63 protein-coding genes and 2 tRNA genes (2 of these 65 cut by a window edge) are annotated in these 54,429 nt (G+C 64.4%); 26 read left to right on the forward strand and 39 right to left on the reverse strand.

Annotation, left to right across the window (positions count from 1 at the left end; genetic code table 11):
• The 4 genes from CXX84_RS05850 to CXX84_RS05865 form a co-directional block, all read left to right on the forward strand.
• Window positions 1-392: the end of a lipid kinase gene (locus CXX84_RS05850; protein ID WP_102975890.1), read on the forward strand. Its footprint begins 541 nt before the window's first position; only the last 392 of its 933 coding nucleotides appear in the window; the start codon falls outside the window, past its left edge; its stop codon occupies window positions 390-392.
• Window positions 393-428: 36 nt separating this feature from the next.
• Entirely contained in the window at window positions 429-1,709 is a 1,281-nt protein-coding gene (locus CXX84_RS05855) for a glycosyltransferase (protein WP_102975745.1), read from the forward strand.
• Between the two features lie 578 nt (window positions 1,710-2,287).
• Window positions 2,288-3,454, forward strand: a complete 1,167-nt coding sequence (locus tag CXX84_RS05860) for a cytochrome P450 (RefSeq protein WP_102975746.1) — start codon at window positions 2,288-2,290, stop codon at window positions 3,452-3,454.
• 234 nt (window positions 3,455-3,688) lie between these two features.
• Window positions 3,689-4,165 (forward strand): hypothetical protein, encoded by a 477-nt coding sequence (locus CXX84_RS05865; RefSeq protein WP_223252987.1) that lies wholly within the window; start codon window positions 3,689-3,691, stop codon window positions 4,163-4,165.
• Window positions 4,166-4,244: 79 nt separating this feature from the next.
• On the opposite strand, the gene CXX84_RS05870 is transcribed toward CXX84_RS05865, so the two are convergent.
• Complete coding sequence (locus CXX84_RS05870) at window positions 4,245-4,523, reverse strand: putative quinol monooxygenase (protein WP_102975892.1); 279 nt, start codon at window positions 4,521-4,523, stop codon at window positions 4,245-4,247.
• 92 nt (window positions 4,524-4,615) lie between these two features.
• Here CXX84_RS05870 and CXX84_RS05875 point away from each other — a divergent pair, with 92 nt between their 5' ends.
• Both CXX84_RS05875 and CXX84_RS05880 read left to right on the forward strand, forming a co-directional pair.
• Window positions 4,616-5,083: a hypothetical protein gene (locus tag CXX84_RS05875; protein WP_102975747.1), complete on the forward strand. Its 468-nt coding sequence runs from the start codon at window positions 4,616-4,618 to the stop codon at window positions 5,081-5,083.
• The gene (locus tag CXX84_RS05880) at window positions 5,080-5,385 is read left to right on the forward strand and encodes a transcriptional regulator (RefSeq protein WP_102975748.1); all 306 of its coding nucleotides are present in this window, start codon (window positions 5,080-5,082) and stop codon (window positions 5,383-5,385) included. Before CXX84_RS05875 ends, CXX84_RS05880 begins: the two co-directional genes overlap by 4 nt.
• 81 nt (window positions 5,386-5,466) lie before the next feature.
• On the opposite strand, the gene CXX84_RS05885 is transcribed toward CXX84_RS05880, so the two are convergent.
• The gene (locus CXX84_RS05885) at window positions 5,467-6,057 is read right to left on the reverse strand and encodes a carboxymuconolactone decarboxylase family protein (RefSeq protein ID WP_102975749.1); all 591 of its coding nucleotides are present in this window, start codon (window positions 6,055-6,057) and stop codon (window positions 5,467-5,469) included.
• A 292-nt stretch (window positions 6,058-6,349) separates the two neighbouring features.
• Between CXX84_RS05885 and CXX84_RS05890 the strand changes: the two genes are divergently transcribed.
• The 4 genes from CXX84_RS05890 (at window position 6,350) to CXX84_RS05905 (ending at window position 9,539) form a co-directional block, all read left to right on the forward strand.
• Window positions 6,350-7,090, forward strand: a complete 741-nt coding sequence (locus tag CXX84_RS05890) for an SDR family NAD(P)-dependent oxidoreductase (protein WP_102975750.1) — start codon at window positions 6,350-6,352, stop codon at window positions 7,088-7,090.
• Window positions 7,091-7,253: 163 nt separating this feature from the next.
• Entirely contained in the window at window positions 7,254-7,508 is a 255-nt protein-coding gene (locus CXX84_RS05895; RefSeq protein WP_146031836.1) for a hypothetical protein, read from the forward strand.
• A 406-nt stretch (window positions 7,509-7,914) separates the two neighbouring features.
• Entirely contained in the window at window positions 7,915-8,274 is a 360-nt protein-coding gene (locus CXX84_RS19270; protein WP_223252988.1) for a hypothetical protein, read from the forward strand.
• A 224-nt stretch (window positions 8,275-8,498) separates the two neighbouring features.
• Window positions 8,499-9,539 (forward strand): AAA family ATPase, encoded by a 1,041-nt coding sequence (locus CXX84_RS05905; RefSeq protein ID WP_102975752.1) that lies wholly within the window; start codon window positions 8,499-8,501, stop codon window positions 9,537-9,539.
• Between the two features lie 12 nt (window positions 9,540-9,551).
• Here CXX84_RS05905 and CXX84_RS05910 read toward each other — a convergent pair whose 3' ends face one another.
• From CXX84_RS05910 to CXX84_RS19430, 5 genes are all read right to left on the reverse strand, one after another.
• Window positions 9,552-10,280, reverse strand: a complete 729-nt coding sequence (locus tag CXX84_RS05910) for a PspA/IM30 family protein (RefSeq protein ID WP_102975753.1) — start codon at window positions 10,278-10,280, stop codon at window positions 9,552-9,554.
• An 81-nt stretch (window positions 10,281-10,361) separates the two neighbouring features.
• On the reverse strand, window positions 10,362-10,751 hold the full coding sequence (locus CXX84_RS05915; RefSeq protein WP_223252989.1) for a hypothetical protein: 390 nt from the start codon (window positions 10,749-10,751) through the stop codon (window positions 10,362-10,364).
• Between the two features lie 5 nt (window positions 10,752-10,756).
• Entirely contained in the window at window positions 10,757-11,350 is a 594-nt protein-coding gene (locus CXX84_RS05920) for a hypothetical protein (RefSeq protein ID WP_102975754.1), read from the reverse strand.
• On the reverse strand, window positions 11,347-11,700 hold the full coding sequence (locus CXX84_RS05925; protein WP_102975755.1) for a hypothetical protein: 354 nt from the start codon (window positions 11,698-11,700) through the stop codon (window positions 11,347-11,349). The genes CXX84_RS05920 and CXX84_RS05925 overlap by 4 nt, the downstream gene beginning before the upstream one ends.
• Window positions 11,697-11,825, reverse strand: a complete 129-nt coding sequence (locus tag CXX84_RS19430) for a hypothetical protein (RefSeq protein WP_262982124.1) — start codon at window positions 11,823-11,825, stop codon at window positions 11,697-11,699. The genes CXX84_RS05925 and CXX84_RS19430 overlap by 4 nt, the downstream gene beginning before the upstream one ends.
• Window positions 11,826-11,919: 94 nt before the next feature.
• Between CXX84_RS19430 and CXX84_RS05930 the strand changes: the two genes are divergently transcribed.
• The 9 genes from CXX84_RS05930 (at window position 11,920) to CXX84_RS05960 (ending at window position 18,022) form a co-directional block, all read left to right on the forward strand.
• On the forward strand, window positions 11,920-12,372 hold the full coding sequence (locus CXX84_RS05930; RefSeq protein WP_146031837.1) for a hypothetical protein: 453 nt from the start codon (window positions 11,920-11,922) through the stop codon (window positions 12,370-12,372).
• Window positions 12,373-12,508: 136 nt separating this feature from the next.
• Window positions 12,509-13,060, forward strand: a complete 552-nt coding sequence (locus CXX84_RS05935; protein ID WP_102975757.1) for a DUF3090 domain-containing protein — start codon at window positions 12,509-12,511, stop codon at window positions 13,058-13,060.
• Entirely contained in the window at window positions 13,060-13,827 is a 768-nt protein-coding gene (locus CXX84_RS05940) for an SCO1664 family protein (RefSeq protein WP_102975758.1), read from the forward strand. Before CXX84_RS05935 ends, CXX84_RS05940 begins: the two co-directional genes overlap by 1 nt.
• A gap of 329 nt (window positions 13,828-14,156) precedes the next feature.
• The gene (locus tag CXX84_RS05945) at window positions 14,157-14,573 is read left to right on the forward strand and encodes a CBS domain-containing protein (RefSeq protein WP_102975759.1); all 417 of its coding nucleotides are present in this window, start codon (window positions 14,157-14,159) and stop codon (window positions 14,571-14,573) included.
• Window positions 14,574-14,996: 423 nt separating this feature from the next.
• The gene (locus tag CXX84_RS05950) at window positions 14,997-15,896 is read left to right on the forward strand and encodes a carbon-nitrogen hydrolase family protein (RefSeq protein ID WP_146031838.1); all 900 of its coding nucleotides are present in this window, start codon (window positions 14,997-14,999) and stop codon (window positions 15,894-15,896) included.
• Between the two features lie 593 nt (window positions 15,897-16,489).
• Window positions 16,490-16,657 carry a hypothetical protein gene (locus CXX84_RS19085; RefSeq protein WP_189337512.1) on the forward strand — a complete coding sequence of 56 codons (168 nt, stop codon included), beginning with the start codon at window positions 16,490-16,492 and terminating at the stop codon, window positions 16,655-16,657.
• 81 nt (window positions 16,658-16,738) lie between these two features.
• On the forward strand, window positions 16,739-16,906 hold the full coding sequence (locus tag CXX84_RS19090; protein WP_189337513.1) for a hypothetical protein: 168 nt from the start codon (window positions 16,739-16,741) through the stop codon (window positions 16,904-16,906).
• A complete protein-coding gene (locus CXX84_RS05955; protein ID WP_102975761.1) occupies window positions 16,906-17,334 on the forward strand; it encodes a DUF6228 family protein in 429 nt (142 codons plus the stop codon). The genes CXX84_RS19090 and CXX84_RS05955 overlap by 1 nt, the downstream gene beginning before the upstream one ends.
• 88 nt (window positions 17,335-17,422) lie before the next feature.
• Window positions 17,423-18,022 (forward strand): helicase associated domain-containing protein, encoded by a 600-nt coding sequence (locus CXX84_RS05960; protein WP_146031839.1) that lies wholly within the window; start codon window positions 17,423-17,425, stop codon window positions 18,020-18,022.
• Between the two features lie 346 nt (window positions 18,023-18,368).
• Here the strand turns inward: CXX84_RS05960 and CXX84_RS05965 are convergent, their stop codons facing one another.
• Window positions 18,369-18,647 carry a putative quinol monooxygenase gene (locus CXX84_RS05965; protein WP_102975763.1) on the reverse strand — a complete coding sequence of 93 codons (279 nt, stop codon included), beginning with the start codon at window positions 18,645-18,647 and terminating at the stop codon, window positions 18,369-18,371.
• Window positions 18,648-18,880: 233 nt separating this feature from the next.
• Window positions 18,881-19,144, reverse strand: a complete 264-nt coding sequence (locus CXX84_RS05970) for a cyclase (RefSeq protein ID WP_102975764.1) — start codon at window positions 19,142-19,144, stop codon at window positions 18,881-18,883.
• A 491-nt stretch (window positions 19,145-19,635) separates the two neighbouring features.
• Here CXX84_RS05970 and CXX84_RS05975 point away from each other — a divergent pair, with 491 nt between their 5' ends.
• Window positions 19,636-20,091, forward strand: a complete 456-nt coding sequence (locus tag CXX84_RS05975; protein WP_102975765.1) for a DUF4304 domain-containing protein — start codon at window positions 19,636-19,638, stop codon at window positions 20,089-20,091.
• A gap of 499 nt (window positions 20,092-20,590) precedes the next feature.
• On the opposite strand, the gene CXX84_RS05985 is transcribed toward CXX84_RS05975, so the two are convergent.
• From CXX84_RS05985 to nrdH, 6 genes are all read right to left on the reverse strand, one after another.
• A complete protein-coding gene (locus tag CXX84_RS05985; RefSeq protein WP_102975766.1) occupies window positions 20,591-20,929 on the reverse strand; it encodes a hypothetical protein in 339 nt (112 codons plus the stop codon).
• On the reverse strand, window positions 20,920-21,117 hold the full coding sequence (locus CXX84_RS18970) for a hypothetical protein (RefSeq protein ID WP_146031840.1): 198 nt from the start codon (window positions 21,115-21,117) through the stop codon (window positions 20,920-20,922). The genes CXX84_RS05985 and CXX84_RS18970 overlap by 10 nt, the downstream gene beginning before the upstream one ends.
• Window positions 21,118-21,386: 269 nt before the next feature.
• Window positions 21,387-22,361: a class 1b ribonucleoside-diphosphate reductase subunit beta gene (gene nrdF, locus CXX84_RS05990; protein WP_013601219.1), complete on the reverse strand. Its 975-nt coding sequence runs from the start codon at window positions 22,359-22,361 to the stop codon at window positions 21,387-21,389.
• 97 nt (window positions 22,362-22,458) lie between these two features.
• On the reverse strand, window positions 22,459-24,579 hold the full coding sequence (nrdE, locus tag CXX84_RS05995) for a class 1b ribonucleoside-diphosphate reductase subunit alpha (protein WP_102975767.1): 2,121 nt from the start codon (window positions 24,577-24,579) through the stop codon (window positions 22,459-22,461).
• Window positions 24,580-24,599: 20 nt separating this feature from the next.
• Window positions 24,600-25,052, reverse strand: a complete 453-nt coding sequence (nrdI, locus tag CXX84_RS06000) for a class Ib ribonucleoside-diphosphate reductase assembly flavoprotein NrdI (RefSeq protein ID WP_102975768.1) — start codon at window positions 25,050-25,052, stop codon at window positions 24,600-24,602.
• Window positions 25,053-25,141: 89 nt separating this feature from the next.
• A complete protein-coding gene (gene nrdH / locus CXX84_RS06005) occupies window positions 25,142-25,387 on the reverse strand; it encodes a glutaredoxin-like protein NrdH (RefSeq protein WP_009356333.1) in 246 nt (81 codons plus the stop codon).
• Between the two features lie 441 nt (window positions 25,388-25,828).
• Between nrdH and CXX84_RS06010 the strand changes: the two genes are divergently transcribed.
• Window positions 25,829-26,368 carry a TspO/MBR family protein gene (locus CXX84_RS06010; protein ID WP_102975769.1) on the forward strand — a complete coding sequence of 180 codons (540 nt, stop codon included), beginning with the start codon at window positions 25,829-25,831 and terminating at the stop codon, window positions 26,366-26,368.
• Between the two features lie 55 nt (window positions 26,369-26,423).
• Here CXX84_RS06010 and CXX84_RS06015 read toward each other — a convergent pair whose 3' ends face one another.
• Genes CXX84_RS06015 through CXX84_RS06025 form a run of 3 tightly spaced genes read right to left on the reverse strand, consistent with a single transcriptional unit; the run spans window position 26,424 to window position 29,913 of the window.
• Complete coding sequence (locus tag CXX84_RS06015) at window positions 26,424-27,788, reverse strand: class I SAM-dependent methyltransferase (protein WP_189337514.1); 1,365 nt, start codon at window positions 27,786-27,788, stop codon at window positions 26,424-26,426.
• Window positions 27,785-28,516, reverse strand: coding sequence for a DUF1365 domain-containing protein (locus CXX84_RS06020; RefSeq protein ID WP_102975770.1), 732 nt, complete (start codon window positions 28,514-28,516; stop codon window positions 27,785-27,787). The genes CXX84_RS06015 and CXX84_RS06020 overlap by 4 nt, the downstream gene beginning before the upstream one ends.
• Entirely contained in the window at window positions 28,513-29,913 is a 1,401-nt protein-coding gene (locus CXX84_RS06025; RefSeq protein ID WP_102975771.1) for an NAD(P)/FAD-dependent oxidoreductase, read from the reverse strand. Before CXX84_RS06025 ends, CXX84_RS06020 begins: the two co-directional genes overlap by 4 nt.
• A gap of 131 nt (window positions 29,914-30,044) precedes the next feature.
• On the opposite strand from CXX84_RS06025, the gene CXX84_RS06030 reads away from it, so the two are divergent.
• Complete coding sequence (locus tag CXX84_RS06030; protein ID WP_102975896.1) at window positions 30,045-30,962, forward strand: LysR family transcriptional regulator; 918 nt, start codon at window positions 30,045-30,047, stop codon at window positions 30,960-30,962.
• Between the two features lie 45 nt (window positions 30,963-31,007).
• Window positions 31,008-31,511 (forward strand): DUF2004 domain-containing protein, encoded by a 504-nt coding sequence (locus CXX84_RS06035; RefSeq protein ID WP_102975772.1) that lies wholly within the window; start codon window positions 31,008-31,010, stop codon window positions 31,509-31,511.
• Between the two features lie 72 nt (window positions 31,512-31,583).
• On the opposite strand, the gene metE is transcribed toward CXX84_RS06035, so the two are convergent.
• The 8 genes from metE to CXX84_RS06075 all read right to left on the reverse strand — a co-directional run bounded on the left by metE (window position 31,584) and on the right by CXX84_RS06075 (window position 40,545).
• Window positions 31,584-33,926: a 5-methyltetrahydropteroyltriglutamate--homocysteine S-methyltransferase gene (metE, locus tag CXX84_RS06040; RefSeq protein ID WP_102975773.1), complete on the reverse strand. Its 2,343-nt coding sequence runs from the start codon at window positions 33,924-33,926 to the stop codon at window positions 31,584-31,586.
• Between the two features lie 84 nt (window positions 33,927-34,010).
• Window positions 34,011-34,976, reverse strand: a complete 966-nt coding sequence (locus CXX84_RS06045; protein ID WP_102975774.1) for a methylenetetrahydrofolate reductase — start codon at window positions 34,974-34,976, stop codon at window positions 34,011-34,013.
• 326 nt (window positions 34,977-35,302) lie between these two features.
• On the reverse strand, window positions 35,303-36,052 hold the full coding sequence (locus CXX84_RS06050) for a hypothetical protein (protein WP_102975775.1): 750 nt from the start codon (window positions 36,050-36,052) through the stop codon (window positions 35,303-35,305).
• A complete protein-coding gene (locus tag CXX84_RS06055) occupies window positions 36,049-37,149 on the reverse strand; it encodes a vWA domain-containing protein (protein WP_102975776.1) in 1,101 nt (366 codons plus the stop codon). Before CXX84_RS06055 ends, CXX84_RS06050 begins: the two co-directional genes overlap by 4 nt.
• Window positions 37,146-38,177 (reverse strand): vWA domain-containing protein, encoded by a 1,032-nt coding sequence (locus CXX84_RS06060; protein ID WP_102975777.1) that lies wholly within the window; start codon window positions 38,175-38,177, stop codon window positions 37,146-37,148. The genes CXX84_RS06055 and CXX84_RS06060 overlap by 4 nt, the downstream gene beginning before the upstream one ends.
• Entirely contained in the window at window positions 38,168-38,638 is a 471-nt protein-coding gene (locus CXX84_RS06065; RefSeq protein ID WP_102975778.1) for a hypothetical protein, read from the reverse strand. The genes CXX84_RS06060 and CXX84_RS06065 overlap by 10 nt, the downstream gene beginning before the upstream one ends.
• Entirely contained in the window at window positions 38,628-39,530 is a 903-nt protein-coding gene (locus tag CXX84_RS06070) for a DUF58 domain-containing protein (RefSeq protein WP_102975897.1), read from the reverse strand. Before CXX84_RS06070 ends, CXX84_RS06065 begins: the two co-directional genes overlap by 11 nt.
• A gap of 7 nt (window positions 39,531-39,537) precedes the next feature.
• The gene (locus CXX84_RS06075; RefSeq protein WP_102975779.1) at window positions 39,538-40,545 is read right to left on the reverse strand and encodes an AAA family ATPase; all 1,008 of its coding nucleotides are present in this window, start codon (window positions 40,543-40,545) and stop codon (window positions 39,538-39,540) included.
• 139 nt (window positions 40,546-40,684) lie between these two features.
• On the opposite strand from CXX84_RS06075, the gene CXX84_RS06080 reads away from it, so the two are divergent.
• Window positions 40,685-40,888 carry a hypothetical protein gene (locus CXX84_RS06080; protein WP_102975780.1) on the forward strand — a complete coding sequence of 68 codons (204 nt, stop codon included), beginning with the start codon at window positions 40,685-40,687 and terminating at the stop codon, window positions 40,886-40,888.
• Window positions 40,889-40,933: 45 nt separating this feature from the next.
• Window positions 40,934-41,959 carry a metallophosphoesterase gene (locus tag CXX84_RS06085; RefSeq protein WP_102975781.1) on the forward strand — a complete coding sequence of 342 codons (1,026 nt, stop codon included), beginning with the start codon at window positions 40,934-40,936 and terminating at the stop codon, window positions 41,957-41,959.
• Between the two features lie 19 nt (window positions 41,960-41,978).
• Here the strand turns inward: CXX84_RS06085 and CXX84_RS06090 are convergent, their stop codons facing one another.
• The 6 genes from CXX84_RS06090 to CXX84_RS06115 form a co-directional block, all read right to left on the reverse strand.
• Entirely contained in the window at window positions 41,979-42,854 is an 876-nt protein-coding gene (locus CXX84_RS06090) for a carbohydrate ABC transporter permease (RefSeq protein WP_102975782.1), read from the reverse strand.
• A complete protein-coding gene (locus CXX84_RS06095) occupies window positions 42,851-43,732 on the reverse strand; it encodes a carbohydrate ABC transporter permease (protein WP_102975783.1) in 882 nt (293 codons plus the stop codon). The genes CXX84_RS06090 and CXX84_RS06095 overlap by 4 nt, the downstream gene beginning before the upstream one ends.
• A gap of 3 nt (window positions 43,733-43,735) precedes the next feature.
• Entirely contained in the window at window positions 43,736-45,088 is a 1,353-nt protein-coding gene (locus CXX84_RS06100; RefSeq protein WP_102975784.1) for an extracellular solute-binding protein, read from the reverse strand.
• 117 nt (window positions 45,089-45,205) lie between these two features.
• On the reverse strand, window positions 45,206-46,408 hold the full coding sequence (locus CXX84_RS06105; protein ID WP_102975785.1) for an ROK family transcriptional regulator: 1,203 nt from the start codon (window positions 46,406-46,408) through the stop codon (window positions 45,206-45,208).
• 187 nt (window positions 46,409-46,595) lie between these two features.
• The gene (locus CXX84_RS06110; RefSeq protein ID WP_102975786.1) at window positions 46,596-47,801 is read right to left on the reverse strand and encodes a class I SAM-dependent methyltransferase; all 1,206 of its coding nucleotides are present in this window, start codon (window positions 47,799-47,801) and stop codon (window positions 46,596-46,598) included.
• A complete protein-coding gene (locus CXX84_RS06115; protein WP_102975787.1) occupies window positions 47,782-48,888 on the reverse strand; it encodes an FAD-dependent oxidoreductase in 1,107 nt (368 codons plus the stop codon). The genes CXX84_RS06110 and CXX84_RS06115 overlap by 20 nt, the downstream gene beginning before the upstream one ends.
• Window positions 48,889-48,954: 66 nt before the next feature.
• Here CXX84_RS06115 and CXX84_RS06120 point away from each other — a divergent pair, with 66 nt between their 5' ends.
• The gene (locus CXX84_RS06120; RefSeq protein ID WP_102975788.1) at window positions 48,955-50,277 is read left to right on the forward strand and encodes a class I SAM-dependent methyltransferase; all 1,323 of its coding nucleotides are present in this window, start codon (window positions 48,955-48,957) and stop codon (window positions 50,275-50,277) included.
• 89 nt (window positions 50,278-50,366) lie between these two features.
• Here CXX84_RS06120 and CXX84_RS06125 read toward each other — a convergent pair.
• From CXX84_RS06125 to CXX84_RS06155, 7 genes are all read right to left on the reverse strand, one after another.
• Window positions 50,367-50,439 (reverse strand) — tRNA-Ala (locus CXX84_RS06125).
• A gap of 171 nt (window positions 50,440-50,610) precedes the next feature.
• A tRNA-Ala gene (locus CXX84_RS06130) sits at window positions 50,611-50,683 on the reverse strand.
• A gap of 113 nt (window positions 50,684-50,796) precedes the next feature.
• Window positions 50,797-51,198: a ribosome silencing factor gene (gene rsfS / locus CXX84_RS06135; protein ID WP_102975789.1), complete on the reverse strand. Its 402-nt coding sequence runs from the start codon at window positions 51,196-51,198 to the stop codon at window positions 50,797-50,799.
• A gap of 46 nt (window positions 51,199-51,244) precedes the next feature.
• Entirely contained in the window at window positions 51,245-52,528 is a 1,284-nt protein-coding gene (locus CXX84_RS06140) for a hypothetical protein (RefSeq protein WP_102975790.1), read from the reverse strand.
• Window positions 52,529-52,535: 7 nt separating this feature from the next.
• Window positions 52,536-53,162 carry a nicotinate-nucleotide adenylyltransferase gene (gene nadD / locus CXX84_RS06145; RefSeq protein ID WP_262982126.1) on the reverse strand — a complete coding sequence of 209 codons (627 nt, stop codon included), beginning with the start codon at window positions 53,160-53,162 and terminating at the stop codon, window positions 52,536-52,538.
• Between the two features lie 40 nt (window positions 53,163-53,202).
• On the reverse strand, window positions 53,203-53,433 hold the full coding sequence (locus CXX84_RS06150; protein ID WP_102975792.1) for a hypothetical protein: 231 nt from the start codon (window positions 53,431-53,433) through the stop codon (window positions 53,203-53,205).
• Window positions 53,434-53,510: 77 nt separating this feature from the next.
• Window positions 53,511-54,429, reverse strand: partial view of a glutamate-5-semialdehyde dehydrogenase gene (locus tag CXX84_RS06155; protein WP_102975793.1) — the 3' portion only. 458 nt of this gene lie beyond the right edge of the window; 919 of the gene's 1,377 nt are visible here — the last part of the coding sequence; its start codon lies off the right edge, out of view; its stop codon occupies window positions 53,511-53,513.

A 54,429-nucleotide genomic window follows, 5' to 3' on the forward strand; every position in this document is an offset into this window, starting at 1 on the left:
GCCTCGAGTTCCCGGACGGGGACCACGGCATGATGCAGCTCGAGGACCTGCTTCAGGTGGCTGTGGGCAACGGACGGCACTATGGGGGCGGCAATACGGTCTCGCCGACCGCAGGGATCGACGATCACACGCTTGATGTCTACGCGATCCTGGCCGCGCCGCTCCGAGAGCACATCAAGATTGCACGGCTGCTTAAGGACGGAAGCTTCGTCGAGCACGACAGGGTCTACCACCTGACGAGCCGGCGTGTCCGGCTCATCACCGAGCCGCAACTGTCAGTGAACCTCGACGGCGAGATAGCGACGATCACGCCTACCGATTTCACCATCCAACGCAACGCCGTGCACGTCGTCGTTCCACAGAGCAGCAACAGCGCCCTTTTCGACGGCTAGTACCCCAGTGGAACCAGCAGATCGGAGGAATTTGCCATGCACGTCCTGATGATGTCGTTCGGGACCCGCGGGGACATTCAGCCCTATGCCGCCCTCGCCGGTGCGCTTGCCCGCGCGGGGCACGACGTCACCCTCGCTGTTGCTGCAGGGTTCGCGGACCTGGTGCCACAGGCCGGACCCGGGACTATCAGCCACCGGCCGGCGGGCTCCACAATGTTGCGCCTTCTGCAGGAAGTCATGCCCGGGCTGAGCGGTCCCCGTGACGCGTTGCGGACACTGGGGATCATGACCTCCGCGATGCGGGAGCTGAACGCGGAGTGCTGGGCCGCCGCGCAGGCGGCGCGCCCCGACGTCGTCGTCTACCACCCCAAGTGTCTTGCCGGGCCGCACATCGCCGAGGCGCTGGGGGTGCCCGGCGTCCTTTCCCTCCCGTTGCCGTTCTTCACCCCGACGCGTGCGTACCCCATGCCGTTCTTCGGCGGCGCCTCCTTCGGTGGGTTGGGCAACCGCGTCTCCTATGTGCTCCGCCGGATGAGTGGGGCCATTCACGGCGGCATGGTCAACGACTTTCGGCGCGAGGTCGGTCTGGGCCGCACCCGCCGCCTGGCCGACCCGCTCAGGAATCCGGACGGCAGCCCGGTCCACGTGCTGTACCCGTACAGCCGGCACGTTGTGCCAGTCCCGGATGACTATCCGCCATCGGCCCACGTCACCGGCTACTGGTTTCTCGATCACAGCGGCGACGGCGAAGGCTGGAACCCGCCCGCGCAACTGGCGGACTTCCTCGCGGCCGGCGGGCCTCCCGTCTACGTTGGATTCGGTTCGATGGGGTTTGGGAAGGGAGCGGACGATCGACGGGACGCCGTGCTGGCCGCGCTGCGGGTGCATGGTTTACGCGGAATCGTGGCGACCGGGTGGGGCGGCATCGCTCCCGGCGCGGCCGGGACCGACGATGTCCTGGTGGTGGAAGGAGCGCCGCACGAATGGCTCTTCCCCCGTGTCTCTGCTGTCGTGCACCATGGCGGTGCGGGCTCGACGGCGGCCGGCATCCGGGCGGGCCGGCCAACGATGGTCGTGCCGTTCCTTGGTGACCAGCCGTTCTGGGGCACGCGGGTCCATGCGCTCGGCGTCGGACCTGCACCGCTGCCGGCCAGGCACCTCGGTAAGGGCCTGACGGACCGGCTCGGCGAACTCATCCGCACTCCGTCCTACGCCTCCCGTGCCGAGGAGGTGGGCGCCGCAGTCCGCGCCGAAAACGGCCTTGCCGCCGGTGTACAGGTCCTGGAGCAGATCACGGGTGGTCTTGCTGTTCACTAGGGCTCCGATGTCAGTCCGGCTGGCAGATCATGAACGGGTAACGGCCACGCCGCTGCAATCACGTGTTAGTAACCGTTGGAAATCCGGGAGGCCATCCACGGCGGCTCGTCCCTACAATGAGCCATGGATTCGATCCCTGCGGTGATCCTTATTCTCGGTGCCGCTTTCGTCTGGATTGGTTTGACCGTCTTCGTCATTTTGAGGTTGCGCCGCCGCAGGAACGGGTCCTCGCTGGTGGCTTCGGCACCCCCTGCAGCAACCGGCAGCAGCCGCCCGCACCGGCAATGGCGCCGCATCCGGCGAGTAACGGGACAAAGACTTGAGGAGAGTCGACGGCGGAGGATGCCTCCCCGGAAGGTTCGCGGATGAAATCGTCCGCGAGTACAGTGGGTATCCGCTACAAGGTCCGGTAACCGCGGGGCCACAGCACCAACCTCTCCGACTTCAACGGACGCTTGTTGACCGGATGCTAATGACCCAGGAGCAGGCATTGGCTACTATCGAGGTCCCACGCTCAGTCGGCCGAGGTCACAGAGTCCGTCAGGCCAAAGAGCCCAAGGCGAGCAGAGAGGCTAGCCATGGACTTCAGCCAATCCGCTGAACATCAGCTCGACCCCTTTCCCCACTATGAAAGGATGCGGGAAACGGCTCCCGTCTTTTACGACGAACAATCGGGAAGTTGGCACGTTTTCCGGTACCACGACGTCCAGCGGGCACTGTCCGACTACGCAACTTTTTCCTCACACATGGGTGGTGACGACGTAGAGGGTACCGGCCAACTCTTCGCCTCGAGCCTGATCGCCACCGATCCCCCAAGGCACCGGCAGCTGCGTTCGCTGGTCACTCAGGCGTTCACGCCCAAAGCGGTGGACGCGCTGGCTCCCCGTATCGCCGGGCTCACGGACGAGCTCCTGGAGGGAATCGTCGGCCGCGGCAGCGCAGACCTCATTCAGGAATTGGCGTATCCGTTGCCGGTCATTGTGATCTCCGAGCTTATGGGTATCCCTGCGGAGGACCGTGAGCGCTTCAAACACTGGTCCGATGTGATTGTCAGCCAGACGCGGACCGGTTCGGCCAGTGAGAGCCACTACGCCGCAAACATGGAGATGACAGAGTACTTCCTGGCCCTGATCGACCAACGCAGGAGCCGGCCCGGCCAGGACCTGATCAGCACGCTGCTGGGAGCGGAAATTGACGGCCAGAAATTGTCGGTGCCCGAACTGCTCGGTTTTTGCGCTCTACTGCTCGTCGCCGGCAATGAGACCACCACCAATCTGATCGGCAACGCCGTTTTGTGCCTGACTGAACACCCCGGCACCATGGACCGCCTGCTGAAGGAACCCGCACTGCTTCCCCAGACCATCGAGGAAGTGCTCCGCTTCCGATCGCCGGTCCAGTCCATGTACCGGTCGACAGTCACTGAAACCACCTTGGGAGACGAGCTGATTCCCGCCGGGGCACCGGTCGTGGCTTGGATCGGTTCCGCCAACCGGGACGAGGTGCAGTTTCAGCGGGCTGCGGAATTCGACGTGGACCGCAGCCAGAACCGGCACCTGGCGTTTGGCCACGGTATTCACTTTTGCCTCGGTGCGCCGCTGGCCCGGCTCGAAGCAAGGATCGCACTGGAGGCACTGCTGTCCCGATTGCCCGGGCTTTCGCTGGATCAGGGAACGCACCTAGAGCGGATGGAAAGCACCATCATCTACGGGCTGAAGGCACTCCCGGTGACGTGGCAGCCGGCCTGACCGAGATAGGAGCAACGGCCGTCGTCATTGCGGCGATGGTGTCGGCGCTGCTGATCAGGCTGGGACGTCGGAGAGTGGAAACCACCAGGCCGAGGGCCTGCTTGTTTTGGCATGCAGCCATGCCACCATGGAAGAGTGCGGGTGAAGGGTAGGTGGGCCCTGTTAGCGCTTGCCGTGTGCGTTCTGGTCCCGCTGGTCGGTTTGACGGGGTGCACCTATAACTATCCCGAGCCAGTGGGCAGTCCTACAGCTGCCTCCGCGCCCGCAACCGCCGCACCCCAGCCGCGCGACAACACGGAGATTCTGGAGAGGGAAGCCGAAAACTACGCTGAGCTGTACCGGCAGCTGAGGGCAGCACCGAGCCCCGTTCTCCTTTCTGAGGCCGGGCCACTTGACGGGCCGGTCAGGGGCTTTGGAAAGTTCGAGAAGGTGCCGACGGCCGGGCAGTACACCGTCACCGCTGCCTGCGTTGGTGCAAGGGGCGCAAAGGTCTCCATTGGACAGGAGCATCCCGGCGCCCCCTTCCGGCCGGTGGAGCTCGAACTCGGTTGCGGCGGGTCCACGTCGCAGGTGATTGCACTTGAGCAGGGGTACCTTTTCGCGCATCTGGTACTGCCCGAACCTGGTGATACTCCGTGGACGGGGGCAGTTGGAGGGGTGCGGGTGACCGGAGGCGGTCCCGGGACGGATCCTCCCCGGCTCAGAAACTGAAAAGTTCGTCCAGGCAGAGGCCTGGGGCCTGTTGGGGACTCCCACGTACGATCACGTCCAGGCACGGGGCGCCGACGGCTTAAAACCCGTTGATCGTGTAGCGGCGCTCGATTCCGGCGGTGGCCCGGCCCCAGGTGCTGCCCGCTACCCGTTCCTGGTGAAATTTGAAAGCAGCGGCATCGCTGAAATGCTCGTCGACCTGCCACACCAACGGTTCCCTTGTGGGCGTCACTGTGAATGAAACGCACCCAGCCTCAGCCCGCGTCAGCATGACGTGTTCGTCAAGGTGCTGCACGACGATGGCAATGTCGTTGGTGTTGCGGCACACGAGCTGTCCGCTCAAATAGACATCAGTCACTGACCCATCTTCGCGCATGAATCCCCTGGTCCAGGATTCATGGAGCCTATGTAACTTGCCGGGTCGGAAAGTCTTCAGATAGTCTTTCCATCATGGAAAACGATTTCGAACGGAACCCCTCGCCCGAGGAAGCCGCGGCCAGTCTCCGTGGCCTCGCTGCTGACCGGCAGGCGCTGGCCGATGGAGTGCACGTCCCGAAAACGCTGCTGGCCGCGCTCGGAGGGGTGGCGGCATGGTGGGTGGCTGGGGCCGCTGTGGCTAATCCAGGTGAAAACTACGCGCCACCATCTTCGGGGTGGCTGGCCTTGGTCGCAGCCCTGGTGACATTTCACCTGATCCGCCGTGAAACCGGAATCAGCTTCCGCAAGATGGGCCTGCGCGCTGGGCTCGTGACCGTGGCAATTATCGCGCTTTGCCTGATCCTCTTCTCAATCTCGCTCGGCCTGGTTTCGTTCGGCGCACGCTGGGCAGTTGTGCTGACCAGCCTCTCTGCCTTCGGCATAGTCTCTTGGCTCGCGGGCGTCGCCTTCCGTTCGGCGCTGGATCAGTTGCGCCAATGACTAAGGCCCGGTTCGACGACCTCATCCATGCGCCCGTGCGGCTGCGTATCTGCGGAGTGTTGCGGCAGGTGGATCAGATGGACTTCGCTGTACTGCGTGACACGCTCGACGTCTCAGACGCAACCCTCTCCAAGCACCTCAAGACGCTGGCTGAGGCCGGATATGTCAGCCTGAGTAAGGCTGCATCAGCCTCCCGAAGCGATGCCCGCCGCCTCACCTGGATCGCTCTCACTCCGGCCGGACGGGACGCCTTCGGCGCGCACCTGCAGGCGTTGCAGGAGATCGCCGGCATTCCCGAGTGAACCCGTCACCTGGTCATTGGCCCTCAAGAACGGCGGCGGGCTTTACCGACGGCGGTGTGAGCGTCAGTAACAGTGGGCTCGCTATGTGTCCGGTCCGGCTAAGGCGATCGAACCGAGCAGAGAGATTTTCAGCTCCTCGCTCATCCCCGTGGGAACGTCGAGGTCAACGGCCATGGCCAAGACCGATCGGCTGATGAAATTCCGTGCAGCGGCGGCCATCGTGATGTCCACGATTTCACGGTCGTTGAAGCCCAAGTCGCGGAGCCGCTGCGTATCCTCGTCTGTCATGCGGGCGGCGTCCGTGCAGAGTTTCACCGCGTAGTCCATCATCGCCACTTCCGCTTCGGAGAGGCCGGCATCGTGGAAGCCCCTTGCTATGGCCCGCAGCTGTTCTTCACTGAAAATGTGCAGAGACTTTTTGCCGTGGGCCAACAGGCAATGCGTGGAACCGATAGCTTGCGAGGCGGCCAGCGTCACAAGCTCATAGCGGCGGGGGCCTAAAGATGTACTGATGGCTTTGAGGAGTGAGTCGAAGGCGAGGTATGCCTCCGGGTTCAAGCTCAGTGCCTTCGTGTAGCTTGGAACATAACCGAGCGAACGCCGGTCGTCGTCATAAATTTCAGCGGTCAGGCCAGTGGCCTCGGCTTCAGGTGTCATTCGCAGGATGGCCATGAGAGCTCCTCGGTCCGGCCGGCAGCGGAATGCAGCCGGCGCTGCCTCTTCCCAGCAAGGAGGTCGTGATGTGGACCCATTGTCGCTTCCGTCCGGGGAATAGTAAATGGCTGAGTCCCCCATTGACGCGCCGCCTTTCCCTGGTGAGCTGAGCTTCGCGCGCAGGCCCAAACTTGCGTGCGGTTTCGGCGTCTGGGGTGCACCTTCTGCTCAGGAACCTGATCTGGTATTGGGCGCCGGCAAGGGCCACAGTATGTCTATCTGGACCTGACGAACTGGCAGGAGGCATTCAATGGCTGGCGAACGGTACGTCTTAGTCACCGGTGGCGCGCGCGGCATCGGCAGGTCCATTGTCCAAAGGCTTGCAGCAGACGGCTGGAGTGTCGTTGCCACCTACCTCACGGGCCTCCACGAAGCGAAGGAACTGGCCCGCACTCTCGATGTCAAGATGCACCAGGTGGACCTGGCGGACCGAGCAAAAACAGTTGAGTTTGCTCATCGAATCTGTGATGAATTCTCACTGGACGCTTTGGTCAATAATGCTGGGATTCTCCAGAAGCAACCGTTCGAAGAGATGACGCTTGATGCTTGGGACAGGACGCTGGAGGTCAACGTCACAGCCCCTCTGATCCTTGCCCAGGCGATAGGCCCACGCCTTTCCCCTGGTGGCAGTATCGTCAATATTGCCAGTACGGACGCCTACGTCGGCTCCTACCGGAGCATCGCCTACTCAGCCAGTAAGGCGGCTCTTCTCTCAGTCACCCGGAGCCTCGCGAACGTGCTCGGACCCCGGAACGTCAGGGTCAATGCGGTAACGCCGGGCTGGGTCGATTCCGGGATGCTGCCGGAGTCGTACACTGCGGCAAACCTCACTCCACTCGGCCGGAACGGGAGTCCCGAAGACATCGCGAAAGTCGTCGCCTTCCTCCTGAGCCCGGAGGCTGGGTTCATCACCGGAGCAGCGATCGTGGCCGATGGTGGGTACACGGGCGCTGATTACTTTATGAAGAAGGAGGATGAAACCTTCCACTGACGGTCCGCGCCCTAGGCTGCCGCTGACCTTCCACCCACTATTTCTGCTGGCGGCCGCGTCACCTGACGACCTCGGTGACGGCCTCCAGCCCATATCCGCATCCGCCGTCGGACTGTTGCCACGGTGTAGGCTCAAGGCCATCAAAGCCTGAGGGGGCAGAGCGATGAAGCGACGTGAACAAGAGCGGTTGACGGAGGACCGCCGCGCATCCGTCAAGCTCGGTTCCTGGATGAGCCTGGTGGCAGTGGTCCTCGTGATGATCCCATCAGTGTTTCGGCTCATCACCGAGCCACTCCGCTGGGGTGACGCGGCAATGGTGACGGCCGGGACAGCGCTTGCCGCTTTCCACATCGTCAGACTGGCCCGCCTGAAGCGGATGCCACAGGCCCGGCGGCGGGAAGGGACGGGTGCCAGCTAGGACAGCTCCTATCCGGCACCAGCTATAGCTAGACTTAGCCGGGTAAGGACGGATTGGGGGATCCAGGGCGGCGGTGCCGCTGCTCCGCTGGTCGGTCGCCGACAGCGAAGCAATGATAACCATGACCTTCTTTCAGGACCTGCCTGTACCCGAAGAACCACGGCGCGGCAGGACCGTCAGGTACGTTCCCCCAGCATGGGCGGGTGCACCGGCCCATGAACTGCCTGCAGTTGTTCATATTGGGCAGTTCCTGCATCGCAACCGCAACTTTGTGTTGGCCGTCGAGCTCGCGAAGGTGTATTCGACCGGCTGCTCGATAGATCTGACATGGACACTCCGTCGGGGTGAGGAAGACGATAAAACCTGGGCTGAGCTGAATGGGGCGTTCTTCGGTCACCCCCACAGCATGCAGGCCATTGAACGACGTCCTTTCTCAGCTCTCCTCTTCGGTGTCCAACTGGCCGACGGGACCAAGGCCAGGGCGGATTCAATGCTGCACTCCCGCTATCCACCAGGAACTGCGAAGCAGCCCGACCCGCCGATCCTCATCCTGCAGGGCAACGGTGGCAACGGCGGCGACGACGAAATGGCCGGTAAGGGCAGCCTGTGGCTTTGGCCGCTGCCGCCAGCCGGGGACCTCCACCTGGTAGCCCAATGGGCAGAACTCGGAATGCCCGAAACGTCCGTCACGATTGACGGCGGCCGGCTCCGGGAGGCCGCAGCGGGCGTTCAGAAGTACTGGCCGGCGGAGCGCGGGCCATCATGATGGCGCTCGACAGCTTGGTCTTGGCCGCTGTCTTCTCGGCGGTGCTTGTGCTCTTCCTGGCTCAGCCCAGCCGCTTGGAAAGCCGCAGCAGGTGCCTGTTGAGGACAGCCACACCGCAGCACAGCCAACTTCGTGCTGAGCAGAGGCCAGTCCGTCTCAAAAGGTGATGATACTGGTGAGGCCAAGCCCGACCCGAGTCGGTAATCCAGGACTACAGTGGATGCATGGCTCCCAGCCGCCATCCGCTTGACGACCTGCGCGAAACCATCGGCCATCTGGCTGATCAGCTCAAGCTGCCCAGTTCGGAGCGTGTCGACGACCTGGTCGGCGATCTCATCGGTGCGAGGCCCGGCCCGGCAAGGCCGCTGGCCGAGGTGCAGGCCGAGCTCGACGCGCTGGTCGGACTGGAGACTGTGAAGGAACAGGTGCGGGCCCTCGTGGCACTGCTCCAGGTCCAGGCACGGCGTAAGACGCACGGCCTTCCGGAGGTGGCCACATCACAGCATCTCGTGTTCCTCGGAAACCCGGGTACAGGCAAGACCACCGTGGCGCGGCTCCTGGCCGAGATGTACCGCGCGGTCGGACTGCTGCAGAAAGGCCACCTGGTCGAGGTCGACCGTTCGGGCCTGGTGGGGCAGTACGTGGGCGCGACCGCCATCAAGACGGACAGGGTGATCAGGCGTGCGCTGGACGGCGTCCTGTTCATCGACGAGGCCTACGCGTTGGCCCCCGAGGACGGCCGGATGGACTTCGGGCCCGAGGCGATCGAGGTCCTGCTCAAGCGGATGGAGGACCACCGACACCGCCTGGTCGTGATCGTGGCCGGATACCCGCGGCTGATGGAGTCCTTCTTGCTCTCGAACCCTGGACTGCGCTCCCGGTTTGCCCGCGAGATCACGTTCCCCGACTACTCCGTGGACGCACTCCAGACGATCTTCCACCAGATGCTGGCCCAGCACGAGTACACGCTGGAGCCGGGTGCGGACCAGATGCTGCACCGCATCTTCACCGGGCTCCACGCGGGCGAGGACTCCGGCAACGCAAGGTTCGCCCGCACGCTCTTCGAGCAGGCGCTCAACCGCCAGGCGCTGCGGCTGTCGCTCGACGAGGAACAAAGTCTCGACGCGCTCGATCGTGAGGCCGTCATGACGCTTACCGCGGACGACATCGTCGAGGCCGCGCTGGCCTTGGGCGAGGAGCCGGACCCGGAACCGGACCCGACGCCGGAACCGGAACAGTCACGTTGGTGGCGCTGGCTTGCCTGAGGACCGGATGTCCTAGTAGTCGATGGCCTTCCGGTCGATGGACTTGAGGGCGGCGAGCCGTGCTTCCACCTCGGTCTGCTCACCGAGGTCTTCCAGGGAGGCGAACTGGGCTTCCAGCGATGAGGCGGCGAGTTCCTGCTGGCCGCGGACGGTGGCCTCCTGGCGGCGGATGTTCTCCTCGTAGCGGCCAATGGCAGAGGTCGGGTCTCCTGCGTCCAGGGACTTGAGCGCATCGTTGACCTGGGACTGGGCGGCGGCGACGCGGGCCCGGTTCACCAGCTGGTTGCGCTTGGCAGTGAGCTCCCCGAGCTTGCCTTTCATCTGGTCCAGCCCGCCCTTGAGCTGGTCAACGATCTGGTTCTGCGCGACGAGGCCCGGCTCCTGGGCCTTGGCAGTCGATTCGGCGTTCATCTGCCGCTGAAGGGCGAGCCGGGCGAGGGCATCGAACTTGTCGGCGTCCACGCTATTCCCGGCGGCCCGAAACTCGTCGGCTTTCCGGGAAGCGGCGATGGCCTTGTTGCCCCAGGTGTTGGCGTCGTTCACAGCCCGCCGGTAGTCCTCTTCGGCCATACGGACGTTGCCGATCGTCTGCGCGACCGCGGCCTCGGCTTCGCGGATGTTGGCCGAGTAGTCCCTGACCATTTGGTCCAGCATCTTCTGCGGGTCTTCCGCGGAGTCCAGGAGGGCGTTGATGTTGGCCTTGGCCAGCTGGGCAACTCGGGCGAAAATACTCTGCTTCACGGGGGTCTTTCTATCGGGAATGGAATTCAAATTTTACGTGTACGGCACCGCCGGGGACCAGCACCGGATCTGTCGGCCCACCTAGTCCCGCTGCCGGCGTCCGCGCACCCTGATGACCTCGGCGATTCCGGCCAATGCCATCGGGAACGCCACCACGGCGGCCAGGTGGCGTTTGAGGTCGTACGGGGAATCCATCGTCGCCCAGCCCACCAGAATCCCTGGCAGGCCGACGCAGGCCGTCACCCAGGCCCGGTTGTCCCGTGCGCCGGACCAGACGGCGGCCGCGAGGGACAGGGCGCAGCCGGCGAAGATGTAGGCCCTACCGACCCAGACCTCTTCCTGCTCGCCCTGGGCCGGAAGCCCGATATGCCAGCCGGCCCGCCATATCCCATAGCCGATCAGGACCATCGACGCGAGGACGAGCAGGATCCAGGCTATGGTTCCAGCCTTTCGGCGCCTTGGTAGAGGCATCGCCTTCACGTGCCTGTTCCTTCCGCGACCACCCTCAGGGTTTTGTCCCCGCAGATGAGACGCAGTTCGTCGCCAGCGCTGTCCAGCCGGCAGTTCTGGTCCTTTACCCGGGGCCACCCGGAGATTTCGGGGGCGTCGCGGACCCGCTTGTAGTGGAACTCGTCGTGCTCCGTGTAGATGGCGACAGCATCGCCGTCGAAGCCATCCTGGGACACGAGGGCCGAGGTTCCATCCGCGGCCACGAACTTGACCGTGTCACCAATCCCGAACGCGCTAAGGGTCGCGAAGAGAAAGATGAGGCCGAAGTAAGGCACTGCGGCCGCGGCCGAGATGCCCGTGATCCACCCGGCGATGCGTCGTGGGACGTTCTTGGGGATGCGGCCGATCAACGCCGGAAGCAGGAAAAGCAGGCCGACGGCGCCGGACAGGAAGGCCACAACCAGGAACCACGAGGCGATGGAGTCAGCAGGGATGACGACGTAGAGCAACAGGTCCTCACGTGCGGCTGCCCGGTAGGCCCCGTAAATGGCATGGTATGCCCAGACACACGAAGCCGCCGCGACGATGAAGGCTGTCCCCCAGACTTCGCGGCGTCTCATGGGTTGGGTTCGTCCGAACGCTCGCTGCCAGCCCTGGTCCGGGTGTCCTCTATGGTCTGTGTCACCCCAGCATGAACGACCTCCAGCAGGGCGAGTGCCAGCATAACCAGCAGGGTCTCCAGCGCCAGCACCGCTGCGAGGACCCCTGCAAGGGAGTCGTCCTTCCATTCCGGTGGCACGGACCTGCTCGCCTGAACGCCAAGGAGGAAGAACACTAAGGCCGTCACCGCCAATCCACCAAACAAGACCCAGCGTGTGTACCGGTAGGCCCGATGACCGCCAACACCCAGGCCTGCATGCACCAACCAGAGGACTCCGGCCACGACGGGCAGGACAATGAAGGGGCTCATCGACCGGACGTCGCCCCGGCCCTGACATGGACGGACAGGTCCTCAATGGCCGTGGTATCCCCGAAATCCATGTGGAAGTCCTTGACATGCACAAGCGGCTCCGCGGCCGCGCCCCCCAAGCTCATGGGGCTCAGCCTATCGGTCAACGAGGGCAACACGCGGAACGTGCGTCAGCCGCCCTCCTGTAGGCTCAAGCTCAAAGTCTGAGGGGGCAGAGCAATGAATTACAGCCACGGCCGTGCAGGCTTGATGGCCGCACTGGCAGCACTCCTGATCACCGGGTGCGCACCGGCGTCGTCATCGTCCGGTTTCGCCGCTTTGGACCGTGAGGCCACCGCCGAGGACGTCCTGCCCGAAAGTGTCGTTATGGGCCCGGTGGAGGGCGTGGAGATAGAAGGCGTCCGTCTCCTCACGGAGCATGAGGGCATTCGTTTCTTTGGCGGCCGGAGCGGTGACGGCAGCACCACATGTGTAAGCGCGGTAATCGACCAGACTCCTCTGAATTGGATCACCGGCTGCGGCGGAGCCCCTGACTCCCATCGTGAGATTGTCACAGCGAGTCTTAGCGGGGTCATCACCGTCGTCCTTGTCGGAGACAGCGTCGACACCTCAAGGTTCGTCGAAGACGGCCTCGAGCCCATCCACGACAATCTCCTGATCGCCAAGCCATGACACCACAGGAAGGTACACCGGCCGCTTCCCTCGAAAGGGGCCCGGATGGTCCTGCTGAACGCGCGCATCAGAGCCCAGGAATCGCTAACATCCGCGAAAACTCGGACGATTACCTCTTGAGGCCTAAAATACTGACATGCCTACACGTGTTCATGAATTTGACTGGCCTGATCGGGTCGTCGTCGGCACCATCGGCCTTCCAGGGGCACGGACGTTCTACCTGCAGGTGCGGGCAGGGTCTCAGATCGTCAGTATCGCTATGGAGAAGCAGCAGTCGGCCCTGCTCGCAGAGAAAATCGACGAAATTCTCGACCAGCTACTCAACGTCGAGGGCAACCCTCACAGCGTTCCCACGAGTACTCCCATTGAACTGGTGGACAATGACCAGCTCGAAGCCGTTCAGGAGCAGTTCCGCACCGGCGCCATGAGCTTGGGTTGGGACCCGACCACGGCACAGGTCGTCATAGAGGCCTACCCGCTCGCCGATGTTGATGCCGAGGATGACGGGGCACTTGAGGAGGACGGCGCTGAAGTGCCCGAAATGCTGTTGGTCCGGATGCCGGTGGGTACCGCCCGCGCCTTCGCCAAGCGCACGCGTGAGGTTGTGGGCGCAGGGCGTCCCGCGTGCCCGCTCTGCGGTTACCCGGTGGACCCAGACGGACACGTCTGCACTCTTCCCGAGGTCTGATGCCGGCGCCCGACCTGCTGACTGCCGAGCTGACGCTCACAGGACGAATTACGACGGCGTCCAACGCCACCTTCGTGGGCAGCATCGGCGACACGACCGTCGTCTATAAGCCGATAGCCGGGGAGAAACCGCTATGGGATTTTCCCGACGGCGTCCTTGCCCACCGGGAGGTTGCCGCCTACCTGGTCTCGGAGGTCCTCGGCTGGAACGTGGTGCCCCGCACCTGGCTGCGCGATGGACCCTTGGGCGAAGGGATGGTACAGCTGTGGCAGGAGACAGACCCGGGCCAGAACGCGGTGGACCTCGTCGCTTCTGACGACGTCCCGGAAAGCGGGTGGAAACACGTCCTCGAAGGTCAGGATGAGGAGGGACGGATAGTCGCCCTCGTCCACGAGGACACGCCTGCACTGAGACGAATGGCGGTGTTCGACGTCGTCGTGAACAACGCCGACCGCAAAGGCGACCACATCCTTGCCATGACAGACGGACACCGGCACGGCGTCGACCACGGGCTTACCTTTCACCGTGACCACAAGCTGCGCACGGTGCTGTGGGGGTGGCTGGGAGATGCCCTGACGGTCGAGGAACTTGAGGGCATCGACAGTGTCAGCGCCGGGCTGGACGGTGAGCTGGGCCGAAACCTGGCCGACCTGCTCACCGCCGAAGAAATTGCGTCGCTCGCCGCACGCTGCGCCCGGTTGCGCTTGACGGGTCGCTTCCCGGCTCCGAGCGGTCAGATGTCGGCGGTGCCCTGGCCGCTGTTCTGAGGGAGTTCTGGCTGCGGGCTTCGGTGATGCTGCTTTGCCGTGCCGGCAGCCGCATCGCCGAATCCCTCGCCAGGCTGGAGTCCGTCTGATGCCCTCGGGCTCAGGGGAACCTGCAGGGCAGCACGCGAAGGCCTCCTCGGAGACCATTCGACTTCACATGCACCAGCAGGGGCTGTCCTTCCCAAGGCCCAAGTTTTCATTCGATCTAGACACTAACGCTCAGCATACTTACTTTTAATCTGTGACCGTGATGCGCTTGTTGGCCCGTCTGGAATGGGCGCGACTCGCGCTGGCCCAAAGACCGGAATAACCGACATAAGGAGAGCGTCATGCCGACAGTGCGAGAGATCATGACCGGCGGCGTTGAGTGTATTGGTGAAAACGAAACGCTGGAGGCGGCCGCCAGAAAGATGAAAGAACTGGACGTCGGGGCATTGCCCATCTGCGGCGAGGACAACCGGCTCAAGGGCATGGTCACCGACCGAGACATTGTCATCAAATGCTTTGCCGAGGGTGGAGACCCCCGCGCGGCCAAGGCGGGCGATTTTGGTCAAGGCAAGCCGGTGACAGTCGGCGCAGATGACTCTATCGAAGAAGCCATCAGGACGATGCAGGATCACCAGGTTCGCAGGCTGCCGGTCATCGACGGTCACAACTTGGTCGGCATCCTCACCCAGGCAGACATCGCCCGGAACTACCCTGAAGACCGCGTCGGAGAGCTCGTAGAGCTCATCTCGTTTTACTAGGTTTGCAAATCAAACGCTAAGCATGCTTAGTATGGTTGTAGCCGAATGCGAACGGGCGAACGGCTCGAGACGGAGAATCGAGAAGGGTGCGCTCAGCGAACGGGGCGCACCTTTTTCGTGCCCTAGGCATCGAGGGCGCCCCGATAGCTGCCACCGTGGGGATTGGGGCAGGTGAAGGGTGCTGATTGCTCTGAACGACGAGAGTGGCGCCGCTCGGGGGCTGCGATCCGCTTAGCGGCCGTAACCACGTCAGGGTCGAGAGCGCGGGGCCAGGTTTTCGACGTCGCAAATGGTTTCTTAGAAAAATCCGTCGGGTCGTGCGACTGGCAGCGCCCGAACAGGGGTAGGATCGTTCGCCGCAAACAAAGGGTGTACTTACAAACGACCGTTGACGAGGTTTGGACCGCGTGCCAACGTTGGTTTATGTCCGCAGGTACTATACGAGTCGCTGCAATCCAGGCCACTTCAGTAATCCTCGATGCTGAGGCAACGGTGGCGAAGGGAGTCAACCTCCTTAAGGAGGCATCACAGCAAGGTGTGAAACTCGCGGTTCTACCTGAACTCTTCATTCCCCTATACCCGTCAAGCATTTGGGCTTACAACGCAGGCCGATTCGACGGATTTGATGACTTCTGGGCCCGTCTCTGGAACAACTCCGTGGACGTGCCAGGACCTCTCATTGACCGCTTCATCTCCACCTGCGCGGAGCACGACATTTACTGCATGCTTGGAGTCAACGAAAGGGAATCGTCCAGACCCGGAAGTCTCTACAACACAATGGTCCTGCTTGGTCCTGAGGGCTTGCTCCTGAAGCATCGCAAGCTAATGCCCACACTGCATGAGCGTTTGTTCCATGGCATTGGCAACGGGCAGGACCTGACTGTGGCGGATACTCCGCTCGGCAAAGTTGGCGGCCTCATCTGTTGGGAGAACCGGATGCCTCTCGCTCGATATGCCCTTTATGAACAGGGCGTGCAGATCTGGGCAGCTCCGACGGCCGATGATTCTAAGGGCTGGCTCTCCACGATGGCTCATATAGCCATTGAATCGGGTGCCTACGTGGTGTCGGTCCCCCAGTACATTCCCCGGTGCGCTTTTCCCGACGACTTCCCCGTCCAGTTGCCTGACAGTGACGAAGCGCTTGGACGGGGCGGTGCCGCGATATTTGAGCCAGTCAACGGACGCGCCATAGCCGGTCCTCTTTATGATCAGGAGGGGATCGTTACCGCCGACATAGACCTAGGCCGGTCTCTCGCTGCCAAGCGATACTTCGACGTCGTGGGGCACTACAGCCGCGAAGACGTCCTCCGCCCGCCTGCCTGAGCGAAAGACCGCCACGGCTACCGCGGGTAGCTGACTTAACCCAGCCCCTGGAGGTGCCTGTTCATTGCGCCCCACATTTGGAGGAGTTCCTCAAGCGGTGTTCCGCCATGTTGCTGCAGGAAACGGTCGTAGTCGTGACGCGCCGGTTCGGCAACATGATGTGCCCAAAGCCTTTTATGCGATGTTGCCCAGTCCAGGTACCTTGAGCGGGAACAAAGGGGTCAGTAGGACTCTCCATCGGACTCGAGGTGCTGCTTCTGGCCTTCATCCTGCGCTCCGCCTGGACCTGGCCCCGCACCGCATCGTCGACGACTATGCCGACCAGCCGTAAGGCCGAACGCGCCCAGCAACAAGCGTGAACCCAAGGGCAGTCCCCGTCCTGTTCAGAGCCATCTGCCTCGGTGCCGCGGTGTGGGCCCTGGGCTTGCGCACGCAATGGTAAGCATGCTTATGATAGGCGCAGTCGGATGGGGATGCGACTGCGAGGGGAATCGAGATAGGGTGCGCTCAGCGAACGGGGCGCACCTTTTTCGTGCCCTCACGCTGCGGAGTTGCAACCAGGATTCCCGGCCCCTCAGTCCTAGACTTTCGGCATGCACCCCCTAGTTGCAATCGGCCTGGTGCTCCTCGGCGCGATTGCCTGGACGGTCACCATCCTGACCATGCTGATTGTTCTGGTGAAAGCCCGGCGCGGGCCGCCAGACGAAGTCAGGCGCGTTCAGGGTGTGGAGATCCAAAGCTCCGATGAAAGGGCGGCTTAGACATTACCGGGCGCCGCCTGCTGCCACCCCTGAGCCCCTTGCCGCTCGCGTAGCCTAGGGGCAACGACAATTGGGGTAGTAATGAATGTGAGTCCGGCCTTTGGCATCATCGGCACCCTGTATGCGGTCGTCACGGTGGTGCTGGCCGCCTTGGCGATCTATGCCCTGGTGTTGGTCATCATCTTCCTCCCGCTGCGGATCGCCGAGCTGAAGCGCGCCGAGCGGGCCTGGGACAGCCCTCTGAACTGATGGAAACGACGAGAACTGAGATAGGCCGACCTCCGGAACGGCTCATCTTCACCGATGTGCAGCGCGGACCAGACGGCGTAGCGCTCAGCATGGTCGTGGCCGTGGAATTAGGTAGCCTCACGGCCGGGCGCGCGGTGTTGCCTCCTTACGAAAACGGGTTCGCGGATCTGGCGGTCTATGTCGCCGACCTTGCAGAGAACTGGCGCGGCTGGAGCGGGACCAAAGCGTACGAGTCCTTCAAACACGACTTTTTGCTGAGTGCGGTCCACATGGGAAGCCACGTTGAGCTTCGCTTCACGCTGCAGGATCCAAAATTCCACGACGCTTGGACTGTTGGCGGCAAGCTGACACTCGACCCAGGTGAAGAACTCACGCGTGTCAGCGAGGACCTCACGGAACTCCTCATGCCGGAGCGGCCAGTCCCATGACCGAAATTAAGCGGCCGGCACTGAACCAGGAGTGGGTCCGGATGTACCGACTGGGATCCCGACCCCGAAGATTCCCACTGTGCCGGCGTTGCCGAGACCACGGTCCGCTACCACCTGGGGATTGCCGCCAGGCAGGACCGGTCCTTCGGGCTGCCCACAAGCTGCCGCCAGCGCCCTCTCCCCCGCCTATGCCGCCGTCGACACGACCCCGAACTGGCGCGACCAGCCGACCAAACGCGACGCCGACGCAGCCCGCTGGAAGCAGCACCTGGCTGAGGTGGCTGGCTACTTGGCCGCCGGCAACGAGTGGCCGCAGGTCTACAAGACCGACGACCGGGCCGAGCGGGTCCTCGGGGTCTGGCTGCACACCCAGCGCATCGACTACCAGGCCGGGAAGCTGACCGCAGCCAAGGAAGCCCGGCCGAACAAGGACGGATTGGGGGATCCAGTGAAGCACAGACTCTGGCTGGTCTTCGCGGTGATCCTGGCGTTGGGGGTCACAGTACACTTCGTGGTCCGCTCCGCCGAGGACAGGGTGGCGGATCGAATGCGTTCGGGTGCCGGGCGGTTTGTCATCCCCGCCGAGTGGAAGCTGCCGACGAGATTGTCCGGCCCGAGCGGTTCATGTGCATTAGCACGAACCCGTGTCCCAGCCTCTCGCGTCGCTGGGAGGCCGGGAAAGAGCTGACTGACGCCGACGTCGCGGCCCTAACGTCGGGACTTGGATTCACAATGACGACTGACCACCCGTGCGAGCGAGATGCGAGGGTCATCGGCGTCGGCGTTATTTGCATTTTCACTGGCACGGACGGCGAGTTCAGATACTGGCTCGCTGTCACGAGCCCCGGTCCGGGGGAACCCCAGCTCGTCGCGCTGAACTCAGGCCACGGTATGTGCCGGACTGGCTACTCCGGATCCCCTCTCCCCTTCCTTGGTGCTGGGCTCTCCGCAATAGGCTGGCACGTGGCGCTGGGAGTGCGGTTTTCACGGAAGCTTCCCGCACAGCGCTGACTGGAGCACGTGGACGAGGCGGCTTAGAGCCCCTTGATCGTATAGCGGCGCTCGATCCCGGCCGTGGCACGCCCCCAGACGCTGCCGGCTGCCCGGTCCTGGTGAGGTCGGAAAGCAGCGGCATCGCGGAAATGTTCGTCAACCTGCCACATCAATGGGTCACCGGTAGGCGTCACGCGGAAAGAAACGCAGCCGGCTTCAGCCTGCGTCAGCAGGAGGTGGCAGTCAAGATGCTGGGCGACGATGGCAACGTCCTCGGCGTTACGGCACACGAACTGTCCGCTCAGATAAACATCAGTCACTGAGCCATCTTCTCGTATTCGCACCGACTTCCGTCGACAGCCGCCATTCCGCACTATCCAGGGACCCTTCCGGGTGACTGAACGTGGCGGGCGCTCCTCTCCCTGAAGACCTGAACCTCGACGTCGACCTCAACGACTGACGCGGAGGTCCGCAGCCCCGGACGTTTTCCCTCATGAACCGAACGTGAACGACTCGATGACTACCCCGGCTCCTGCTCCTTCGAGGTTGGTGGCTACTCGAACAACTCCACGCGCGGTTCGCCCTGAACACCGCTGCGCTGCATAGCGTCCCTTAACTCGCCCCTGCCTACGAACGCCCTGGCGGTCTCGACGTTGTCGAAATGATGGATTACGAGGACGTTGTTCGGATCATCGGCCATGCGGTGTACCGACTCCTGGGTCACCCCGCCGTCCCTCTGCATGTCGGCAACGGAGTCGTAGACCTTGCGCCAGGCGTCATAGTCGGCGACCCGGTGGAGGATGAGTGCAACAGTCATCGTGCTTCTCCTTTGAAGCGTGACGTGCTGGTCCTTGGGACCGGCCGTGGGTCGTGAACGCCATGACCTTGGTCTTGGACGGCACGTGCACAATTGTCTGCAACGGCGCAGGATTGGGCCGCCACTGGCTGTGTTACTCCCGCCCGGGCAGGCTGTCAACGGGCTGTGCCAACCCTCGCCGCCGTCCGCTCCTCCTAGCACCAGAGGCCACCCCCGGCTACGCGGAGAATTTTGCCGGGTTGTCGGCGCCCACGTGGTGGAAGACGACGACGACCACGGGTCGGGTGTCGACGGACAGGGTCGCGACCGTCCGGAGTGGAAGCGGGAAGCACCTTCGACTTCAATAGTTGAGCGTCCTAGCATTGAGGCCCAACAAACCGCGGAAGATTCGCGGGGGTCAGCGACAGGTTTCAGGGTACGTTGATTTATCGAACCGGGACTTACCCGGTGCTAATACCTGGACGGGGATCCGTCATTACGGATGGAGGGCCGTGAGCAGGAACGTCATTCAAACCACCATTGATGACTTCATGAAGAGTGCCGGGTTCTCGAAGAAAAGCGGATCTTGGTACCGCACCACTGATGAGGTGATCACGGTGGTGGAACTGCAGAAGTCGCAGTATGGATTGCAGTACTTTGTGAACATCGGTCTCTGGCTGCGCCCCCTCGGAAAGGCGACAGCCCCAAAGGAGCAGGTGTGTCATGTTCGGACACGCCTTTCAGGGCTTGTTGGAAATGAGGAAGGCCAGCTCGAAGCGTTACTGGATCTCGGCGTCCCGACGCCGGATAGCGAGCGGGCAGAGAAGCTCACGACTTTCTTCGAGGCCCACATGGGGCCTGCGCTGGAGCCGGTTGCGAGTCTCGAGAGTCTTCGCGCCGGCGCCGGCAGGAAAGTGGTCGCTGCGTCGTTAGTCAGGGGCCCAGCGCAAGGGCTGCTGGCTGTGTAGGTATCTTCCACGGTGTACCCCGTGAGGTCGTCTACGATGGCTGCTTTACAGGTGAGGCCGTTCAAAGGGTCCATCGTGCTCCCAGGCAACGCTGCCGGCGGCCGCGTACCCTGATGGCCTCGGCGACCCCGGCCAGCGCGAAAGGGAATGCCACGACAGCGGCCAGGTGACGCAGCAGGCTGTACGGGTCCTCCAGAGCCGCCCAGCCCACGAGGATCCCTCGTAGCCCAACGCAGACGCTCACCCAGACGGGGTTGCCCCTGACATGTGACCAGACCCCAGCCGCCAGCCGCGAGGGACAATACGCAACCGGCGCTGATGTATAGGCCACCAATCCTTGCCTTTTCGAGCATCGTCGGCTCTGGCGCCCAAATGAAGAACATCGTCCTCGCCAGACCGATACCGATCAGGATCATCGAGGCGAGGATGAGCAGGACCCAGGCCATGGTCGCGGTTTTCCGCCTGACCTCAGTTGACTCTGGCTTGGTCCAAAGCATGATCAGCCCCCGGTGTCCTCGACGTCGTAAAAGGCCACCGTTTGCCCGAGTCCACGGCTGAAGAAGTCCAGCCCGGTGTTTTGATACATGCCGATACCGAAAAGTCCGGCCATGCCCTGATACCCGAAAGTCACGCTTACATGGCGTCCGCCTTCGGAACGATCGACCTTGGTTGGCATGCCGCTGACAGGCGTCTCGGAAACGGACCTGTCCCCTGTGCAGACGATTGCCCGACGCTCAGTGAGCCCGTATGTGGTGCGGAGCTTCCGCCGCTTCTTATAGATGAACCTGCCGAAGATGAAGTAAAGGCCGATCAGGACGAAGGGGACGCCTAAGAGCAAAAGTAGGGTTGCTTGGCCGTGGTGGCAGCCTTGAACTCCCAGAAGATTGCGAAGCCCCAGAGAATGCTGAACGGCACCAAAAAGGCATCCGCACCGGTAAAACTAACCTTTGGATCTGGTTGGCCAGCCCATAACAGCCGCTCACCTTCACGGAGGAGCGGACGAATCCGGGTCCTTGGATCATTCATGCCCGAAGTCTTCAACAGCAATATCACGACGGAAATGGGTACCCTCCCCAACCCGCGGCCTCATCAGCGGTTGCACATGCGGCTTGTTCCTGGACCGGGAGACACCCGGTGGACGGGACGGTTAAGCGGGTAGCGTGATCGGAGTCGATGCCAGGCCGGTCCTCCCCCGCCCAGACGCTGAAAAGACCCCGTGCCCGCAAGGGCTCGGGGTCTTTGCAGGATTCCGGGTTTCGGATTTCAACAAGAGGGTTGGACGTCAGGAGGACTATTTAGAAGTCCCAGTCCTCGTCTTCAGTGTTTACGGCCTTGCCGATCACGTACGAAGAACCGGACCCGGAGAAGAAGTCGTGGTTCTCGTCAGCGTTCGGGGACAGTGCCGAGAGGATGGCCGGGTTCACGTCGGTGACCGAAGCCGGGAACATTGCCTCGTAGCCCAGGTTCATCAGCGCCTTGTTGGCGTTGTAGTGCAGGAACTTCTTGACGTCCTCGGCCAGGCCGACGCCGTCGTAAAGATCATGCGTGTACTGGACTTCGTTTTCGTACAGCTCAAAAAGCAGCTCGAACGTGTAGTCCTTGATTTCCTGGCGGCGCTCCGGGGAAACGGCTTCCAGGCCGCGCTGGAACTTGTAGCCGATGTAGTAGCCGTGCACCGCCTCATCGCGGATGATCAGGCGGATCAGGTCGGCGGTGTTCGTCAGCTTGGCGCGTGAGGACCAGTACATGGGCAGGTAGAAACCCGAGTAGAACAGGAAGCTCTCCAGCAGGGTGGAGGCCACCTTCCGCTTCAGGGGGTCGTCACCCTGGTAGTAGTCCATGACGATCTGGGCCTTCTTCTGAAGGTTCTCGTTCTCGGTGGACCAGCGGAACGCCTCGTCGATCTCCTTGGTGGAGGCCAGCGTCGAGAAGATCGAAGAGTAGCTCTTGGCGTGCACGGACTCCATGAACGCGATGTTCGTGTACACAGCTTCCTCGTGCGGGGTCAGCGCATCCGGAATCAGGGAGACAGCTCCGACAGTGCCCTGGATGGTGTCCAGCAGGGTCAGGCCGGTGAACACGCGCATGGTGAGCTGCTGCTCGGCCGGCGTCAGCGTGTTCCACGACTGGACGTCGTTGGACAGCGGCACCTTCTCCGGCAGCCAGAAGTTGTTGACCAGGCGGTTCCAGACATCCACGTCCTTGTCGTCCTGGATCCGGTTCCAGTTGATGGCCTCGACGTGACTAAGCAGCTTGACCTTCTCGGTCATGACATCCCCTAAACGTTGGGTGGTTTTCTCTAAGTTAAAGCGTACGACGGCGGGCGGGCACCCGCCGTCGTACTTCACAATTTAGTTGAAAGTACAACTAAAGCATGCAGCTGACGCAGCCCTCCACCTCGGTCCCTTCCAGCGCGAGCTGGCGGAGACGGATGTAGTAGATGGTCTTAATGCCCTTCTTCCAGGCGTAGATCTGGGCCTTGTTGATGTCGCGCGTGGTGGCGGTGTCCTTGAAGAACAGCGTCAGGGACAGGCCCTGGTCCACGTGCTGGGTGGCAGCGGCGTAGGTGTCGATGACCTTCTCGTAGCCGATCTCGTACGCATCCTGGTAGTACTCCAGGTTGTCATTCGTCAGGTACGGCGCCGGGTAGTACACGCGGCCCAGCTTGCCTTCCTTGCGGATCTCGATCTTGGACGCCACCGGGTGGATCGAGGAGGTGGAGTTGTTGATGTAGGAGATCGAGCCCGTCGGCGGAACAGCCTGCAGGTTCTGGTTGTAGATGCCGTGCTCCATGACCGAAGCCTTCAGCGCCAGCCAGTCAGCCTGCGTGGGGATGTGCACGTTCTTGAACAGCTCGCGGACCTTCTCGGTCTGCGGCAGCCATTCCTGCTCCGTGTACTTGTCGAAGAACTCGCCGGAGGCGTACTTGGACTTTTCGAAGCCGCCGAAGGTCTGGCCGGTTTCGATGGCCAGCAGGTTGGAGGCGCGGACCGCGTGGTACACCACGGAGTAGAAGTAGATGTTGGTGAAGTCCAGGCCCTCTTCGGAACCGTAGTGGACCCGCTCACGCGCCAGGTAGCCGTGCAGGTTCATCTGGCCCAAGCCGATGGCGTGGCTCTGGTCGTTGCCCTTGGCGATCGACGGCACCGAGGTGATGTTGGACATGTCAGACACAGCGGAGAGGGACCGGATGGCCGTCTCGATGGTCAGGCCGAAGTCCGGGCTGTCCATGGTCTTCGCGATGTTCAGCGAGCCCAGGTTGCAGGAGATGTCCTTGCCGGTGTCGTCGTAGGACAGGTCATCGTTGTACGTGGTGGGCTGGGAGACCTGGAGGATCTCCGAGCACAGGTTGGACATGATGATCTTGCCGTCGATCGGGTTGGCCCGGTTCACGGTGTCCTCGAACATGATGTACGGGTAGCCGGATTCGAACTGGATCTCGGCGAGCGTCTGAAAGAACTCGCGGGCCTTGATCTTGGTCTTCTTGATCCGGGAATCGTCCACCATCTCGTAGTACTTCTCAGTGACCGAGACATCGGAGAACGGCATGCCGTAGACGCGCTCGACGTCGTACGGGGAGAACAGGTACATGTCCTCGTCGCGCTTGGCCAGCTCGAAGGTGATGTCCGGGATCACGACGCCGAGCGAGAGGGTCTTGATGCGGATCTTCTCGTCCGCGTTCTCGCGCTTGGTGTCCAGGAACCGGTAGATGTCCGGGTGGTGCGCGTGCAGGTACACCGCACCGGCACCCTGGCGGGCACCGAGCTGGTTGGCGTAGGAGAAGCTGTCTTCGAGGAGCTTCATCACGGGGATGACGCCGGAGGACTGGTTCTCGATCTGCTTGATGGGCGCGCCCACCTCACGGATGTTGGTCAGGGCAAAGGCCACGCCGCCGCCGCGCTTGGACAGCTGCAGGGCAGAGTTGATGGACCGGCCAATCGACTCCATGTTGTCTTCGATGCGGAGCAGGAAGCAGGAAACCAGCTCACCGCGCTGCTTCTTGCCAGCGTTCAGGAACGTGGGTGTGGCCGGCTGGAAGCGGCCTGCGATGATCTCATCAACCATCTGCAGGGCGAGCTGCTCGTTGCCGCGGGCCAGGTGCAGGGCAACCATGCACACGCGGTCCTCGTAGCGCTCCAGGAAACGCTTGCCGTCGAACGTCTTCAGCGTGTAGGACGTGTAGAACTTGAACGCGCCCAGGAAGGTCTCGAAACGGAACTTCTTCTTGTACGCACGGTTGAACAGGTCACGGATGAAGTTCATCGTGTACTGGTCCAGCGTCTCGCGCTCGTAGTAGTCGTTCTTGACCAGGTACTCGAGCTTCTCTTCCAGGTCATGGAAGAACACGGTGTTGTTGTTAACGTGCTGCAGGAAGTACTGGTGCGCGGCCTCGCGGTCAGCCTCGAACTGAATCTCGCCGTTGGGGCCGTACAGATTCAGCATCGCGTTCAGCTCGTGGTAGCCGAGGCCCTTGTACGCGGCCGGCATCTCAGGCTTTTTGGCCCTGGTTACTTCTGTGTCTGCGACAGTCGTGTCCAAAACGTGTCCAATCCATTGTTTACGCGGGCCACGTCTTCTGGCGTGCCCATTAATTCGAAGCGGTAGAGGTGCGGTACCCCGCACTTGGCGGCGATGATGTCCCCCGCCATGCAGTAGTTGTCCCCAAAGTTTGTATTGCCGGCGCCAATGACTCCGCGCAGCAGTTGCCTGTTCTGCGGGTTGTTCAGGAACCGGATGACCTGCTTGGGCACGGACCCCTCTCCCCCGGTGCCGCCATAGGTGGGAACCACCAGCACAAACGGCCGGGTGGCGAGGAGGGGTGCGTCCTTGGCTAAAAGCGGAATCCGCGCAAGCTCACGGCCAAGCTTCGAGACAAAGCGGCTGGTGTTCTCGGATGCCGAGGAAAAATAGATGAGCTGGCTGCCGGTGACAACCGCCGGGACCGGGCCGGAGGAATCCACGCGCTGAGCCCCGTGGGTGTCCTGGGCTGCTGGCACTGCCGTAAGAGTCACCTCTGCTGGTTGTCGGTCCGGCGGCAGGGAACGTGTCCCTACGCCACAGAGGAGACGGCCGAGAGGGCCAGTTCCTCGATCTTGTCCGGGCGGAAGCCTGACCAGTGGTCCTGATCGGTAACAACAACGGGTGCCTGCATGTAGCCCAGTGCCTTCAGGCGCTCAAGGGCATCGGCGTCCTGGGAGATGTCGACGCTCTGGTAGGTGATGCCCTTCTTGTCGAGCGCGCGGTAGGTGGCGTTGCACTGAACACAAGCAGGCTTCGTGTAAACCGTTACGGTCATGGTTCCTGTCCCCTTTTCTGGAAAACTTGCTCGTCCGGTGTCCCCGCCAAGCTGTACCTAGATACTACATCTAGTGCAGACGCCTCTTTGGAACCCCAAGATGATGTATTACAAGTATGTCATTTAATGCACTTTTAATCCACAGGCAGGGGGCCTCAAAATGTCCGGAATCCCGCTGATTTTGTGGACGGAGTCCACACCCTGTGGAGTACTTAGCCACAATTTTCACCCAGCGTGTCGGGGGAAAGACGGCGTGTCGGGCGGGGCCGGCTCCTGGTGGACAGGAGGCACGGATCACTGCATGTTGTGATCCATTCGGCCCGCGACGGCGTCCTGCCGGAGCCGTAGCATCGAAGGTGCGGGAGCACTTTCCCGGGAAACACGCGGCAGTGACGGCGGCAGTGCTGTCAGCAGATGAGGACCGATGGAGAGGGCTCAGCGATGAAACTCACAACACTGGCATGGACGGCGGTTGCGACAGCGGCCACTGCTGCTGCGGGAGGCGCAGCGACAGACCCGGACAGCCGCTGGTACCTTCGGCTGCGGAAGCCCGAGTGGCAGCCCCCGGCGATTGCCTTCCCTGTTGTGTGGACGGCCTTGTACGCCGACCTCGCAGTGGCTTCCGCCGTCGCCCTGGACAGCGCCGCTCAACAGGACAGTGCGGCTGAGCGGGACGGCGCTGCCGGGAGTGTGTCGACAAACAGCAAGGCCCCCCGCCGGGAGACCCGAGCCTACCGGGGTGCCCTTGCCGCGAACCTTGTCCTCAATGCCACCTGGAGCTGGCTGTTCTGGCGCTCCCGCCGGCCCTGGCTGGCTGCGGCGGAGGCCGCGCTGCTGGCTGCCAGCAGCGCGGACCTGGTGCGGCGCACCTACCGGTTAAATCCCCGGGCCGGAGCAGCCCTCGCCCCTTACGCCGCCTGGTGCGGTTTTGCCACCGTCCTGTCGACGGCGATCGCCCGGCTCAACCACGGAAAGCACTAGCCGCACGGCTGGTTGAGCCGGCGATGCGGACGGAATTCCGTCCGCAGACCGGCAGCTACAGCTGCGCCTCCCGGCGGTCCAGCACGATTTGCTGGACATCCAGGTAGCCCGACTGGAATCCTGCCCGTGAGTAGCACAGGTAGAAGAGCCACATCCGCTGGAACACCGCGTCGAAGCCCAACTCCCCCACCTCACGGGACTTTTCCATAAACCGTTCCTCCCACAGCCGCAGGGTGGCTGCGTAGTGGTCGCCCATGCCCATCCGCTCGCGCACCCGGAGCGTGGTGTGCTGCTGGGTGACGCCCTCGATGGCGCGGACGGAGGGCAGGAAGCCGCCCGGGAAGATGTACTTGTGGACCCAGGTGTAGGCGTTCCGGGTGGCGAGCATGCGGCCGTGCGGCATGGTGATCGCCTGGATGGCGACTTTCCCGCCGGGAGCCAGGACCCTGTCGATGGTCTGGAAGTAAATGGGCCAGTACTCGTAGCCCACCGCTTCGATCATCTCCACGGACACGACGGCGTCGTACTCGCCTTCCACGGCACGGTAGTCCTGCAGTGCCACAGTCACCTGGTCCGCATATCCGGCCGCCGCAATGCGTTCCTGGGCGAGGGCCTGCTGCTCGCTGGACAGGGTGACGCTGTAGACGGTGGCGCCGCGGGCCGCAGCCCGAAGTGCCAGTTCACCCCAGCCGGTCCCGATTTCCAGGAGGCGGGTACCGGCGCCGACGCCGGCCTTGTCCAGCAGCCTGTCAATCTTCACCTGTTGTGCTTCCGCCAGCGCCTCCCAGCCAACGGAGGTCAGCGGTCCCGCCCCAAGCGGGAACAAAGCCGACGAATAGCTCATCGTGGTGTCGAGGAAGGTGGAGAACAGGTCGTTGGACAGGTCGTAGTGCCGTGAGATGTTGCTGCGGGTGTTCTGCTCGGCGTTCCGTTCCTGGCGCGGCGTGCGCGGCAGGTACAGTGCACGCAGCTTCTGCAGGGGCGTGGGAATGAGTGTGTCCACCGATGCGGCAAAGACCTCCAGGACCCCTGCCAGGTTGCTCGCCTCCCAGTCGCCGGCCATGAATGATTCGCCCAGCCCGATCAAGCCGTTGTCACCGATCCGCGCCTCAAACGCCTCCGGCCGGACCATGGTCATCACCGGCGCATCCGGACCGCCTATGCCAAGGACGCTGCCGTCCGGGTACTCCACCAGAAGGGGCAGCCGCTTCACGGCCCCCTTGAAGAGGAGTCCGGCGGCCTTGCCGGCTACAGCTGCTTTAGCTCCCGACGGCGGTTGCGCAACTTCCGGCCACAGCTCCGGATCGATGATCGCGGGCGACGCCGGCACGCCAGTTGCGGTCCAGGCTGCGGCGTAGTGCGCGCCGGTCTTCCCGCCGGTGGCAGCTGCGGTTGTCCCGTTGTCGTCCGTCATTGTCATTGAACTGCCTCCTGTGAAGCGTGGTGTGGCCGGGCGACGACCGGCAGGCGTCTTGCCCAGAGTGTAATGCCCTGCACCCGGATGAGTGCGGAAACCAGCAGCGGCGCGGCCGGAACAGCGGCCGCAGCAGCCAGGATGTTCGGCAGGGTGGCGGGCCGGCGCGTGCCGTCCATCGAGGCCACGAACGGCTTATGCCCTTCGCGTTCCAGCACGATGGACACCGCCAGCCGCTCCCCGGGGGCGGGCAGCTTCATGCGGTACTGTCCGTCCACGTCGTTGAACGGGGACACGTAAAACGCCTTCGGCACCGAAGCGCGTCCCGCCGTATCGGTCTCCAGCAGGTAGCAGTGGCGCTCCCCGTACGTGTTGTGGACCTCAGCAACCACGCACTCAAGGTCGCCGTTGGTCCGGTAGCACCAGAAGATCGACAGGGGGTTGAAAACGTAACCGAAAACCCTGGCGCTGGCCAGCATGTGGATCGCGCCGCCGTCGGGCTCTATGCCCTGGGTGCGCAGGTAGCGTTCCACGTTGCTGCGGATGGAGGCATCGGGATCCCCCAGATGGTCGCCGGCACGGAACACCGCGAGCGGCCGGAGCAGGAACGGCAGGCGTGGCAGATGATCGACGTCCACGAACCAGCTGTAACTGCGGTAGGTGAACGCGTTTTTCAGCGGCGTGCGACGAACGTGGGAAATGGCGGTGCGGTAGATCGCTGCATCCGTGCTCATGCAGGTTCCGCCGCGGAAAGCAGCTCCCGTTCTTCGTCGTCCCGGGAGCCAAGCGGATCAGCAGCCACGGGATGCGGCCAGGACCGCCCCAGTGCTTCGGCTGCCCGGACACCGGACAGTGCACCGTCCTCGTGGAAACCCCAGCCCAGGTAGGCGCCGGCGTAGGCGATCCGGTCATCAGTGAGACCGGCAATTGCCTGCTGTGCCTGCAGGGATGCCGGGGTGTACTGCGGGTGCTCGTACACCATCCGCTCCAGGACCCTGCCGTCATCGATCAGCTCCGACTCCCCCAGGCTGACCAGGTAAGGCCTGCCGTCCTGCGGGCTGAGCCGCTGGAGCCGGGTGAGGTCGTATGTGACCAGGACTTTGTCCGGCCGTGCTTCACAGGAGGGGAGGCGGTAGTTCCAGGACGCCCTGGCGTTGTCCGAGGAAGGCAGCACCGCCGGATCCTGATGGAACACGGTGTGGTTGATGGAGTAGGGCATCCCGCCGAGGGCGTCCTTTTCCTCGGGGGTGGCATCGGCAAGGAACCCCAGGGCCTGCGCAGGATGGGTTGCAATGACGACGGCGGCGAAGTCTTCCAGCCCGCGGTCAGTTGTGATTTCCACACCGCCGGGATGGCGCCGGATGGCGGTGACGGGGGTGTTGAGCCGGACATCCTTCAGCGTGGCGGCCAGCTTCTCCACGTACCGGGCTGACCCTCCGCTGACCGTCCGCCACTGTGGCGACCCTTTGACACCCAGCATGCCGTGGTGGCTCAGGAAGGTGAAGAGATAGCGCGCCGGGTAGGCCAGCGCGGTGGTGGGGTCGCAGGACCAGACAGCGCTGACCACCGGCGTCATGAAGTGCGAGATGAAGTAGGGGCTGAAGTTCTCCTGCTCCAGGAACTCACCCAGGGTCTGCTCGGCAACACCCCGTTCCGGATCGACCGCAGCCAGGGGGGCCGTCTCCAGGAGTGCGCGCGCTTTGCCATAGAAGCGGGTGACCTCAAGCAGCATGAGCAGGTACCGCCCGCGCAGAAGGTTGGAGGGACGGGCAATGATGCCACGTCCACCGTCGCGCGCTCCGGCGTACTCCAGGCCGCAGCCGTCGCACCGGATGGACATGCTCATCTCGGAGTCCTGCGTCTCGACCCCCAGCTCGGCGAACAGCCGAAGCAGGGTGGGATAGGTCCGCTCGTTGTGCACGATGAAGCCGGTATCGACGCCGATCACCGACCCGTCCGCCTGCGGCAGGTCATGGGTGTGGGCATGGCCGCCCAGCCGTGAGTCCGCTTCGAACAGGGTGACGTCGTCCTGCCGGTTGAGGACGTAGGCTGCGGTCAGGCCGGCCACGCCGCTGCCGATAACGGCAACCCGGCGCCTGCCGCTTCCGGATACTGCTGGGTCAGGTGACAATTCATGCTCCTCTGCTGAACATTTGCCAATGGACTGGGTCTGCAGAGGACGATTCGGCGCCGCCGGTGGAATAGATGGGTGGCGGGGCAGAGCAGTTTTTTCGGCGGCTGCCGGCGGAGTACTGTGGGCGGGTGGTAAACCCGGTACATCTGAAGACCCTCCTTGAGGTCACGCGCCTGGGCTCGTTCGCAGCCGCCGCGTCCACCCTGGGCTATACGGCCTCAGCGGTTTCCCAACAGATGTCCGCCCTGGAACGGGACACGGGCGTCGTCCTGTTCCAGCGGTCCGCGCGCAGCGTGGTGCCTACGGAAGCCGCCGTCGTCATGACCCGGCACGCCGCCAAGGTGCTGACGGACATCGAAGCCCTCATGGCAGCCGCCTCCAAAACGCAGGATTCGGCCAACCAGGAGCTGCGGCTGGGAATCTTCCCCAGTCTGGCAACGTACGTCCTCCCCCGCATTTTGAAGAACCCGGCCTGGAAGAACCTGGGGATCGATCTCAAGGTATCTGTGGCCGAACCCGGGCAGACCATCCAGGGGCTGCGCACCGGCGGCGAACTGGACCTTGCCGTGGTTTTCCAGGTGGGCCAGACAGGGTTCGCCTGGCCGAACACCATTAACCGGCAGTGGATCGGCGACGACGACTTCCGGGTGGTGCTGCCCGCCGGCTGGGGCTTCCGCAGTGACGCCAAAGTGGCTGCCGACCATCTGTCCGAAATGCCCTGGATCATGCACCACCCCGGCACCAGCGATGCCATGGTGATTGAACGGCTCTTCGCGGGCTGCAATCTGCACCCGCGGGTGGTGGCCCACAGCGATGATTTCCACGCGAGCCTGGAAATGGCTGCCGCCGGCCTGGGTGCGGCGCTGGTGCCGGAGCTCGCGCTGCGGAACAAACCCGCGGGCGTGGTGGTGCTGGATGTCCCGGAGATCCGGCTGGCCAGGAACGTCTTTGCGCTCCTCATCAACGACCGGAAAACTGCCCGGGTACAGCTGTTTGTTGATCTCCTCGCCGAGACTCTCGCCGGAATGCGTACGGCTGTCAATTAGGCCTGAATGCTGGAATGCACCGCTGTTCGGGTCTATGTTGAAGGTATGAGCAAGGTAGCAAGCCGGCACTTCGGAGAGATTGAGCTCAACCACGGCAAGGACCACCTGGTCGCGACTAAACATGAACTGCGCGGCCACCCGCTGGAAATCGATCTCAACATCACGGCGCACGACCACTTCGACGAAGCCGCCATGCGCAAGGTGGACTACCGCCTGCGGTTCCTGCCGGAGCTCGTGGACGAGGTGCGGGACATGATCGCGGAGGAGCTGGATCAGGAAGGCACCAGCCCCCAGGAGTACCTGCACTTCCACTGCAACGCCCTCAAGGACGAGCACCTGCAGAAGGTCTTCGGGGTCACGGACCGCAGCCAGCTCACCCATGAAGTTTTTTTGAAGGCCCTGAAGCTCGGCCATGTGGGCATCTACCCAGGCCAGCCGGAACGCTACTTCGTCCTGGACTTCACCCTGGGCGAGCACTTCACCGATGAGGTGCTGGTGGCCTCGGCCGACGAGGACGGCGTGGTGGACGACGAGATCGTCTGGTCCTGAACGCGTAATAACGACGACGGCCGGCCACCTTTCGAGGTAGCCGGCCGATCCGTTCTCGTTTGTGGTGCGTTACTACTTGGCTGCTTCCAGCAGGCCGGCGCGGACCGCCTGCGTTGCCTTGACCAGGTTCCTCAGGGACTCTTCAGTCTCGATGTAGCCGCGGGTCTTCAGGCCACAGTCCGGGTTGACCCAGAGCTGGCGGGACGGGACGTGCTTGACGGCGGTGGCCAGGAGTTCGGTGACTTCGGCTTCGCCCGGAACACGCGGCGAGTGGATGTCGTAAACGCCGGGACCGACGCCGCGGCCAAAGCCGTGCGACTCGAGGTCGTGGACAACCTCCATCCGGGAGCGTGCGGCCTCGATGGAGGTCACGTCCGCGTCGAGGCCGTCGATCGCGTCGATGATCACACCGAACTCCGAGTAGCAGAGGTGGGTGTGGATCTGGGTGGCATCCGCAGCGCCGGCGGTGGCCAGGCGGAAGGAGTCCACGGACCACTTCAGGTAGTCGGCGTGGTCCGCCTTGCGCAGCGGAAGCAGTTCACGCAGGGCAGGCTCGTCCACCTGGATGATCTTGATGCCCGCAGCTTCGAGGTCGGCGATCTCGTCACGCAGGGCCAGGCCCACCTGGTTGGCAGTTTCACCCAGCGGCTGGTCGTCCCTGACGAAGGACCACGCCAGGATGGTGACCGGACCGGTGAGCATGCCCTTCATCGGCTTGCTGGTCAGGGACTGTGCGTACTCGGCCCAGGCAACGGTGATGGGGGCGCTGCGGGTGACGTCGCCCCACAGGATGGAGGGACGGGTGCAGCGGGAGCCGTAGGACTGGACCCAGCCGTGGACGGTAACGTCGAAGCCTTCGAGGTTCTCGGCGAAGTACTGCACCATGTCGTTGCGCTCGGGCTCGCCGTGGACCAGGACGTCGTAGCCGAGCTCTTCCTGCAGGTCGACGACGCGCTTGATCTCGTCCTTCATGAGCTTCTCGTACTGCTCGTCGGTGAGGTCACCCTTGTTGTTCCGGGCGCGGGCCGAACGGATTTCGGAGGTCTGCGGGAAGGAACCGATGGTGGTGGTGGGCAGCGGCGGCAGCTGCAGCGCTGCTTCCTGGGCGGCTTCACGGACCGGGTATTCGGAGCGGCTGAAGTCAGCGGCGGTGAGGGCCTCGGTGCGGGCACGGACGTCAGCGCGGCGGACACCTTCGGCGGTGGCGCGGGAGGCGATGACCGCCGTCGCTTCCTCGATGGCTGCCTGTGCGGACGTGGGATCGGCCAGGTAGGACGCGAGGGTCCTGACCTCAACAGCCTTCTGGTCCGAGAACGCCAGCCAGCTGCGCAGCTGCTCTGAGAGCTGGGTTTCCTCGGCAACGTCGTGCGGGACGTGCTGGGTGGAGGTGGAGGTGCTGACGGTGAGCTTCCCGGCGGCGGCCTTCAGTGCGTCCAGCTTCGCAGCCGATGCTGCGAGGTCGTTGCGCCAGATGTTGTGGCCGTCAACGACGCCGGCAACCAGGGTCTTGTTGCCCAGGCCTGCCAGGGCGGCTGCGGAGGGGACCGCACCCTTGAAGACGTCGATGTGCAGGGCGTCGATGTTGGTGGCTGCGAGGGTGCCGAGCTGGCCGTCCAGCGAACCGTAGGGCGTGGAGACCAGGATCTGCGGGCGGCTGGCGGCGGCGGTGAGGACGTCGTAGGCGCGGGCAACTGCCGCTTCGATGTGGACGGCGGCAGTGTCCTGGTCCACCACCAGGGCGGGCTCGTCGAGCTGGACCCAGCCGGCGCCGGCTGCTGCGAGCTTCTCAAGAAGCTGGACGTAGACGGGCAGGATGTCCTCGAGGCGGGACAGCGGAGCGAAGCCATCGGGGGCGCCGTCGGAGGCCTTGGACAGGAGCAGGTACGTGACCGGACCCACGATGTACGGGCGGGTCTCGATGCCGTTGGCCAGGGCGAAGGCGAACTCGTCCACCTTGGCGGTGGAGGCGAGGGTGAACTCTGTCTCCGGGCCGATCTCCGGGACCAGGTAGTGGTAGTTGGTGTCGAACCACTTGGTCATCTCCAGCGGCTGCTGATCCTTGTTTCCGCGGGCCAGGGTGAAGTAGCCGTCGACGTCGAGCTGTCCCTCTGCATTGAGGAGCTTGCCAAAGCGGGCAGGAACAGCGCCCAGATGGGCCGTGGTGTCCAGGACCTGGTCGTAGTAGGAGAAGGTGCCGGGAACGGCAGCGGCCTCGGTGAGGCCGAGCTCCTGCAGTCGCCTGGCGGTGGTCAGCTGGATGTCCTTGGCGGCGGAGTCCAGGGCAGCGGCGTCGATTTTTCCTGCCCAGTAGGCCTCGACGGCTTTCTTGAGCTCCCGGCGGCGCCCGATGCGCGGGTAGCCAAGTACTGATGCAGCGGGGAACGGAGTGTTTTTGGGCGTGTTGAAGTCAGGCATGGGATTCTCCTAGGAAAGTGGAGTAGGTGAAGATGGTCAGAAAAAAGTGGGCAGCTGCAGAAATGCTGTGGCCGGGAAGAAGGCTCAGCTGGCGAGCTGGCGCTGCAGGATGGTGGAGCGCCGGCCGGCGGAGCGGGAATGTCGCGGGAGAGCCAGCTCGTCCAGGACCTCCAGCACGCTCTGGTGTTCGTTGAAGGTGTACAGGTGGATGCCCTGCGCGCCGGCGTCGAGGGCAGCCTTGGCCAGGTCTACCGTGGCGCGGACGCCCACCCTGTGCTGTTCGGCGTCACTGTTTGCGGAGGCGAGGCGGGCCACGAGCTCCGGTGCCGGTTCTACGCCGCTGAGTTCGCCCAGCCGCTTTACCCGGCGCAGGCTGGTGAAGGGCATAACGCCCGGGATGATCGGGATGGTCACCCCGGCACGACGTGCCCGGGTGAGGAGGTCAGCGTACTGCTCAGCACGGAAATAGACCTGGGTGATGGCGAAGTCGGCGCCGGAGCGCTGCTTGGCCAGCAGCACCTCCACGTCGTGGTCCTCGCTGGGTGATTCCGGGTGGCGGGTAGGGTAGGCAGCCACGCCAACGGCGATTTTGCCGGCACACAGGAGTGCAGACCGGCGCTGTTCAACCCGGCGGATCAGCTCAATCAGGTCCTGTGCATACCGCAGGGAGCCGGCGACGGGCGGTGCGCCGTCCTGCGGCCGGTCGCCGCGCAGCGCCAGGATGCCCCGCACGCCGGTGTCCAGCAGGTCACCGACGATCTCCGCCAGCTCCTGGGGCGTGTTGCCGACGCAGGTCAGGTGGGCCAGCGGCCGGAGGGTGGTCTCGAGCACGAGCCGGTGGATGAGTTCGACGGCGGTGTCCCGGTTGGAGCCACCGGCACCGTAGGTGACCGAAACGTAGTCCGGTGCCGTGGTTTCGAGTTCCCGGATGGTGGTCCACAGGGTTTCCGCAGCCGCCGGCGAACGTGGCGGGAACAGCTCGTACGAGAGTGCCACCGGAGCGGCGTCAGAGAGGTTCGGGTGTGTGTCAATAAGGCTTGGTGGAGACATTTGCATCCTTGGCTTTGGGCCATTGAAGGCTCCGTCGGCAAAAGCGACGGCGGGGCCGGCAATGATTTGAGTTTGGGGAACACGGAAAAACTCCACAGGACGCAGCCGCGACTGTTACGCCTGAAACGAAGTTGTCCGTGAGCAAATGTCAGGCCCACATGGGGGCACCCACACCCTCCATAGGGAGGATCGCTGACACGTTACCTCGGTAACTTGTATAAGACTCTAGGAGGCGCCGGTGCTGCGTTCAAGTTGGCTCCCGAATTAAGACGCAGTTTTACGCATTCTTTTGCTCCTGTACGGAACATTGTTCGCTCCGGTGCCCTCTACCACGGCCGCTCCGGTCCTGGCCCGTCCCCGGTCTCCCCCAGGTACGCCTCCCGTTCGCGTCCGGTGTTGCGTTCGCGCTGGGCCTGCCGGGCACTGTCTTCCAGCTGTTTAAGCTTGTCCTGCTGCACGGAGTCCTGGTCCGGCTCCTGAGGTTTTTCCTCCTGGCCTGGCGCTGGCGCCGGCTCCTGGCCTGCACCGTCGAGCTTCTCCTGCAGCCGGGCTTCAGCTCCGGCCAGCCGGTCTCCGGTCCCTGCCGGGTGACCTTCGGAAAAGCATCCTTCCGGTGCCGCCGCCACGGCCGCGAGCGCTTCACCGAACAGGCCGGCCGCCGAGGCAGGGTCTTCGGCAGCGAGCCTTTCATCTCCGAGCCGTTCGATGGCCAGGACCAGGTTGACCCGGATGATGCAGGCATCGGCGGCTCCGGACCGGGTGGCCGGGATATGGCCCAATGCCTCCTCGAAGCGGAGGCGGGCAGCGCCGAAGTCAGCGGCCAGGACCTCGGCGTTACCCGCGGCAAAAGGCGCCTTATGGGGTTCGATGAGGTTCACCGGCTGGAGTCCTTCCGCCGCTGCCCGGACAGATGCTGCATCGTGTGTTTCATAGGCGTTGGCTGCACGGGCTCCCAGCAGGCCAAGGCTGAGCAGTTTCGCGGCAACACAGAGCACCACGATCACCGGTACGGCTGACCAGGCGAGGAGGCGCCGCCGTGCTGCCCTGCTGTGCCGGCCGTTATTGACGGAGGTCATCGGACTTCCGCCTTCCGCGCGGCACGGCGGCGCCCGGCTTGAGGAGAGCCTGCCGGCGTTGCCCGGAGTTCGCGGAACTGGCGGACGAGCAGGAACAACTCGCCCAGGCCAAGCACGAAAGCTCCTGCTGCAGGAACCCAGTAGACCTCGGTCCGTGTGCTGAATGACCCGTTCTGATCCGGCTGCCTTACTGAACTGGTCTGCAACTCCCCAGGACGGGTGTCCCGCATGACCGGGGCTATCGGGTCGCCGGCCGCCCGGTGCACGTAAGGAAGATCCAGCTGCCCTGCAATCTGCCGGAGGCCGGCTTCATCGATCCTGGAGAGCGCGTCCCCGGCACCCTCACCGTTGCTGTCCCGGAGGTAGGGCGCATCCTCTGCAAATGTGGATCCGTCGTCGTACTCTTCGCCGGTGTTTTCCCGCATCCTGCCACCGCCGGCGGTGCCGTAGCCCAGCACCGCTCCCCCGGCTACCAGGCCAGCGCCCAGGTCCATCGGCCCCGGCGCTCTCGCACTGGTCTGCTCACCGTCTCCGAAGTAGTACACAAGCCTGGGACGCTCCGGATGGCTCCGCCTGGCAGCGGTGAGCCGTTCGGACAGCACCTGCCGGGCAGCCGTGATGCTGCTTCCCTTGGCGTAGGACGTCAGCTGGGGTTCCAGCACGGACGTGATGGTTTCGAGCGCCAGGGTGTCGGTGGTCAGCGGCATCCGGACGTGCGCCGTGGTGTCGAAGGTTATCACGGAGAAACGCGCGCCCGGCAGTTCTTCGGCAATGGCCGCGATATCCTCCCGGACCCCCGCCATTCTTGGCCCGGCGTTGCCGTAGTCTTCCGCCACCATGCTGGTGGTGGTGTCCACGACGAAGAACACGTTGAGGTCGGTTGTGGCGGCCTGGGCCGTGCCACCGGGCAGGCCCGGGCGGAGCGCGGCTGCCGCAAGGAGCAGCACCAGCAGGACCTGCCGCAGCCCGTGCCCTGCGCGTGACCCGGCCCCTGTTCCCGTCCGCAGGTTCTGGAAAAGCCGCCAGCCCGGGAAAGCCAAAGCACCAACAGCGAAGGGAAGGAGCAGCCACCACGGCAGGATCGGTTGCAGCGTCATGGCCTCAACCGCCAGGTGGCAACGCCGAGGACCAGTCCTGACAGGAGGGCCACGCCCAGCGGCAGTCCGGGCTCATCCGTTACAACGGCACGGGGTGAACCCCGGAGTGCCGATTTTTCCGTTTCTTCCACGCCCCGTACCACGCCGGCTGCCGCCTGTGGGTCGTCCAAGGCGTAGTAGGCGCCGCCGGTAGACTCCGCCGCGGCCCGAAGCTGCGCCCCTGGTTGGTCCCGGCCGGCGCCGTAGTCGAGGTCACCCGGATTGAGCGCGTAGACGCGTGCTGCCCTGTCTTTTGCCATTGCCACGGCTTCCACAAGGGTCATGATGGGCTCCCCGGAGAGGAAGTTGTCCGTGGCCAGGATGACGGACCGCGAGCGCGGCGGACTGCCGGGATCCTGCCCGGTGCTGGGCTTGAGGCTTCCCGCCTGCTCCGGCGCAGCAGGAAAGCTGTTGAGGCAGGACGCGAGGCCGTCCCCGATCAGTGAGGACCCCCGGCCGCTCCACGTCCCGTCCAGGAATCCTGAACTGCCGGGCCTTCCATCGAACGCGTCCCGCGCGAGCTTCAGCTGCTCCCGGGCATAGGAGTAGTCATCGGTCAGCGGAAACACCTGGATGGCGGTGCTGTCAAAAATGGTCAGCCCGATCCGTTCGCCGTCGAACTCCTCGGCGAGCTGGGAGAAAACGTCCACGACGGCGGCGTCGGCACTGCTCATGGAACCCGACGTATCAAGGCACAGCATGATGTCCCGGTTGTGCTGCTCGGGCCGGGTGGTCGCCACGTCGATGGGGCGGGCGGCTGCCACTGCCGTGGAGACCAGCAGCGAGGCGCAGGCGAGCACGGCGACAGCGAGCCATCGACGGTGCCGCCGCAGCGCCGCCTGGTATTCCGGCAACAGGGTGAGCCGGTCCGCATGCGCCACGGGCCGTCGTCGTACGTTCCTGTCACGGTCAGGCCGCAGGGCTGCCCACGCGGCCAGGCACGCGGCCAGCACCGCGGGCGGCAGGAGCCACCACCACATCAGGTCCATTCCTGCACCGCCTTGCGGGCCGAGGCTGCCGAAACGGCGACGGCGGGAAGGGGCCCGGGACCGAAGGCGGCCGGGTACAGCTCCCCGACCACGGCCGCGGCCGCCGGAAGAGGGTGCCTGGCGAGATCGGCGTGCGTCATGCGGGGTGCGTCCACTCCGGTGACATCCCGGACGAAGCTCCTCAGCAGGAGGCTGATCTCCTGGTGGGCGTCGCGGGCATTCCGTATTCCAGAGGCTGCATCCCGCTCGACGTCGCTGATCCGCTGCAGGTACGCCTCCTTGAGCGCAGCGACGTCCGTCAAGCCGGCAGGACGCCGGTCAGATTCCACTTCCCGGGGCCTGCGCGTGGCTGCGAGCACGACGGCGTACCACAAGGCCACCAGGACCAGCAGTCCTGCTCCTGCCCACACCCAGCCCGGACTGTACTGCAGGGGACCATAGAACGCGGGATCAGCCTGCACGGCGGTGCCTTTCCAGGAGCGCGAACAGCGCATTTATCACGCCCTGGCTGGCGGCCACTTCGCCTTCCGTAATTCCTGCCTTGCGCAGCATGGTGGTCCTGCCGGTGTCGCGTTCGGCAACGGCGCTGGCGTAGGCTGCGGCAACGGCCGGGTCCCGGGCAAGATGTGCAACCAGGGGGTAGCCCCCCGAAACGCTGTAGGAATCCCCGGCGGTCCGGTCCGGCTGCAGGGAGGGGTCCGCCGGGGCCAGGTCCGCGTCCCGGACCGTGAGCCAGAGGACCTCGTGCTGGGCGCGGAGCCGGCGAAGCAGCTCGCTGGTGGCCGGGCCCGCCGGCACTTCGTCGGCCACGACGAACAGCAGGTTGCGGCCCTTGACGGTCCGCGCCACATGCTCCAGCTGGTCCTCGATCCTGCTGGGGGCCGCGTCCAGGGTGGCGGCTGAATCCACCTGCCGCAGGAGGCGCTCCAGGTGGGCCTCGCCGCCTTTGGCGGGCAACGCCGTCGAGCCCTCCGCGTCACCGGAAACCAGCCCCACTACGTCGCCGTGCCGGTGGGCCAGATAGCCCATGACCCCCAGCGCCATGACGGCGATATCCTTCTTCGTTTCCCCGCTGCGGGCTGCGGCTGCCATGTTGCGCCCCGTATCCGTCACCAGAACGAGGGTCTGCCGCCGGACTGCCACGTAACGCCGGATCAGCGGTGAACCGTGGCGCGCCGTTGCTTTCCAGTCAATGTCGCGGACCTCGTCGCCGGGAACGTAGGCACGGAGGTCGTCGAAGTCCAGGCTGCGGCCGCGGAACACCGAGCCGTATTCGCCGTCGAGCGCACCCCGGGCTTTCCGGTGCGCGAAGATGGCCAGGTTGGACTTCACCCGGTGGAGGAGGCTGGTCACGCCGGCCTTAGGGGGTCTGGACGGCAGCGACGACGGCATCGATCACAGTTTCCACCTGCACCTGCTCCGCCACCGCCTCAAAGTTCAGGATCAGGCGGTGGCGCAACACCCGGTGGGCGAGGGTCTTGACGTCCTCCGGGATGACGTGGTCCCTGCCGTTCAGCAGTGCAACGGCCCGCGCCGCCTGGCTGAAGGCAATGCTGGCCCGGGGGCTGGCTCCGAACTCGATGAAGCCGGCCAGCCGGGGATCGATGTACTGCAGGGCGTTCCGGGTCACAAAGACGATGCCCACGATGTAGTTAATGACGGCCGGATCGATGTAGATGCGGCGGACCAGCTGCTGGGCTGCGGTGACGGCTTCCAGTGAAGCAGCCGCGGGCGGCGCCTGCTCCGGCGTGTACACGCCGGCATCGATGCGCCGGATGATCTCCGCCTCCTCGGCAGGGGACGGATAGTCCAGCACGTCCTTGAGCATAAAGCGGTCCATCTGGGCTTCAGGCAGCAGGTAGGTGCCCTCCTGCTCAATGGGGTTCTGGGTGGCGAGCACCAGGAAGGGCGAGGGCAGCCGATACTCCTGGCCACCGATGGAGGTCTGGCGTTCCTGCATGGCTTCGAGCATGGCGCTCTGCGTCTTGGCGCTGGAACGGTTGATCTCGTCCAGGAGCACGATATTTGCGTGCACCGGACCCAGTTGGGTGATGAAGGTCCCCTGGGCCGCATCGTAGATCTGGGTGCCTACAATGTCGCTGGGCAGCAGGTCCGGAGTGCACTGGATCCGCCTGAAGTCGGCGCTGACTGCCTCTGCCACGGCCTGCGCAGCAGTGGTTTTAGCAAGGCCCGGGACGCTTTCCAGCAGGATATGCCCGCCGGTCAACAGACCCACCAGCAGCGATTCCCGCAGCCGCGCCTGCCCCACCACCTTTGCATCAAAGCTGCCGGCGATATTCGCCGCCACCTGCTGTGCCCGCGCCAGTTCCGCCGGTTCGATTCTTGCGGACACACTGTTCTGTAGCACTGGCGTTCCCCCTGGTGGCATAGCTGGGCGTGGCTGCCGGGCGGCTGCACTCCGCCCGCCATCCTATCCAAGACGGCCCGGGCAGCGGGGACAATGGGGACCCCTCCCCATCACCTTGCGGGAGGGCTATCCTTTTGGCATGAGCGAGCTTCCAGCAAGTTATAAGGAGTTTCTCGCCGACAAGAGCGAGATGTTTATCAGCACCGTCAAGCCGGTTCTCCAGCAGTCAGCCGCAGACAAGCTTCACGGGGTCCGGGTTGTTTACAACCCCGGATCCACCGGCCACCAGGCCCACCTCGATGAAACCCTCCCGTACGGCGTTGTGCTGGAGGACATCGATTAGATTTACCGTACACTTGCACCAAAACACCGGGGGCTAGGAGTGCGTTTGGGCAAGCGCAGGTTAATCGCCATCATCAGTGCGGCTGTCATCCTGGCAGTCGTAGCCGTACTGGTCGGATGGCAGCTGAAGATTCTCCCCTGGCAGAAGAGCTCCACCGAGCTGCATGTCACCGCGGCGGGCGACTATTCCTCGAGTAAAGCAGCCGCCGGCGTCCTGGCCCGGATTGGCGAGATCAAGCCGGATGTTCATTTCGCGCTGGGCGACATGTCCTATGGGGCCAAGGGAACTGAGCAGGCCTGGTGCGACCTGGTGACATCCAATGCGGGCCGGCAGTTGCCGTTCCAGCTTCTGGCGGGCAATCACGAGAGCAATGGCAGAAACGGCGACATCAACCAGTTCGCAGCCTGCCTGCCCAACAGGTTGCCGGGACTCGTTGGCACCTACGCCCGGCAGTACTACGTCGACGTCCCGGAGCAGGACCCCATCGCACGGTTCATTATGATTTCCCCCGGTATCCCCTTTGCCGAAGGGGACCTGGACTACTCCGCCGACAGTACCCGCTACCAATGGACTGCGGACGCCATCGACGGTGCCCGGTCCGCGTCCATCCCCTGGGTGGTCGTGGGAATGCACACGCCCTGCCTGACCATGGGGCGGTACGAGTGCGAGGCCGGGCGTGCCATCACCGATCTGATGATCAACAAGAAAGTCGACCTGGTGCTGCACGGGCACGAACACCTCTACCAGCGCAGCAAACAGCTCACCAGCGGAGGCGATTGCACACGGATCGAACCGGGTGCCTACAGCGGGGACTGCGTCCAGGACGACGGGAAGAATCTTTCAAAGGGCGCCGGGACGGTCTTTGCCACAGTGGGCACCGGCGGGGTGGCGCTGAGGGACATCGACGAGGATGACAAGGAAGCGCCCTATTTCGCTGCCTACTCCGCGAAAAACGCCAGCCCCAGTTATGGCCTGCTGGACCTGAAATTCACCGAGAAGTCACTCACCGCGGAATTTGTGGCCACCACCGGAGATTTCAAGGACGACTTCACCATCGGGTCCGCACCCTAGCCAGGCCCCCTGGTGCCGGTCAGCCCCTCACCGCGCCTGAAAGGGCGAATGAGCTGCCGGCGCCCCTGGCCACGATGACGTACAGAAACAGCACCGGCAAGGAATACAGGATGGAGAATGCGGCCAGTTGCCCGTAGGCCACGGCACCGTGCTGACCGAAGAAGCTGAAGATGGACACCGCCGCCGGCTGCCGGGCTTCGGAAAGGAGCAGGACAAAGGGGACAAAGAAGTTTCCCCAAGCCTGGATGAAGACGAAAATGAACACCACACCCAGACCTTGGCGCATGAGCGGCAGCACAATGGTCCGCAGTGCGGTCATCCTTGACGCGCCGTCCACCCAGGCCGCTTCCTCCAGCGAGACCGGCACCCCTGCCATGAAGTTCCGGGTCATCCAGATGGCCATGGGCAACGTGGTAGTGGCCATAAAAAAGATGGTGGCGGGCATGGAGTCGAGCAGTTCGAACTGGACGAAGAGCCCGTAGACCGGGACCATGATGGCCGTGATGGGCAGGCAGGTTCCAAAGAGGACGGTGTACAGGAACGGCTGGTTGAACCTTGACCGGTAGCGGGACAGCGGGTAGGCCGCCAGCACTGCAGCCACAACCGTCACGGCTGCAGTTCCGCCGGAGAGCACCAGACTGTTCCAGAGCGGCCTCAGCAGCAGCTCCGGTGTCAGCACGGCGGCGAAGTTCTCCAGGCCGGCCCGGTCCGGAAGCTTCAGCTCGTGCCCGGCTTCAGCGTCGAGGGAAGCGAGGATGAGCCACAGCAGGGGCAGCAGGAAACAGGCGCCAATCAGGAGCAGCACCAGGTCGGCCGGGGTGCTGCCGGCGCGGCGCCGTTTGGCTGCATTCCTGCCGGACCGCAGCACCCGGGATGCTTGAGCGGGCACTGTCATGGCCTGGTCTCCCTGAGCAGCCGGATGTACACCAGGCCGAACACGGCGCCGATCAGGATCAGCACCGAAGCCACGGCAGTCCCGTAGCCGATGTCCCCGAATTTGAACGCCTCGAGGTAGGCCAGGACGGGCAGGGTGGTGCTGGCGTTGGCCGGTCCGCCGGCGGTCATCACCCACACGAGCGTGAAGACGGCGAGCGTCTGCAGCGTGATCAGCATCAGGTTCGTGGCGATGCTTCCGCGGATCATCGGCAGGGTAATAAACGCGAACCGCTGCCAGCCGTGCGCGCCATCCACCTGGGCCGCCTCACTCACCTCTGCCGGAACCTCGTTGAGCGCCGCCCGGTACACCAGCATGGAAAAGGCTGTCCCCCGCCACACATTGGCAAGCATCACGGCCATCATCGGAAAGGCATACAGCCAGTCCTGCCGGGCAAGTCCCAGGCGGCCGAGCAGCTGGTTCAGGGTCCCGTCGCCGCTGAAGTAGGCGTAGGCGGCGAAGGCGGCCACGATTTCCGGCAGCACCCAGGCGGCCACCACAGTGGTGCCGACGGCGGCGGACACCGCCGGCCGTGCCCGGCGCATCAGCACGGCAAGGGCGAGCCCCAGCAGGTTCTGGCCCACCACCGCCGACCCTGCCACGAACACCACCGTGAGCAGAACAGACAGCGGGAACACCGGATCAGCAAACAGGCGCTGATAGTTCTCCAGCCCCACCCATGACGGGTTGCGGGCACTGCGCCCGGTCAGGCCGGCGTCGGTCAGGGACGCCTGAAAGGCCCAGAGCACGGGGCCGGCGAGAAAGACAAGCAGGAGCAGGACGGCGGGGAGCACCGGCAGGTACCGAAGCAGTTGCCGTGCCGTGACAGGGGGCTGCACAGGCTACTTCCGGACGGTCTTGTCGCCGCCCACAATGTCCGCCACTGCGGCGTCGTACTCTGCAGCCGCCTCCCCGGGCGATCTGGTACCCGTGATCACGGCTTCGGTGGCTTCCTGGACGGCCGCGGAGATCCGGGGGTAGTCGGCAGTTGCGGGGCGGTACCGCGTCACGGGGACAAGCTTGGAGACGTCCCTGACGAAGGGGTTGGCGTCCAGGTACCCCGGATCGGCGGCCACGTCCTTCCGGACCGCAATCTGGGAGCTTTCCACGGTGAAGGCGAGCGAATTCTTCTCATTGAGTGCGGTGGTGAGGAAACGGAAAGCCAGGTCCGGTTCCTTGGTCCCCGCACCTACCGCGAGCGTCCAGCCGCCTGACATGCTCACAGCTCCAGGTGGCTGGCCGTTTTGGGTGGGGAAAGGGGCAACGCCGATCTCCTGTTCGTAGCCGGGCCATGCGTAACTGCCGCCATCCTGCCAGAACGACGGCGCGTAGGACCCTTCCACGGTGGCGCCCAGTTTGCCTTCCGGGAACCACTCGCCGAACACCTTCTTCCACACATTGGCGTCCAGGGCTTCAGCCGGAGAAACAGCCAGTTGTTCGTCATACAGGGTCTTGAGGAATGCCAGCGAGTCCCGGAAACCGGCCGAGCCAACCACCCACTTTTTGGTTTCCTCGTCGTAAAGCGTGGACCCGGTCCCGTACAGCACTTCATAAAAGCTTTGCATCACGGTGCCTTCGCCTGTTCCCTTGCCCGCGTACATGTTGAATGGAATGACGGTGGGGTCGTTGGCTTTGATCTTCCGTGCCGTATCCAGGATGTCCTGCCAGCTGCGCGGCTCCCAGGGAAGGGCGACCCCGGCAGCTTCCAGGACTTTCCGGTTGTACCAGATGGCGCGGGTGTCGGTGCCCAGCGGCACTGCGTAAGTCCCGCCGTCGTCCGCCCGCCCGGCCGCCTTGGCGCCGTCCTCAAAGGTGTCCCACTCCTCCCAGCCCTCAAGGTGGCTGTCCAGTTTCAGGAGGTAGCCGGCGTCCACGTCGGAACGGATCTTAAAGGTGTCCTCATAAAAAACGTCCGGCGCCGTGGACGGTGAGCGCAGGGCAAGGGCCAGCTTGGTGCCGTAGTCGTCGTCATTGGCCTGGATGGGCTGCAGCTCAACGGTCACATCCCGGTTGGCCGCCTCGAACTCCTGCTTGGCGGCCTGGAGCATGGTGTCCAGGGCGGTAAAGGAATCCGTTTTCTGGTACGCCACTTTGAGTGTTGTGGACGTGTTGCCGGGGTCGCCCGGACTGCACGCGGTCAGGATTATCACGGCGGAAGCGATGAGGGACATGGTCTTCAAGGCCCGGCGACGCATGGCGCTCCATTCAAGTCGATGGCGGCGGCCCCGTTGGCGGCAGGCCCCAACCGCACAGTATGCACATGCTAGATTGGCGCCCTGCAGCAGGCAAGGCGTCCTGCGCGGCCCGTCGGGTCAGCTTTCCAGAAGGAGCCGCTGGGCCCGAGGGGCCAGCGTATGTTCCAGGACCAGTGAGGCTGCGCCAATGGCACCCACGTCATCGCCCACTCCGGTACCCACCACCTCGATGGGATGGATCAGCCGGGTGTCACTGTGGGCAGCAAGCAGCGCCGGAATCTTTTCAAGGTAGCGCTCCGCCAGGCGGCTCCAAAACGGGCCGCCGAACACGACGCGCTCGACATCCAGCGTGTTGGTGACCACCGCCGCTGCCCGCGCCACCCGCACGGCAGACCTGTCAATGATGGCGCGCGCCTGTTCGTTGCCCTCATCCGCGAGATCGCACAGCCGGGAAAAGCTCTGCTCAATCTCGGCACCGCTGTTCCCCGGGCGGGAGCCGTCCAAAAGGCCGGCATCTTCCGCCTCGGCCACCAGCACCTGCGGGATGCAGGTGGACTTTACACAGCCGCGCAAGCCGCAGTCGCACGGCGGCCCGTCCGGGTCCACCACGATGTGGCCGATTTCGCCGGCATTTCCGGACGTTCCACGCACCACTTCGTCATTGAGCACGATGCCGCAGCCTATGCCGGTGCCCATGTACATAAAGATGAAGCTGCCGGAGCCGCTGGGACCGCCGGCCCACGTTTCCGCCACCGCAGCGCTGGTGACGTCCTTGTCCACCAACACCGAGTACCCGGTGGCCTCGGAGAGGGCAGTGCGCAGTTCCACCCTGTCCCAGCCTGGCAGCAGCGGCGGATCAACGACTGTGCCGTTGTCCAGGTCTATGGGTCCGGGTGCGGCGAGTCCCAGGCCGGCAATCCGTTCCTGGTCGACGCCGGAGTCCGCCACAAGCCGGGCGATCTGGTCCGCGATGGTGGTGATAACCGCCGCGGGGTCGTTGCCGCCGGGTGTCTTGATGCGGGAGTGCCGCACTACTGAGCCCACCAGGTCCAGGACAACGAAAGTGGTCACTGCGGGGTCGAGGTGCACTCCGAGGGCGAAGACGCCGCCAGGGTTGAGCCGGAGGATGGTGCGCGGTTTGCCCGGCCCGCTGCCTTCCTTGCCGGCCTCCACAATGAGGTGCTGGTCCAGGAGGCGCCGGGAAATGTTGGAGATGGTCTGCGGCGACAGGCCGACGATCTGGGCAAGCTCCACCCGGCTCAGTCCGCCGGAAGACCGGCGGATGGCATCCAGGATCACCGTGAGGTTGAAGTCACCCATCCTGGGCAGGTTGGTTCCGCGCCTCGGAGAGGATTGGCGGATCTCAGTCACAGCGTCCCCTAAACGTCTTCGGCCACGTACTTATGGTGATGCTTGAATCGTACGTTACGCGTGGGCACAGACCCTAGGACGGCACGACGGCGCGGCGCGGCATGGGCGCTAACCGGACTGTCCGGCCGGGTGCGGCTTATGCAGCTGCCTGCCCCGGACTGCGGCGGATGCTCAGGGTCACGGTGAATTTGGGGTTCCGGCCCTTCACGGCAGTAGGCCCGACGTAGCGCTCGAGTGCGGGCAGATAGGGCAGGTGGCGGTTGAAGACCGTCCACAATTCGCCGTGGGGTGCGAGGACCCGCCCCGCTGCTTCGATCATTTTCAGGCCGGCTCCGGAGTGGACCCCGGCACCTACATGGAACGGCGGGTTGAGCATGACCAGGTCCGCGCTGCCGTCCGCCATGGTGCTCAGGGCGTCATCCTGCAGGACGGTGATGCGGTCTGCCAGCCCGTTGGCCCGGGCGGTGGCCTGCGCGGAAGCCGCAGCTGCAGCTGATTGGTCCGTTGCAGTCACGGCGGACCCCGGATGGTGCCGGGCGTACATGGCGGCAAGGATTCCTGTGCCGCAACCCAAGTCGACGGCGTGGCCGGCTGTTTTCATGGCCGGCAGGAAGGTCAGCAGGAACCTGGTGCCGATGTCCAGCCTGGTGCCGGCGAACACGGCACCATGGGCTGCGACGTTCAGGTCCAGTTCAGCAAGGTGTTCAACAACGGGGTAGCGGTCCGGTGCCCCGCTCCCCTGCGGCCCGCGCGCCAGGATCACCCGGGATTTCTGCTGTGCAAGCTGCGGACGGACGGAACGGAAATGCCGTTCCAGCACCGTGTTCATGCCCAGGGACATGTGCTTGACCCTGCCACCCGCCAGGAGCGTTACGTCCGGTTCTGCGTGCCTGGCCACGGCAGCGGCAATCTCATCGAGCTCCGCCAGGGTCTTGGGCAGCTGCAGGAGTACTGTCTGCGCACCGGCGAGGAGCTCCGGCCCGAGCGGCATCCGGGTGAAGGCGGGCACTCCCCGCGCTTCGCCGTCGGCCCTTTCTGCCGCCGCTGGCGCCAGGACGGCGGAGCCACTCAGCGCGGCCGCGTTGAGCTGGAGGGCCCGTTCTCCGGTGATGAGGTCCTGGTGCACGCGGACCGCGCCCGGGCCCAACAGGGCAAGGGCGCCGAGGGTCAGCGCGCCGTACCGGTCCCCGATAACGGCTACCGTGCTTCCCTCAGTCACCTGTCCCGCGGCGGTTTCCAGCAGAAGCCGGTCCGTGGCGTCCCAAGCCTGCAGGTTGGGCGCTTCGACATCCGGCCTGCGCCGCAGTGCCCCGAAAATGTCCTCAAGTGTGTTCAATGTCAACTGTTCCCGCGCTTTCCATATCTGCTTGCTTGACGCTGATCCCCGGCAACTTCAGGATGGCCGCCACCGCCGCGCGTCCTGCCCGGTTGGCACCAATAGTGGACGACGACGGGCCGTACCCCACCAGGTGGACGCGGGGTTCCGATGCCACCTGGCTTCCTGCCATCACAATTCCGCCGCCCGGGCCCCGCAGGTGAAGCGGGGCAAGATGTTCAAGTTCCGCACGGAATCCCGTCGCCCAGAGAATCACGTCCGCAGGCTGGAAGGCACCTCCGGCACGCCTGACCCCGTGCGGCTCTATCGATGTGAACATCGGCTGGCGGTCCAGTGCGCCCCGGGCTGCCGCCGCTTCGAGTGCGGGTGTCCGGATCAGCCCGGTCACCGAGACCACGCTCTGCGGCGGAAGCCCCTGGCGGACCCGCTCCTCCACCAAGGCCACTGCGTCATGTCCTGCCTTGGCATCGAACTCCGCGTTCCGCCACACAGGTTCGCGCCGGGTAAACCAACTGGTGGTGGTGACCTGCGAAATCTCCTCAAGGAGGCCCACCGCGGAGATGCCGCCGCCCACCACGACCACGTGCTGCCCTATGAACTCCTGCGCAGAGACGGCGTCCGCCACGTGAAGCTGCCGCCCGCGGAACGTGGACTGCCCCGGGTAGATGGGCCAGAAGGGGCGGGTCCAGGTACCGGTGGCATTGATGACGGCTTTGGTTGTCCAGTCCTCTTCGGATGTACTGATCCTCAACCGGCCTGCGGGGTTCGTGTCTTCCCGCATGACCGAGCGCACCTTCACAGGCCGGCGGATGGACAGTCCAAGCGCCTCTTCATAACCGCCGAAGTAGCGGGTAAGGAAGTCCGAGCTGGGCTCACGCGGATCTATTGCAGGCTTGGCCATGCCCGGCAAATCACTGATGCCGTTGACTGTTGCCATCAGCAAACTCTTCCACCGGTGCCGCCACGCGCCGCCGGGCCCGGCCTCGGCGTCGAGCGTGACATAGTCCACGCCGCGGCGCTGGAGATGGTAGGCAGCCGAGAGCCCCGCCTGGCCCGCGCCGATAACCACGACGTCGGCCCGGGCGGATTTCACTCCACCATGATAGTCGCGGAGGGCGTCCCGGCCTTAGTCTGGGCCCATGGAAACGGGAGGACCACCATGACCACACCCGCCGGACATGCTGCACGCCTGGCCAAGGCCCTGGCAGTTGTGCTGGGTACAGACGAGGTACCGCTGCGCCTGCGCGCTTGGGACGGTTCCGAGGCGGGGCCGGAGGGAGCGCCTGTCCTGGAGTTCCGTTCGCGCCGCGCCCTTCGCCGGATCCTGTGGTCGCCGGGCCAGCTTGGGTTGAGCCGGGCCTATGTAGCGGGCGAGATCGATTCCCCCGGGGACATCTTCGCAGCCTTCATGGCTTTGAGTTCTGCGGGCAAGTTCGCGGGACCGGGCCCTTTCCGGCCGCTGGGGCCCAGTGAGATCTGGACGCTGCTGCGCACTGCCATCCTGCTGGGAGCCTTGGGTCCCAATCCGGCGCCTCCGCCCGAGGAGGCCCGGATGGTGCGGAAGGGCCCGTTGCACTCGCGCCGCCGCGACTCGGCAGCCATCTCCCATCATTACGATGTGGGCAACGATTTCTACGCCCTGGTGCTGGGGCCGTCCATGGTCTACTCATGCGCGGTCTGGCCGGAAGGCAGTGACGCCACTGCAAGCACGGATTCCGGCAGCATTCCCGCTGGCGGGCTTGACGAAGCCCAGGAAGCGAAGCTGGACCTGGTGTGCCGCAAGCTGGGCCTGCGGCCCGGATCGCGGCTGCTGGATGTTGGCTGTGGCTGGGGAAGCCTTGCCCTCCACGCGGCCGGAAAGTACGGCGCAACCGTTGTAGGCGTCACTCTTTCCCATGAGCAGGCAAACCTTGCCCGCAAGCGGGCCGCCGAAGCAGGACTGACAGAGCGGGTGGACATCCGGGTTCAGGATTACCGGGACATCGGGGATGGACCATTTGATGCCATCAGCTCAATCGGCATGTCTGAACACGTGGGAAGGGAACAGACGCCGGCCTACGCGGCGGCACTGTTCGGACTGCTCCGGCCAGGCGGGCGGCTGCTGAACCATGCGATTTCCTGGAACGCGGGGCCAACAAAACCGGACCCGGACTCCTTTATCCCCCGCTATGTTTTTCCGGACGGGGAGATGATCAGCCTTGGCGAGATGGTGGCCGCGCTGGAGCGTGCCGGGTTTGAGATCCTGGACGTGGAGGCGCTGCGGCGGCACTACGCATTGACCCTCCGGGCCTGGGTCCGAAGGCTTGAGGCCAACTGGGAGAAGGCAGCAAAGCTGGCCAGTCCGGGGCGCGCCCGGGTCTGGCGGCTGTATATGGCCTCAAGCGCCCTGGGCTTCGAGAACGGGCTGACAGGCGTCAACCAGGTCCTGGTCCAGCGGACGGGCGGCGACGATCCGCCGCTGCGTCGGACCGCCTGGCTGTGAGAGGTCGGGGCACACATGCGAAAGGGACGGCCCCATGAGACCGTCCCTTTTGCATCCGCCCCGCCTTCCAGAGGCGGGGGAACATCCGGTGGAGCTGAGGGGACTCGAACCCCTGACCCCCTGCATGCCATGCAGGTGCGCTACCAGCTGCGCCACAGCCCCGGACTTTCGCTGCTCCTGAATGACTCCTGAAGCAACCTGTTCAGCTTAATGCACTTTTGCCTGCCACGCCAATCGGGCCCGCGGCCCCAGCACCGGGCGCGCGTACGTGCCGTGAGGCAGGATGGAAAGAAAAAATCCGCCGGAATCACAGTGATTCCGGCGGATTATCGGTGGAGCTGAGGGGACTCGAACCCCTGACCCCCTGCATGCCATGCAGGTGCGCTACCAGCTGCGCCACAGCCCCGAACTATTGCTGCTCCTTTGAGCTTTTCGGGCTTTCCCCGAAGCAACTCAAATATCTTAGAACAGCAATTCCGAAAATTCCAAATCGGGCATATTCGGCAGGATTTAGCGGATTTATTCGCTCTCGGACCCGGCTGTGGCCTTGGCGGAAGCGTCGTCTCCGAGCTGCAGGTCCACGACGGGGCAGTCCTTCCAGAGGCGTTCCAGGGCGTAGAAGACGCGGTCTTCCTCATGCTGAACGTGAATAACGATGTCCGAGTAATCCAGCAGGACCCAACGGCCGCCGGAACGGCCCTCGCGGCGCACCGGACGCAGGTCCTGCTTTGCGAGCTCTTCCTCGATACCGTCCACGATGGCATTGACCTGCCGTTCGCTGGGTGCCGATGCGATGAGGAAAACGTCGGCCAGGGCGAGCCGCTCGCTGACGTCCAGGGCGACGATGTCCTGCGCGATCTTGTCCGCGGCTGCCTTGGCGGCGGCGCGGGCTATGGTGATGGATGATTCTGATGCAGTCACGTGACTCCTTGTTGGGTTAAAGATGCAAACGGCCGGCCATTGCCGGTCAGCGGGACATACCGCTGATGATGAGGATGATGCCTGAGACCAGGGCCACGATTCCGAAGGCCAGGATGCAGAACTGCAGGACCCTGTTCCGGTTTGCCCGGGCAAGCCCGGCTGTAGCGGCGTCCAACGGGTCCAGGCCATGGGCGGACCTGGCAGGGATCCTGGGCAGGTCCTCGAAAAGGTCCTCAGCCTGGTGCTCGTCGGTCATGACAGACTGGGTGCGGGCAGCGGCTTCAGCCCTGGCAATGACCTGGGACCGGCCGGCTGCGGTACCGGCTGGGTCAGGGCGTTGAGTGCCCGGGGAGCGCCGCTTCTTGTTCCCCGACGGGGTTACTTTGCTTCCCGGACGTGTAGTCACCGGCACGTGCGAGGTTGCCGGCGGTTTCATGACGGGCCGGTCAATTCCCGGAACCTGCACGAACTCCAGCGGCGTGACCATCGCCAGGTTGTTGGCTGTGGAAGGCGCAGGCCGCTGGCCAGGCCCGGATGCAGGCTTGCCTGACTGGTCTGTCCTGTCAGGATCCCGGGTCAAACCGTGGACAGGGTCCTTCGGGGCCGGCTGCGGATTCCCGGCCTGTTCGGCCAGTTTCTGCTTCGCCATCGCCCTGCGGTTCATGACCGCTGCCCGTTCCGCCAAAGCAATCTGCTCCGCCAGGATCTCCGGGTCAACCGCCTCCGGATCCAGGGAAGCGATGTGCTCCATCTTGGCGATCTGGTTCTTCGCCTGCTCTGCAAGGAGGGTTCGGGCCGCCAGCGCCTGTTCGACGGTCATCCCCGGGGAGGCATCGGAACCGGGCTCCCCGGCGTGGGGCGTCGTCCCGTCCTGCACGCTGCTCTCCGCCGCACTGGCGCTGCGCGTGCCGGCCGACTCGTTGCTGCTGGTGTCCCTCTTGCCGGCGCCCTTCCCGGAGTCCCTGGCAGGAAGGGCCGGCGCGGCGGCCGGCGGCACAATGGGGTTGGCTGCCGTGAGCGCCTGTTCCTTCAGCTGCTGCAGGCGGAGCTGGCGCCGGGTGGGCGGACCGCCAGCGGAGAGCTGGCCCTCTTTTTCCTCAAGCTCCTTGATGGCACGCAGAGCAGCGCGGTCCCGGGCCCGGATCTGGGAGGAACGCTGGGTGGAGGCTTGGCCGGCCGCCGTATCGGTGGCACCGGGCACCGACGGAGCAGCAGCCGGTTTTGGGGCAGGGGAACGCTGTTCCGCGCCTGTCGAAGCGGACTCCTGTTGGGCATCCCTGGCCTTCCGGAGTTCCCGGCGGCTGCGGATGGGGGGCTGTTCCTGACTCATTGAGGACTCATTCAGTACTGGCTGGTTCGCGTGCTTGGGACGTTGGGACATCGGCTGGCGCGGCCTCGGCGTACAGGCCGTATTTGGCGATGTACTGCACCACACCGTCAGGCACCAGGTACCAGACCGGGTTGTTCGCTGCCACCCGGGTGCGGCAGTCGGACGAGGAGATGGCCATGGCCGGAACTTCAAGGAGGCTGACGTCATCGCGGCCCATGCCGTCAAGGACGTGGCCGGGCCGGGTCACTCCCACGAAGTGGGCCAGTGACCACAGTTCGTCAATGTCCTTCCAGGAAAGGATCTGCGCCAACGCGTCCGCGCCGGTGATGAAGAAGAGGTCTGCGTCCGGCCGCTGAGCCCGCAGGTCCCGGAGGGTGTCGATGGTGTACGTGGGGCCGGGCCGGTCAACGTCCACCCTGCTGACGGTAAAGCGGGGATTGGACGCTGTAGCGATGACCGTCATCAGGTACCGGTGCTCGGGCTCGCTGACCTGCTTATGGGACTTCTGCCACGGCTGGCCGGTGGGGACGAACACAACTTCGTCCAGGTCGAATTCCGCCGCCACCTCGCTGGCAGCGACCAGGTGGCCATGGTGGATGGGATCAAACGTCCCGCCCATCACGCCCAGCCTCAGCCTGCCGCTGGCACCCGAGCGGTGCAAAACGCGGGAAATGTTAGTGGCCCTGCCCGTGATCGTGTTTGTTCGGGTGCTGGCGGTGCGGGTCCGCGTGCTCCTCGGTGACGGCGTGGCGGTTGCCCAGGTTGGAGTAGGACAGCGTAATGAACATCAGCACCAGCAGGATGGCGAAGATCACCACCCCGAAGACCCACGGCTCAGCCCACAGCGGCGCGAGTTCGTGTTCTTCGCCTTCGGCGATGGTCGTGGCAATCTGCTGGAACAGCATTTTCTCCCCTTGGGCTCAAACGATCGTGGCAGCGGAAAGCGCCGCCGTTTCTGACTTCTGGTCTATGGTACCGCGCGCTACCCGCGGACCTGGCCCTCGCCCTGCACGATCCACTTGGTGGTGGTGAGCTCGGTCAGCCCCATGGGTCCCCTGGCATGCAGCTTCTGCGTCGAAATGCCCACCTCGGCACCCAGCCCAAGCTCGCCGCCGTCGGTAAACCGGGTGGACGCGTTGACGATGACCGCCGCGGAATCCACCTCTGCGATGAAACGCTCGGCGTTCGACAGGTCGTTGGTAAGGATCGCTTCGGTGTGCCCGGTGGACCAGGTGCGGATGTGTTTGACAGCTTCGTCCAGGCTGTCCACCATGGCCACCGCAAGGTCCAGGTTCATGTACTCGGTACCCCAGTCCTCATCCGTGGCGGGTTCCGACTCGATTGAGGCGGGAAGGGCGGCGCGGATCCGCTCATCGGTGTGCAACCGGACGCCCGCCTGGCGAAGCGCGGAGGCGACGGCGGGCAGCACCGTTGAGCCCGAGTGGACCAGGAGCGTCTCGACCGTGTTGCAGACACTGGGACGCTGCGTCTTGGCGTTGAGGAGGATCTCCACAGCCATGTCCTCACCGGCGGACTCGTCGATGAAGATATGCACGTTCCCCTCCCCCGTCTCAATGACGGGAACGGCGGAGTTGGTAACGACGGTCTGGATGAGTTCGCGGCCGCCACGGGGAATCAGCACGTCCACCCTGCCGCGTGCCTTCATGAGGACGTTGGCACCGGCGCGGCCGTACTGGTCCACTGTTTGGACGGCGTCGGCGGGAAGGCCCACCGACTCGAGCGCTTCGCGAAGTACGCTGACGAGCACCTCATTGGTGGCCTGGGCCGCACTGCCGCCCCGCAGGATCACGGCGTTGCCGCTTTTGAGGGCCAGCCCGGCGATGTCCACCGTGACATTCGGCCGTGCCTCGTAGATGGCCGCCACCACGCCCATGGGGACG

This window comes from Arthrobacter sp. AFG7.2, from assembly GCF_002892835.1.
Classification (GTDB): Bacteria; Actinomycetota; Actinomycetes; order Actinomycetales; family Micrococcaceae; genus Arthrobacter.

Bases quoted from the DNA above. Each gene is read 5' to 3' on its own strand.
- CXX84_RS05855 (WP_102975745.1), top strand. From the start codon at position 429: ATGCACGTCCTGATGATGTCGTTCGGGACCCGCGGGGACATTCAGCCC.
- CXX84_RS05860 (WP_102975746.1), top strand. From the start codon at position 2,288: ATGGACTTCAGCCAATCCGCTGAACATCAGCTCGACCCCTTTCCCCAC.
- CXX84_RS05875 (WP_102975747.1), top strand. From the start codon at position 4,616: ATGGAAAACGATTTCGAACGGAACCCCTCGCCCGAGGAAGCCGCGGCC.
- CXX84_RS05880 (WP_102975748.1), top strand. From the start codon at position 5,080: ATGACTAAGGCCCGGTTCGACGACCTCATCCATGCGCCCGTGCGGCTG.
- CXX84_RS05885 (WP_102975749.1), bottom strand. From the start codon at position 6,057: ATGGCCATCCTGCGAATGACACCTGAAGCCGAGGCCACTGGCCTGACC.
- CXX84_RS05890 (WP_102975750.1), top strand. From the start codon at position 6,350: ATGGCTGGCGAACGGTACGTCTTAGTCACCGGTGGCGCGCGCGGCATC.
- CXX84_RS05895 (WP_146031836.1), top strand. From the start codon at position 7,254: ATGAAGCGACGTGAACAAGAGCGGTTGACGGAGGACCGCCGCGCATCC.
- CXX84_RS19270 (WP_223252988.1), top strand. From the start codon at position 7,915: ATGCAGGCCATTGAACGACGTCCTTTCTCAGCTCTCCTCTTCGGTGTC.
- CXX84_RS05905 (WP_102975752.1), top strand. From the start codon at position 8,499: ATGGCTCCCAGCCGCCATCCGCTTGACGACCTGCGCGAAACCATCGGC.
- CXX84_RS05915 (WP_223252989.1), bottom strand. From the start codon at position 10,751: ATGCCTCTACCAAGGCGCCGAAAGGCTGGAACCATAGCCTGGATCCTG.
- CXX84_RS05920 (WP_102975754.1), bottom strand. From the start codon at position 11,350: ATGAGACGCCGCGAAGTCTGGGGGACAGCCTTCATCGTCGCGGCGGCT.
- CXX84_RS05925 (WP_102975755.1), bottom strand. From the start codon at position 11,700: ATGAGCCCCTTCATTGTCCTGCCCGTCGTGGCCGGAGTCCTCTGGTTG.
- CXX84_RS19430 (WP_262982124.1), bottom strand. From the start codon at position 11,825: ATGAGCTTGGGGGGCGCGGCCGCGGAGCCGCTTGTGCATGTCAAGGAC.
- CXX84_RS05930 (WP_146031837.1), top strand. From the start codon at position 11,920: ATGAATTACAGCCACGGCCGTGCAGGCTTGATGGCCGCACTGGCAGCA.
- CXX84_RS05935 (WP_102975757.1), top strand. From the start codon at position 12,509: ATGCCTACACGTGTTCATGAATTTGACTGGCCTGATCGGGTCGTCGTC.
- CXX84_RS05940 (WP_102975758.1), top strand. From the start codon at position 13,060: ATGCCGGCGCCCGACCTGCTGACTGCCGAGCTGACGCTCACAGGACGA.
- CXX84_RS05945 (WP_102975759.1), top strand. From the start codon at position 14,157: ATGCCGACAGTGCGAGAGATCATGACCGGCGGCGTTGAGTGTATTGGT.
- CXX84_RS05950 (WP_146031838.1), top strand. From the start codon at position 14,997: ATGTCCGCAGGTACTATACGAGTCGCTGCAATCCAGGCCACTTCAGTA.
- CXX84_RS19085 (WP_189337512.1), top strand. From the start codon at position 16,490: ATGCACCCCCTAGTTGCAATCGGCCTGGTGCTCCTCGGCGCGATTGCC.
- CXX84_RS19090 (WP_189337513.1), top strand. From the start codon at position 16,739: ATGAATGTGAGTCCGGCCTTTGGCATCATCGGCACCCTGTATGCGGTC.
- CXX84_RS05955 (WP_102975761.1), top strand. From the start codon at position 16,906: ATGGAAACGACGAGAACTGAGATAGGCCGACCTCCGGAACGGCTCATC.
- CXX84_RS05970 (WP_102975764.1), bottom strand. From the start codon at position 19,144: ATGACTGTTGCACTCATCCTCCACCGGGTCGCCGACTATGACGCCTGG.
- CXX84_RS18970 (WP_146031840.1), bottom strand. From the start codon at position 21,117: ATGAATGATCCAAGGACCCGGATTCGTCCGCTCCTCCGTGAAGGTGAG.
- nrdF (WP_013601219.1), bottom strand. From the start codon at position 22,361: ATGACCGAGAAGGTCAAGCTGCTTAGTCACGTCGAGGCCATCAACTGG.
- nrdE (WP_102975767.1), bottom strand. From the start codon at position 24,579: ATGCCGGCCGCGTACAAGGGCCTCGGCTACCACGAGCTGAACGCGATG.
- nrdH (WP_009356333.1), bottom strand. From the start codon at position 25,387: ATGACCGTAACGGTTTACACGAAGCCTGCTTGTGTTCAGTGCAACGCC.
- CXX84_RS06010 (WP_102975769.1), top strand. From the start codon at position 25,829: ATGAAACTCACAACACTGGCATGGACGGCGGTTGCGACAGCGGCCACT.
- CXX84_RS06015 (WP_189337514.1), bottom strand. From the start codon at position 27,788: ATGACAATGACGGACGACAACGGGACAACCGCAGCTGCCACCGGCGGG.
- CXX84_RS06020 (WP_102975770.1), bottom strand. From the start codon at position 28,516: ATGAGCACGGATGCAGCGATCTACCGCACCGCCATTTCCCACGTTCGT.
- CXX84_RS06035 (WP_102975772.1), top strand. From the start codon at position 31,008: ATGAGCAAGGTAGCAAGCCGGCACTTCGGAGAGATTGAGCTCAACCAC.
- metE (WP_102975773.1), bottom strand. From the start codon at position 33,926: ATGCCTGACTTCAACACGCCCAAAAACACTCCGTTCCCCGCTGCATCA.
- CXX84_RS06045 (WP_102975774.1), bottom strand. From the start codon at position 34,976: ATGTCTCCACCAAGCCTTATTGACACACACCCGAACCTCTCTGACGCC.
- CXX84_RS06050 (WP_102975775.1), bottom strand. From the start codon at position 36,052: ATGACCTCCGTCAATAACGGCCGGCACAGCAGGGCAGCACGGCGGCGC.
- CXX84_RS06055 (WP_102975776.1), bottom strand. From the start codon at position 37,149: ATGACGCTGCAACCGATCCTGCCGTGGTGGCTGCTCCTTCCCTTCGCT.
- CXX84_RS06060 (WP_102975777.1), bottom strand. From the start codon at position 38,177: ATGGACCTGATGTGGTGGTGGCTCCTGCCGCCCGCGGTGCTGGCCGCG.
- CXX84_RS06080 (WP_102975780.1), top strand. From the start codon at position 40,685: ATGAGCGAGCTTCCAGCAAGTTATAAGGAGTTTCTCGCCGACAAGAGC.
- CXX84_RS06090 (WP_102975782.1), bottom strand. From the start codon at position 42,854: ATGACAGTGCCCGCTCAAGCATCCCGGGTGCTGCGGTCCGGCAGGAAT.
- CXX84_RS06100 (WP_102975784.1), bottom strand. From the start codon at position 45,088: ATGCGTCGCCGGGCCTTGAAGACCATGTCCCTCATCGCTTCCGCCGTG.
- CXX84_RS06105 (WP_102975785.1), bottom strand. From the start codon at position 46,408: ATGGGTGACTTCAACCTCACGGTGATCCTGGATGCCATCCGCCGGTCT.
- CXX84_RS06120 (WP_102975788.1), top strand. From the start codon at position 48,955: ATGACCACACCCGCCGGACATGCTGCACGCCTGGCCAAGGCCCTGGCA.
- CXX84_RS06140 (WP_102975790.1), bottom strand. From the start codon at position 52,528: ATGAGTCAGGAACAGCCCCCCATCCGCAGCCGCCGGGAACTCCGGAAG.
- CXX84_RS06150 (WP_102975792.1), bottom strand. From the start codon at position 53,433: ATGCTGTTCCAGCAGATTGCCACGACCATCGCCGAAGGCGAAGAACAC.